We start from the raw sequence: 56,356 nt of genomic DNA, 5'->3' as shown, positions 1-56,356 counted from the left end.
CACAAGGAGGATGGTTATACCCCGCACAACTGACTCAAGCAGTAATTAAACTGGCTGAACAACGCGGAATGCTGGTTTATTTTAATCATAAAGTAACTCAGCTTATTCAAAGTGAAAACGGCTGGCAATTGCAGTTTGAACATAAGGAAAACCTGCAATGCAAGGATCACAAAATTGTCATTATTGCCAATGGCCACTGTCTGCCACAATTTGAACAGACTAAAAAACTCCCTGTAACCGCTGTTCGCGGTCAGGTTAGCCATATTCCAACTACAGATAGCCTAAGCCAATTGAAAAGCGTACTGTGTTACGATGGCTACATGACTCCCGTTAATCCTAATAACCAATATCACTGCATCGGTGCCAGTTATCAACGCAATCAGTTGGATACACGGTACTCTTCTATCGAACAACAAGAAAACCGGGACCGTTTATTAAAATGTTTCCCGGATGTTGATTGGCCACAGGAAGTTGACATTTCAGAAGAAAAGTCTCGCCAAGGTATTCGATGTGTCATCCGGGATCATATGCCAATGGTCGGGAATGTTCCTGTTTTCAGTGAGCTTATGGATAAATATGCAAATTTATCTCTGCAAATAAACACGAATAAGATGATTGAAGAATCTCCTTGTTATCCAGATTTATTTGTTCTTGGTGTGTTAGGTTCACGTGGATTATGTTCTGCTCCTTTAAGCGCAGAATTATTGGCTAGCCAAATTTTCGGGGAACCTCCCCCACTTGATGACGAAACATTAGCGGCTTTACACCCAAATCGCTTTTGGGTTAGAAAGCTATTACGTGGCAAAGCGGTAAGAACAGAAAAACCTTAAAGTAGTTTATGTTGTGCACCAGACATGGGAAAAATATGTCTGGTGTAAACCCCAAGATTTTTATTCCCCAAATCGATATCATTTTCAAATTCAGTAAGTTACTTAGGTATAGTGGTCACAGTAAGCAAACGTTTCATTGCACAACGTTGTTCTTCAACAAATCCATAATCGATTTCACTTTGCCGTATTTGCTGTAATGACTCAGAAAGTTGCTGTAACTCTAAGATCTCAAACCCCAATTTATGGTAGAAAGGTGCATTCCAGTTAACATAACGAAAAGTTGTCAATGTCACAGCGTTAAGATGGCGCTGTTCAGCAACCTGCATGACTTTTTCAATCAATGCCTTTCCAATACCTTTTCTCTGCCAATTTTCATGCACTGAAAGCTCCATAATATGTAACCCATCATCTAACGGCTTAGCTAAAATAAAACCAACAGGCAGAGCATCTTCATTAAGGGCAACCCAGCTATTGCCTTGCACAATATAGTCCAAATGTTGCTGCTCTGTTTGCACATGACCATCGGCTATCCAAGCCAACTCAGGTATAAACCTAAACAAATTCGCAGCAGAACGTTCTATTGCGGGTAATCGGCTGACATCTGATTTTTGTGTTAAGCGAATAGAAGGCATTGTGTTCAAATCATAAACCTCATTGTTGCAATAATGACACCAGAAAAACCAAACATCATTGTGACCATCCATTTGGTTTGAGCAACTATTTTGTTGGATAGCTCCTCATTTAAAGTTGATATTCTCTGATGTATAGATGAGATATCACCTCGTATAGATGAGATATCACCTCGTATAGAAGATATCTCACCACGTACAGCTATCATATCCTTCTGCAAGGTTGATACGTCATTACTTATAGAAGCTATTTCACCTCTCAGCGACGACATATCACTACGCACAGATGATATCTCCTTGTAAATCAGTGAACTAACCATTTCAATATCCGTTTTTGTTGCATAGTTTGATTTTATAACAGTAACATCCATTTTGATTTGAGCAACGTCTGATTCCAGATTTTCAACGCTTTTTTCCAATGTTATATTCATCGATTTTTTCTCAGCAAATCTTAATACGTCATAATTTATAGGTTCAGGTAATAAAAGTGCTTTGTTATTTTCAGCATACCCTCTGTAACCACTTTGAACAAAGTTTCTTCCTAGTTTCATGTCACTATCTCCTGAAATATCCTTTTCTAATTTTGACTTACCAAGAGGAATTTATCTGTTTTTTAATATGAACTCTTATTGATTTTCTACTTAGAAATATTTCCATTACTTCAATAAGTTAGTTAAGTAAAAGTCTCTTTATTTCCTTGTATATCATGACCTAAAGCTTATCATCATTATTTATTTTAATCATCAGTCGTTCCATTAATAACATGATTATTTAAAATAAAAGATAAATAATTACACTTACATTCGTTAAAACCTAACATATTTATACATCATTTTAACGTGACATAAAAAAATCTTCTTAGATTAAGATAATAAATAGAATGTCATTATTTTAGGCATCATTTATATTTAATTTCATTCAATATATTAACACCCTAATTATTTTAATATACCAATCCAACTTCAAGTTGAAGCAGGGAGATATAAAACGCATCTTGAAAGGCGATTAGTATATAACAACATTGTTCCGGCAAAGAGTGCTTGAAGCTATATTTTGGATAAATTTAACCGCCAGATAACTTTACTTTATATTTACTATAAAAAGATCAGTAAAGATTTAATCATCACTATTTATTCTCATTATTGAGATGCGCTACGCATTTTTTTGTCATTGAAGATAGGGTGTTACTCAGTCCGAGCAAAAAATAAAGGGCTATATGAATAGCCCTAAATAAAGTTATTTTTATATTAAAGAATTAGTCTCTTGCACCATCCAGCAGTTTTTGCCAGGTTGCCAAAACCAAAACTTGATCTGGTGGAGTCAGTTCTCCCACTTTAATGGCTTTGTGGATGCTTTCTTCAACACGCTGATGGAGGTGTTCGATCGTATTTGCACCTTCTTGCTCTAATTCAGCAACAGCTAATGTCAGATGCCCGCGGAGGTAACCACCAGCAAATAATTCATCATCACTGGCCTGTTCAACCATATCATCAATTTGCGCCAGAATGCGTGTTTCAAACTCTGCGAGCATTATTTTTTCCTCAACATCAATTTAATTAGCAAAGCGATCTTCCGAATAAGGAAAATGCTCTGCTTTTAGTGGGGGCGTATTGTAGAACGATTGCAGACCTTGAATAAAGCGTGCAGCGCGTGCAGGTATCCCATTTTCAAGGTATTGCATGACTTGTACATGCACTTTCCGCTGAAAAGCAAGGCGATCCGGCTCAAAATCGCCTTCAAGGTTGTCACAACTGACATTAAAGGGAAATCCCGCAGCTACACAGAATAACCACTCCAGCGATTGGGGTTTAATTTCTACCTTTTCAAACTTCTCCTGAGTTTGGGCGTCACGCCCATCAGGGCAATACCAGTAACCAAAATCGATCAGTTTACGACGCTCTTCACCCGCAATGCACCAATGAGAAATTTCATGTAATCCACTGGCATAAAATCCGTGGGCGAACACGATTCGGTTATAGTTAACTTCATCATCTACGGGCAGATAAATAGGCTCATCATCACCTTTTATCAAACGGGTGTTATAGTCATTACTAAAGCAATTATCAAAAATTTCAATCAGTTGTTGATAATGATGTGAGGTCATGTATTAATGCAAAATCCTAAATCAAAAATAAAATGCCAGCCAAGAACGGACAGTATCTCCGTGTTGATCATAAAGAAGTTTGATGCTCATCAAAAAGGAAATTGTCACTAACAGTGGACGGATGAGTTTCTTCCCTTTGCTCAGCACCAAACTCGCCCCTAATCGCGCACCGATTATTTGCCCTACCAGCATCACAACGCCCGCCAGCCATAAGATCTGTCCACCAAGCACAAAGAATCCCAAGGCTCCGATGTTAGAGGCAAAGTTCAGTACTTTGGCATAAGCCGTCGCTTTCGCCAAATTGTAGCCACAAAGCATGACATAAGAGAGTGCGAAGAACGATCCCGTTCCTGGCCCAAACACGCCATCGTAAAAGCCAATGCCACATCCGGCAAGACAACCAAATGCAATTGGGCCAAGACGACGTTGCCGATCTTCGGCTCCAATATTCGGTACCAATAGGAAATAAAGACCGATAATGATCACCAATGCCGGCAATAAATAACGCAGAAAATCCGGTGAGATAAATTGAACCAGCAAAGCGCCCAACATAGCCCCAATTATCGTCATGCAGATAGCAAAACGCTGGGAACGCAAATCCACTACACCACGGCGGATAAAATAAAGGCTGGCGGAGAAAGAACTGCCTATAGCCTGTAACTTACTTGTTGCCAGTGCCTGAACAGGAGAAACACCTACCGATAGCAACGCAGGAATAGTTAATAATCCGCCGCCTCCTGCAATAGAATCGATAAATCCCGCCACCATCGCAACCAAAAAGAGGAAACCGTAAATTTCCGGCCCTAATAATGACCATTCCATTATGCATTTCACCAGAAAACTGCTTACCTATTCTCATGATACCTTTCAGCACCAACCAAAGCTGTATCGGGAGCTTCTTCCCGGATTACCCGCGCGGGAACGATGGTGCCACATCGGCACATTGTGCTCGCTGGCGCAGTAAGTGATCCATCAGTACAATCGCCATCATGGCTTCTGCGATAGGTACGGCACGAATACCAACACAAGGATCGTGGCGGCCACGAGTTACCATATCCACTTCTTCTCCCTGACGATTAATAGTCTTGCCTGGCACCATAATGCTGGATGTCGGTTTCAAGGCAATATGCGCAATAATTGGCTGACTACTGCTAATTCCGCCTAAAATGCCGCCAGCATGGTTACTGGTAAACCCCTGCGTCGTCATTTCATCGCGGTTTTCACTGCCACGTAAATTAATAACACCGAAACCATCACCAATTTCAACACCTTTGACCGCGTTAATGCTCATCAAAGCATGAGCGATGTCTGCATCCAAACGGTCAAAAACCGGTTCACCCAATCCCGCAGGGATGTTTTCGGCAACGACACTGACTTTCGCACCAATGGAATCCCCCTCTTTTTTCAATGTTCGGAGTAATTCATCAAGCTGAGTCAACTTACTTGCATCCGGGCAGAAAAAAGGATTCTGTTCAACCAGATCCCAATCTTTCAGTTCACAATGAATATCGCCCATCTGAGTCAGGCAAGCACGAATAAGAATACCGTGTTTTTCGAATAGATATTTTTTAGCTATTGCCCCTGCTGCAACGCGCATGGCAGTTTCACGAGCAGATGAACGCCCGCCACCACGGTAATCTCGCATCCCATATTTCTGCTCGTAGGTATAGTCAGCATGGCCGGGGCGGAAAACATCTTTAATCGCACTGTAGTCTTGCGAACGCTGATCGGTGTTTTCAATCATCAGGCCAATGCTAGTACCTGTTGTTATGCCGTTAAAAACGCCAGAAAGAATTCGAACCTGATCGGGTTCACGACGCTGTGTCGTATAACGGGAAGTTCCCGGACGACGCCTGTCTAAATCGATTTGCAAATCAGCTTCTGTAATAGCAATACCCGGTGGAACACCATCGACAACGCATCCCAGTGCGATCCCGTGAGATTCACCAAATGTGGTGACACGAAAAAACTGTCCAATACTATTTCCAGCCATTCCTACCCTGCCATCATTATCTGTACATTTGAAAAGAGCGAATAACAATAACTCACCCAATGATTAAAACCTATCGTATTTCAGTAATTTTATTTGCCTTTTATACGTATTAAACTTCAAGTTGCCATTTACAACACGCTATGAAACCTGATTTCTCCCCCGCTTCGCGGGGAGAAATCACACGCATCTTGAAGTTAGATTGGTATAGATACAATTTATATGAAATAGCCGTTTTAACCATTGGATGAATGAAAAAGTATCAGTCTTTGAATGGCTGGAAATATTCGTGATGTTCAACAAGCTGCTGACGAGTCAGCACGAAAACACCATCACCATAATCATGTTCGAATGTCAGCCATTTGAAAGGTACTTCAGGGTATTGCTCAATCAGGTGTACCATACTGTTACCGACTTCACATACCAGTATTCCCTCTTCTGAAAGGAAATCCGGGGCAGTTGCCAGAATACGACGAACCAAATCCAATCCGTCAATACCTGCAGCCATGGCTAATTCAGGTTCATGATCGTATTCCTGAGGAAAATCACTCATATCTTCTTCATCGACATAAGGAGGATTAGTGACAATGATGTCGTATTTCACCGAGGGTATATCATGAAATAGATCTGAACGAATCGGGATGACACGGTGAGAAAGCTTATGATTCTCTATATTGATTTCTGCCACTTCCAAAGCATCAGGAGAAATATCAACAGCATCAACTTCGGCTTCTGGGAAGGCATGGGCACAGGCGATTGCAATACAACCGCTTCCTGTACAAAGATCCAAAATTGTCGATGGCTGACGTGAGATAAGCCCTTCAAAATGGTCTTCAATCACATCTCTAATCAGTGAACGTGGAATCAAAACTCGCTCATCGACATAAAATTCATGACCACAGAACCAAGCTCGATTTATCAAATAAGCAACAGGAACACGTTCGTTAATACGACGCAAGACAAGTTCCACGATGCGTTGACGCTCTGTTGATGTCAGGCGTGAAGCCAGCATTGAATCAGGGACATCCATAGGCAAACGCAATGAGGGGAGAACTAACTGCAAAGCCTCATCCCACGGGTTACATGCAGTATGTCCACAATAGATACCCGCTTCGCTAAAACGGCTAGTAGACCAACGCAACATATCTAAAATGGTACGCAGCTCTGCAACAGCCTCATCGACTAAGATCTTATCCAAAAAACACCTCCAAACAACAAAAAAGATATATCAACTCGCTAGTTTGCCATGATCCAGAACACAAATCAGCTTTCTTAACACAGCGTTATTTTAGGGTGATATAGGAGGGTTAGCCATGACTGGGTTTTTTCACCCATAAATAATAGCTAATAGTCAATAATACTATCCATACTATCCCTACGTATAATGCAATCCGAGTATTTGGGAAATAACCTAATACCGCAATAACAAATCCCATAAACGCAATAGCCAACGTTGGCGCAACAGGCCAGAAGGGTACGGGGAATTCAAGCTGTTTGGCCTCTTCTGCGGGCATTTTTCGACGCATGACATATTGTGACAGCAAAATCATCAGCCATACCCACACAGTGGCAAATGTTGCGATGGAAGCAATAATGACGAAAACTTTTTCCGGCAACAAGTAATTCAAGAGGACACCCACCAACAAAACTCCTGACATTGCCAGCACCGTCACCCACGGTACTCCATTTTTAGTCAGTTGGGTAAACGAGGCTGGAGCCTGTTTTTCTTGCGCCATGCCATACATCATCCGTCCGGCACCAAAAATATCACTGTTGATCGCGGAAATTGCGGCAGTAATGACGACAATATTTAAAATATTGGCTGCGGAATCAATTCCCAAGCTGGAGAAGATCTGGACAAACGGGCTGCCATTTTGCCCCACTTGATTCCACGGATAAATGCACATCAAAACAAACAGCGTAAGGACATAGAACAATAAAATACGGAATGGAACCGCATTGATTGCACGTGGGATGGATTTTTCTGGATTTTTAGCTTCACTGGCAGTGATGCCAATAACCTCAATGCCACCAAAGGCAAACATCACGACCGTAAACGAGGCAATCACTCCCGCTATGCCGTTTGGCATAAATCCACCATGTTCCCATAAATTCGACAGGCCGGTGACATGCTCGGCTTCCTGACCAAACCCATACATCATGATGGCAAAACCGCCGACAATCATGGCGATAATCGCAACAACCTTGATGATGGACAGCCAAAATTCCATTTCACCAAATACCTTCACATTGCATAGATTGATTGCACCAATAAAAAAGACAATGCCAAGTACCCAAATCCACTGGTCAACATGGGGAAACCAGAGCTTCATATAGATGCCAAATGCGGTGACGTCAGCAAGACAAACAACCAGCATTTCAAAAACGTAAGTCCATCCGGTCAGAAAACCTGCCAATGGCCCTAAGTATTGGGTAGCATAATAAGAGAAAGAACCGGGTGCAGAGCGATGTACTGCCATTTCCCCCAATGCCCGCATGACCATAAATACAGCGGCACCGCCAATGGCATAAGCCAGCAATACCGCGGGTCCTGCGGCTTTAATGGCTCCTGCCGAACCATAGAAAAGACCGGTGCCAATTGCCGAACCCAGCGCCATAAACCGAATGTGGCGAACGCTTAACCCTCGCTTGAGTTGTGAAATGTTTTGCATGATTTATCCTTATGCCTTTTATTATTAGATTGGAAGAGATAAATACTACGATAAGGCCGGAGCTTATCCGGCCTAAGACGGTGAGTCTGTACTTAGTTTTCTAAGATATTCCCGGCAGGCAACAAGGCAGAAAGTTGCTGTTCAGCCAACAACTGGATTGCTGCCTCAATATCCGGGGCGAAAAAGCGATCTTTATCATAATGTGCAACTTTATCGCGGAGAATATGGCGGGCTTTTTCCAATATCGGACTACTCTTCAAGCCATGACGAAAATCCATGCCCTGGCAAGCCGTCAGCCATTCAATCGCTAAGATCCCTCGCACATTATCTGCCATCTCCCATAAACGACGACCCGCGGCGGGGGCCATTGAAACATGATCTTCCTGATTGGCAGACGTTGGCAAACTATCAACACTGGAAGGATGTGCCAGCGCCTTGTTCTCACTTGCCAGCGCAGCCGCAGTCACCTGTGCAATCATGAAACCAGAGTTAACACCGCTGTTTTCAACTAAGAATGGCGGCAACTGGGACATATTGCTGTCCATCAACAAGGCAATGCGGCGTTCTGACAATGAACCCATTTCTGCCAGAGCAATAGCCAGATTATCCGATGCCATAGCGACCGGTTCAGCGTGGAAATTACCCCCAGAAATCACCTCATCTTCTTCAGTAAAGACCAGCGGATTATCAGAGACGGCATTGGCTTCAACCATAATGATATCAGCCGCATGGCGGATTTGGGCTAAACAAGCGCCCATCACTTGAGGCTGACAACGTAATGAATAAGGATCCTGAACTTTCGGGCAGTTTTGATGGGATGCACAAATCTCACTTTGTTCTCCCAATGCCAGACGGTAAAGGGCTGCCACATCAATCTGGCCTTTCTGCCCACGAACTTCATGGATACGAGCATCAAAGGGTTTACGAGAGCCAAGAGCGGCTTCAACAGACATGGCGCCACAGACAATCGCTGATGCGAGTAAATCCTCGGCGGCAAATAGTCCTTTTAAGGCAAAGGCGGTAGAAACCTGTGTACCGTTGAGCAACGCCAACCCTTCTTTGGCGACAAGACACATCGGCTCAAGTCCCGCTTTTTTCAGTGCCACTTTTGCCGGCAGCCATTCACCACGATAACGGGCTTTCCCTTCTCCCAACAATAACAAGCTCATATGCGCTAATGGCGCTAAGTCACCCGAAGCCCCTACTGAACCTTTACTTGGAATACAGGGATAAACTTCAGCGTTGACCAAGGCAACCAAGCCCTGGATCACGTCCAGACGAATGCCGGAATAACCACGGGCAAGGCTATTGATTTTCAACACCATAATCAATCGGACAATTTCATCCGGCAGAGGTTCCCCCACGCCCGCCGCATGTGACAACACAATAGAACGCTGCAATTCTTCCAAATCTTGTTCTGCAATACGGGTATTCGCCAGCAAACCAAAACCGGTATTGATACCATAAGCCGTTTTATTTTCACTGATAATGCGGTTCACGCAAGCAACACTGCTCTCAATGGCAGGAAAACAGTGTTCGTCCAAACTAATGTGAACAGGATGCTGATAAACATGACGTAATTCTTCAAGTGTCATTTTTCCCGGATGAATAGTGATATTTTTCATTCTAACAACGCTCCTTATTTCGCATCAGCCACTGGCAGGTTTAACATTGGTAAGTTTAGCCCTTGCTCTTTCGCACACTGGATAGCCAATTCATAGCCTGCATCAGCATGACGCATAACTCCCGTTGCCGGATCATTGTGTAATACACGGGCAATGCGTTCAGCCGCTTCATCCGTACCATCACAAACAATGACCATGCCGGAATGTTGAGAGAATCCCATACCAACGCCCCCACCATGATGCAAGGAAACCCACGTCGCACCACTGGCCGTATTCAGTAAGGCATTCAGCAATGGCCAGTCAGAAACGGCGTCAGAACCATCTTGCATAGATTCAGTTTCACGATTAGGGCTGGCGACAGAACCGGAATCCAAATGATCACGGCCAATCACGATTGGTGCAGAAAGTTCTCCACGGCGAACCATTTCATTGAACGCTAATCCTAACTTGGCACGATCGCCCAATCCCACCCAGCAGATGCGCGCAGGCAAGCCCTGAAAACTGATGCGCTCTCTTGCCATATCTAACCAACGGTGTAAATGGTCATCATTCGGCAGCAACTCTTTTACCTTGGCATCAGTTTTATAAATATCCTCAGGATCACCGGAAAGCGCCGCCCAACGGAAAGGGCCGATACCGCGACAGAACAGAGGACGAATGTAAGCGGGAACAAATCCAGGAAAATCAAAAGCGTGCTCAACACCTACCTCTTTCGCCATTTGGCGGATATTATTGCCATAATCGAAAGTAGGTATACCCTGTTTCTGGAAAGCCAACATAGCTTCAACATGTGCGGCCATTGACGCTTTTGCCGCTTGGATCACCACTTCTGGCTCACTTTCGGCACGGCGGCAATATGTTTCCCATGTCCAGCCAGCCGGTAAGTAGCCATGTAATGGATCATGGGAGCTGGTTTGGTCGGTCACCATATCAGGGCGAACGCCGCGGCGTACCAGCTCGGGTAAAATTTCTGAAGCATTACCACACAATGCTATCGAAATTGCTTTACCTTCCTGGGTATAACGTTCAATACGCGCTAAAGCGTCATCCAGATCAACGGCCTGTTCATCCACATATTTGGTACGCAGACGAAAGTCAATGCGGCTTTGTTGGCACTCTATGGTTAATGAAGAGGCACCGGCCAATGTCGCAGCCAGTGGCTGCGCTCCGCCCATCCCCCCCAAACCGGCTGTCAGTATCCAACGTCCGGTCAAATTACCGTTGTAGTGTTGGCGGCCTGCTTCGACAAAAGTTTCGTAAGTTCCCTGAACAATGCCCTGGCTTCCAATGTAAATCCAACTACCGGCGGTCATCTGGCCATACATAGCCAGCCCTTTGGCATCCAGTTCGTTAAAATGTTCCCATGTCGCCCAGTGTGGCACCAAGTTAGAGTTGGCAATTAATACACGCGGAGCATTTTCATGTGTTTTAAACACCCCCACAGGCTTGCCTGATTGCACCAACAGGGTTTCGTCATTTTCCAGATTCTTTAAGGTTTCAACGATTTTTTCATAGCATTCCCAATTTCTGGCGGCACGACCAATACCACCATACACCACCAATTCGTGAGGGTTTTCCGCCACATCGGGATCAAGGTTATTCATGAGCATACGAAGTGGTGCTTCGGTTAGCCAACTTTTTGCTGTGAGTTGTGTCCCTCTGGGAGCACGAATGGTTACGTTGCTGAATTTATTATTTTGCGTCGTCACGGTTTTTTCCTATCTCATCGTTGTGAATTTTGTTAATTGTATAGTTGTATATACATGTACATTCAATAGGCAAAAATGTGACAGAGATAAAGTTAATAATGCGGTAAAAATATTTTTTTATTTAAAATCAAAAAGATGATATTGATTTATTTCGTGATAGACAGGGGGATATTTTTGCTGGTTTTGTGTTTAACATCACATTGATTTTACATTATTGTTACAACGATGAATAAAAAACCTCTTCTACCCAACAGAAAAAAGAGGTTTTTGCCGCCTAACTTTTTGTAGCTCCATTAGGGGAACTATGAACTAAAACGCCCTTTCAATTTATATCGATACCCAGGAAACAATAACCTGGCACTGGAAACAATAAATGCTTTCGACCAGGTTCGTCGGCTGATTAACAAACAAGGCGTATTTGCCTCAATTTGTAATAACCGACAAGAGAGGGCATCTCCCGCCACGGCTTCGACGATATGCTCCCCTTCTGTCAATGGCGCTACCTGGGATAAATAATCATGGGCCGTTTGCTGACGAAAATCTTGCCGCAAATACTCCGGTGCCGCCTGAACATTGACAAAGCGATCTTCAATCTGCACAGGGACATCATTTTCATAATGTACAATGATGGAATGGTAGAGCGGCGCACCTGCTGCAATACTGAATTCCGCAGCCTGCGTCATGTTAGCCTTCACTTCAGCAAGTTTCAGCACCTTGCAACTATGCCGATTAGAACGGGAAGCAATTTCATCGGCAATACTATGAATTTCAAATAACGCCGATTGCCCTTTCGGCTCAGAGACAAACGAACCCACACCTTGCAAACGGAATAGAAAACCTTCTGCTGTTAGTTCTCTCAATGCCCGGTTAGCCGTCATGCGACTACAGTTAAATTGCCTGACCAATTCCGCTTCCGAAGGGATCCGATCATACGGTTTCCACTCCCCCGTATAGATCTTTTCAATAATCGCTTGTTTGACTTTTGCATACAAAGGCACTGGTTTGGCATATGTATCTGGTAAATCGTTTGTCACTGTCCCTTCCTTCTCACTTTTTACTCGCTCACCAACCTATTTATTCCACCAATGCACCAACTGCCATACAAGGCGAGCCGCCGCCTTTCCCCCCATTCCCTGGATATCATATAAAGGGTTAAGCTCAACTAAATCTACGGCTTGCAATTTTTTGCTCTGACAGATGAGTTGAACCAATGGCAATAAACGCTCCAGCGGAACACCCAATGCCGCAGGCGCAGAAACGGCCGGCATTTGCCAAATTGGCAGCACATCCAAGTCGATGGTCATATAAATGATATCAACCTGATTAATTATATCTTGTAATTGCTGCTGTACCTTATCCAACATGGATTCAACACAGTGGGTATCCCAAATAATGGTGACATCAAGGTGATTAGCCTCATCCAGTAATGCCTGGGTATTTGATGCCAGGCTGGCACCAACACAACTGTAATTAAATAGACGCTGGTGTTGCTGGCAGTAATGCGCAAGTTGCCGAAATGGGGTTCCCGATGTAGGCTGCGGCGAATTTCTCAGATCCAAATGGGCATCAAAATTGATGATACCGACACGCTGCTCCGAAAACGCACGGTAAATTCCCATCCCATGAGCAAAAGCTGTTTCATGCCCACCACCAAAAATCAGCGTTTTCATATTATTCTGCTGGCATTCATAGACAGCATCGCTAAGTGCCTGCTGTGCTTCACTCAATTCATCAGGATTAGCACGAATATTCCCCAAATCCACCAATCTATCATGACCGTCATAACTCGCCAGATTTGCCAACGATTGGCGCAAATATTCTGGTCCCAATTTCGCTCCCGGACGTCCCTGATTCAATTTAACGCCTTCATCACATTCAAATCCCAATAGCGCAATATGATAAGGAAATTCAGCCGGAGAAAAACTGGCAGGCTGTTTTATTGTCTGAAATAAACGTAAAGCGTTATTGGCCTCAGCAAGATCATTGCGCCCTTGCCAAATGTTTTCGGATGTTGGATGCCATAAATTCATATTTTTCCCTCACCACCATTAATTAAAGCCATTTAAATCATTACGATGCGTAATTTCGCCATGATAAATACGATAAACCAACGGGTTATGTCCTAGCTCGTATAAAATATCAACGGGGTTTCGGGCATCCCAAACGACAAAATCCGCTATAAAACCTGCCGCTAATTGACCGTGACTATCCGCTCGTCCCAGTGCCTGAGCTGCATGAATCGTCACGCCTTGCCAGGCTTCTTCTGGTGTCAATCCAAATTGTACGCAAGCCATATTCATAATCAGGCGCAAGGAAGCAAACGGACTCGTACCAGGATTAAAATCGGTTGAAATAGCCATTGGAACACCGTATTGGCGCAATAATGCAATAGGTGGACGTTGAGTTTCTCGCAGGAAGTAAAATGCCCCCGGCAGTAATACTGCCACTGTTCCACTACGGCTGATAGCTTCAATACCCTTTTCATCCAAATGCTCAATATGATCAACAGATAAACCTTGATATTCAGCAACCAGTTCACTGCCTCCTAAATTGGAAAGTTGCTCAACATGACCTTTTACGGGAATATTCAAACGTTTTGCTGTTGCAAAAAGGCGTTTGGTCTGATTCAACGTGAAACCAACGGTTTCACAAAATACATCTACAGCTTCGAATAACTGTTTTTGCCAGAGAACAGGCAAGATGGAGTTACAAACTAAATCAATATAGGCATCAGGATCGTGTTTATATTCAGGTGGGACGGCATGGGCAGAAAGTAATGTCGGGCTAATTTCGATGGGATTTTTCTGTGCCAATGCCTGCACAACCTTTAACTGTTTTTCTTCATTTACTCGATCCAGCCCATAACCTGATTTCATCTCAATCGTTGTCACCCCTTCGGCCATCAATGCATTGAGACGTTTTTGGGATACGTTTTCCAAATGTTGAGCTGAACTGTTGCGGGTGGCATTAACGGTAGAATTAATCCCTCCTCCTTTAGCACTAATTTCTTCATAAGAAACCCCATTCAGGCGCTGTTCCCACTCAGAGGCTCTATTACCACCAAAAACTAAGTGAGTGTGACAATCGATTAAGCCAGGTGTGATCAGGCGCTGCTCTGCGTCAATGACCTTACATGGATTGGCTGGTACGCTATCTGTCGGTAAAATCGCTAAGATTTTTTCATCACGCACAATAAGGTCATGTTGTTCCAACATACCGTAATGGCTTTCACCATCAATGTTTTTAATTGCAGGATTCATTGTGGCAAGTTTGGCATTGCGCCATATGACATCAGTGTCTCTTAGTTCAATCGACATTATACTATCCTGTTATTTTTCTTGTTTGTGTCAGAATTCATGTTGTATATACATTTATTTTATAACCAAACATAATTGTCAAATCATTTTGTGAACAATTTGTTACTTAAAATGATAACTGCCAGGAAAAATCACAAAAAATCAGGTACACTTGCCAAAAGCAGTGAGTAAATGAATGTGTAATGAAGAAGAAATATCAACTAAACTCAGAAGACATCAGTCTATTCAGAACGTCTGTTACGGGAACTCGTCGTATTGCACAAGATACGGTTTCCCATCCCCCGAAAAGAAAAAAAATTAACGCTGTTGCCCCTGAACGCTTGATGCAAGAGCAAGCGGATGCCAGTTACTATTTTTCCGATGAATTCCAGCCAAATTTAGAGATGGAAGGCCCGACTCGTTACATTCGGGAAGGTGCCAGCCATTATGAATTAAAGAAATTGCGGCGGGGAGATTATTCCCCTGAACTTTTTCTGGATTTACATGGGCTAACTCAGTTGCAGGCCAAACAAGAAATTGGGGCATTAATCGCTGCCTGTCGTCGCGAGCATGTCTATTGTGCCTGTGTTATGCATGGACACGGTAAACATATTCTCAAACAACAAGCCCCGCTATGGCTTGCCCAACATCCTGATATTATTGCCTTCCATCAAGCGCCCAAAGCGTGGGGAGGGAACGCTGCGTTACTCATTTTGGTAGAGATGGATGAGTTTACGCAGCGCTAATTTGGTCTTTATATCCGCATTAAACTTCAAGTTGCAATTTACAACACGCTATGAAACCTGATTTCTCCCCCGCTCCGCGGGGAGAAATCACACACATCTTGAAGTTAGATTGGTATATTTAATTAAATTGCCTAATAATTAAGGTGTCTGGTCAGGATTTCGCCGCTAATTGTGCAGGAGATGTTTGCCATAACAGACACCCTTTTTCTGTTTGGTGATCCAACTCGACACAAGCAATGCTGGATGTTGCAAACATCGGCGGAGTTTGCCCAGGGCAAAGCTCAGAAACCAAATAACCGACCAATGGTAAATGAGAAACCACCAATACAGATTTATGCCCTTGTGCTGACAAAACGTGCAAATAGCTGGCAACCAGCATGACATCTCCCGATGGCGTTAACTCAGCCAGTATTTCTTCATTCTCGGGAAGCACCAGGTTTTCTCGCACTGCCTTTAAGGTTTGTTCCGCACGGATATAAGGGCTAACCAAAACACAATCGATGTCAGGCGATTGCTGCGAAAGCCAATCAGCCATTGTCTGTGATTCCTGGCACCCTCTGAGTGTAAGTTCCCGTGCTGCATCACTGATTGCATCCATGGCAGCATCACCATGACGCATAATAAAAACGTACATAATCCACCGTTTAGTTAATTGCGAACCTATCTCAGAATAACCCACGCATTCGCTTTTATTGAGATAACTTATTGGTTATACGGTATTAATAAGTAAGATCAAAAATTGTTGTTACGCTAATATTTGATATATTCCCTGCGGATTTACAAAGGGGATAAAAACGTTTCAGTTAGAGCTAATTCGCATTCTGCCCTAAAACAAAGGTAAATAAAATGGCTAAAAAAATTTATATATCTATCGTTATGTTGTACGACTATTTTTATATAGAAAATAAAAAAACCATGGATAATTACTTAATTCCATAAAAAAATCGGCTCTTAATTAACAGAGCCGATCTCACTGTTTAACACACAAAATTCAAATTATGCGTGAAATTGCTTTTTCTGTTCAACCATCTGGATTAAACGCTCACAAGGAGCAAACCTTTCGCCATATTGCGCCTCCAGACGACGTAAAATTTCTACAACTTTATCACTGCCAAGCTTATCAATATAACGGAATGGTCCTCCCAAGAATGGCGGGAATCCGATACCAAATACAGCACCAATATCACCATCACGCGGACTTCTGATAATCCCCTCATCCAGACAGCGCACAGCTTCATTCAGCATGAGCATCACACAACGCTGGGCAATGTCAGCCGGCAACATTTTTATCGCTGGTTTGATCTTTAATAAGGAATAAATCGAAGCATCCACTTCTTTGGCTTTTTTTCTGCCCGTATACAAATAGAAGCCGCGGCCATTCTTCTTGCCTTTTCGGTCATCCTGCAAAATTGCAGATAAAATCTCTGGTGCTGCAAATCGACTACCTAATTCTTCTACTAAAATAGGGATGATTTTAGTACCCACATCTATGCCAACTTCATCCAGCAGATTGATGGGGCCAACAGGAAAACCGAAATTCAGCAAAGCATTATCAATATGTTCAATCGGCTCACCTTCCAATAAACAATAGCCAGCCTCATTAATGTAAGGTGTCAGAATTCGGTTCACATAAAAACCCGCTTTATCCCCGACAACAATCGCTGTTTTTCCCTGTTTCTTGGCTAACGCTACGGCAGTTGCGATCGTTTTTTCACTCGTTCCCTCATGTGGAATGACTTCCACCAGCGGCATTTTGTCTACAGGACTGAAATAGTGAAGACCGATCACTTGCTCTGGCCGAGTCGCAGATTCAGCAATCTTATGAATTGGCAATGAAGACGTGTTAGACGCAAAAATGGTTTCAGGTTTTGTATTCTCTTCAATCTCTGTAACCATTTTGCGTTTTAAGACTAAATCTTCAAATACCGCTTCAACAACAATATCAGCTTGCTTAAATCCACTGTAATCGGTCGTTCCTGTCAATAGAGACATCTGACGAGAACGTTCACTTGATTTCAAACGACGCTGTTTTACCCGCTTAGAAAGGAGATCCCATGTATATTTCAATGCCTGGTTGATGCCTTTTTCATTAATATCTTTAATGCGGGCAGGCAAATTTCCTCGCGTCACGGTTACATTAGCAATACCGCCCCCCATCAGGCCGCCTCCCAAAATCCCCACCTGTCTGATTTCAGCGGGCTGTTCTGAAGAGCCAGTTTCATTCTTCAACGTTGTAGAAGCAAAAAACAGGCTCCGCAATGCTTCTGATTCTTGCGTCATCGCCAGCGCACCAAATGCCTTGGCTTCAAGCTGAAAGCCTTTCTCTGAGCCTTTTTCCAAACCGGCACGAATCACATTGATGATTTTTTCTGGGGCGGGATAATGGCCACGCGTTTTTTCTCGCGTTTTTTTATGAACCATCTGGAATAACAACGGCCTGCCTAACGCACTTGCCAGTATACGTTGCGACCATGCCAATGGCTTCCGTTTCACGATGCCTTTTTTAACATATTGCACAGCAACATCTAACAAGATATCTAAAGGAACTGCGTCATCCACAACACCCAACCGTAGCGCCTGTTTTGCCTTGAGCTGACGGCCTGTCAATATGATGTCCAAAGCAGCACTGACACCAATCAAACGAGGCAATCTCTGCGTTCCACCTGAGCCGGGCAATAACCCAAGCTGAACTTCCGGCAAACCAAGACGGGTTTTTTCATCCAAAGAACAGATACGCGCATGACAAGCCAATGCCAACTCCAGCCCACCACCTAAGCACGCACCATGAATCGCTGCCACAACAGGCAAAGGATAATTGGCAAGCTGCGCAAACAGTTTTTGACCTTTTTCAGCTAAGGCTGTCGCTTCTTCCTGAGTTTGGCAGTTAGCTATCATGCTAATATCCGCACCAGCAATGAAAGTATCCGGCTTGCCGGACACAATAACCAACCCTTTCAAGCCTGAAACTTGTTGCGCTTTTTCAAATATGATCAGGAACTGCTCAACAAATTCAGCTTTCAGGGTGTTGACTTTCTCTCCTGGGACATCAATGGTGATAATTCCCACCTTGTCGTCCCTGACAGAAAAACGGAATACCGATTGCTCCGGTTGCATTGTTGCTGACATAACCGTTTCTTTTTCAGCCTGAGCCATTATTCTACCTCCAATACCATTGCTGCACCCAAACCACCCGCGGCACAAGCTGTTGTTAACCCAAAACCGCCCCCACGGCGACGCAATTCATTCAACGTTTGGGTCACCATTCTGGCGCCTGTCGCCGCGAAGGGATGCCCATAAGCAATTGATCCGCCTAACACATTGAATTTATCCATATCCACTTCACCAATTGCCTGAGTACGTCCCAACTTTTCACGGGCAAATTTCTCACTGGCAAACATGTTTAAATTCGTTAATGTTTGGGCAGCAAAGGCTTCATGCATGTCGATAAGAGTCAGTTCATTCAAAGTAATACCCGCACGCTCCAGTGCCAACGGGGTTGCATAGGACGGCCCCAGTAACATGTCCTGCCAAACATCAATGGCAGAAAATGCATAACTACGTAAATACCCCAATGGAACCATACCAAGCTCTTTGGCAACGGATTCACGCATTAACATCACTGCTGCGGCACCATCCGTCAGTGGTGTGCTGTTTGCCGCGGTGACTGTGCCATGTTTTCGATCAAAGGCCGGACGCAATTTGGCATAAGAAGCTAAGGTTGAGTTTTTTCTGATATTGTTATCTTCTGCCAATGTCTTGCGGTATGGCGGGAAATAGGCCGATATGATTTCCTCTTGCAAAAGCCCTTGCTCCCAGGCTTTGGCGGCCAGTACATGCGAGCGGTGCGCAAGCGCATCCTGATCTTCGCGGCTGATATGATACGTTTTTGCCATCTGCTCCGCGGTATCTCCCATTCTCAACCCCGTGGAATACTCTGCAACAGCAGGGGATACAGGCAATAAATCACGTAATTTCAATCGACTGAGTAATTTTAATCGTTGCGGGAGACTTTTGGCTTTGTTCATGTCAACTAACGTGCGCGCCAATGACTTCGTCACTCCGATAGGTAAAACGGATGAGGAATCCGCGCCTCCTGCGATCCCTATATTGACTACGCCTGCCATAATACTTTCAGCCACATTTGCAATTGCCTGAAAACTCGTCGCACAAGCACGGGAAACACTATAAGCATCAGTATTCACACTTAAGCCTGCCCCCAAAACTATTTCCCTTGCAATATTTGGCGCTTCCGGCATTTGAACAACCTGCCCAAAAACCAATTGGTCGATCTTCTCAGGCGACAAACCGCTCCTAATGACCAGCTCGCTGACAACAGCCTTTCCCAAGTCAACAGCTGGAATACCGTGGTAGAAAGTTGCCTGTTTCGCAAAAGGAATGCGCAACCCGCTGACAATAGCAACACGTTCCTTTTGCGGTATTACTTTTGTTGAAGAACGACCCATAGCAACTCCTAATTATTATTAACTAAATCAATTGATTGATTAAAAATATTTACTCACCTCATAAGAGGTCAGACCTGATGATGCATTGTTAACGCAATGTTGGAAAATAGCAAACAGGAATAAACTAAAAATGAGAACAAACTCAACTTTAAACTATTTATAATTTATACAACTTAAATGAAGAATAAGCGAAAGGAGTACAAAGAAAAGGCAATGATTTACAATCTATTACAAGCGATTTTCTCACTGTTTGGTATGACAAAACAATGAGAAAACCGTTATTCAGAGTGAATTAACGCAAGCCTAACTGAAAGATAAGGGCTTCCGCTTGACAACTAAAGGTAAAGTCCACAGATAATTGCATTCCACCGTCAATCGCTTCGATACTATGGCGTATAGCACAGGGATCAGATTCCACAAATTTTGCCTTTTTGATTAACGTATTAAGCATGATTTCGGCGTCTTGTTCACTCGCAAAAATACACTGATAAGAAGCGGTGCAGTCTTCATTATCAATAACGGTTCCCACATCAACACAGCAGCAAGCTGCCGTTTCTTCGGCATTACAGCGCTTAATCGCATCAGACATTTAATTTCTCCGGCTAAAAAACTTGCTGATAATTCTACGTTTTCCTGACTGCCGGTAACCAGCATTTGCGCTGTTTGAAGTCATTTATCTCACTATTTATTGATCTGACCACGTCAACAAAAACCCGTTTACACTTCATTAACGGAAGTTGTCTATTTTTTGTTAAGCAAGTCCCAATTTAAGAATCATTTTGGTTATATTTAGAAAACATTCTTGCAACACATTCTATTATCAAGCCTATACTTCGTGCACTGGTCTGATTTGTCATTATTGCCATGGTGACAAATCGACTCTACAATCCCGCGCTCTCAGCTACTTGAGTGGCATGTTAATAATAATTAGACAATGAGGTTTTGGTTATGGACCAGAAAAACCTATTTACACGTTCAGCGTTAGCAGTGGCGGTTGCAATCCTCTCATCCAATGCTAGTGCTGCTGGTTTTCAATTAAATGAATATTCATCATCAGGACTAGGCCGTGCATTTTCTGGAGCAGGTGCCGTTGCAGATAACGCTTCCGTAGGCAGTCGTAACCCTGCGGCCATGACCTTATTTGATCGCCCATCATTTTCTGGTGGTTTGGTGTATGTCAACCCAGATGTTGATATCACCGGGAAGTCTCCCATCACCAAAAACAGCACTGATGCTAAAAATATCGCACCGCGTGCATGGATCCCAAACCTGCATTTTATTACTCCAATCAATGATCAATGGTTTGTTGGCGCATCGGCAACGTCTAACTTCGGCTTGTCTACCGACTTCAGCAACAACTATTCTGCTGGCCTGCTAGGCGGTAAAACTCAACTGAAGACCATGAACCTAAACCTAAGCGGTGCTTACAAATTTAATAACCAGTTTAGCTTTGGCTTAGGTGTCAATGCTGTTTATGCTGATGCCAAAATCGCCCGTCATATGGGAGAATTCGGCCCAATAGCCACTAAGATGCTAAACGCTAAAGGACGGGCCATTGGTAATCCAGTCCTTGCACATCTTTCAATCCCAGATAGCGCTGAAGCTGCCAGACTGGAAGGTAAAGATTGGGGTTACGGTTGGAATGCAGGGTTCCTATATCAGTATGACGAAAATAACCGCTATAGCCTGACTTACCGTTCAAAAGTCAAAGTTAAATTTAAAAGCGGAGATTACAGCAACGATTTGCCACATATACCAGGAGTCTTTGATAATGGGACTAATGGTAATATAGTCAAAGGCAAGCTGGACCTGAATTTACCAGATATGTGGGAACTCTCAGGTTATAACCGTGTTGCTCCACAATGGGCAATTCACTATAGCTTGCTATACACTGGCTGGAGCGAATTCAAAGAATTAAAAGCAGTAAGGAGTGACACGGGTAATGTTGCATTTGAGAAACACGAAGGTTTCCGCGACGCTTACCGTATCTCACTAGGTACAACTTACTACCATGACGATAACTGGACATTCCGTGGTGGTATCGCCTTTGATGAAAGTCCTGTACCAGCCAAAAATCGTTCTATTTCCATTCCAGATCAAGATCGTTTTTGGTTTAGCTTAGGGACCACTTACGCATTCAACAAAGATGCTTCTGTAGATGTCGGTGTTTCCTATATGCGTGGCAAAAAAGTACATATTAGTGAAAAACTACCAGAAGATGTCCAGAAATTAGGTGGCACGACACCATATGAGTTCGATTCCAAAGGAACTGCATGGTTGTATGGTATAAGCTTTAACTATACATTCTAACTACACACTGTAGTCCCAAAAAAGGATAGCGGGTGCTATCCTTTTTTGATGATAAGTATGAACTAATCTATAGAATCCAATTCATCTTGAATACTTGCCGCATTAGGATTTTTTTCTGGCTCCAACTTACCTCCATTGGCCATAAAATTGTGGCGTTGGAAATAAGCATCACGCATCATCAAATAAGGATCTGAAGAGTTCTTTAACAGGCCGTCAGAGTCTAGCAAGCGAGCGCGGGTTTCTATACCTTGGAAAACCCACTTGCCTACCGACATCCAACCCGTGAGATAACTCAATACCGGATAAGTCATATCCGCAAAGTTACCGCCTTCATCACGCAATGTAAAACTACCGTAACCGGGCAGAACAACATATGGGCCATACCCCACATTATAGTATCCCAATGTGCTACCAAAACGCATCGGATCTTCTTTTGCCAGTTTGGGGTTTGCCATGGAAGCCACATCAATAAGCCCCCCCATTCCCAACAAGGTATTCAAAAAGAAACGGTTGAAGTGTTTTGCACCTTCATGAACATCACCACGCAAGAAACTGTTCACCATACTGGCTGGCTCTTCGAGGTTGCTCATAAAATTACCAATGCCATTTCGTGCAGGCATCGGCACATAACTACGCCAGGCTACAGCAACAGGGCGCAGTATATATGGGTCGAGAACATCATAATTAAAGTTGAACATAGCACGGTTAAACCCTTCCAGCGGATCAGAACGCCCCTGCTCCATCGTATTCGATGAACTGGCACATCCCACAAGTAAGACGGCTGTAAGGGCAACCCCGCTCAGACGATACTTCATATTGTTCTCCATATAATTATTTTTAGATATCAATTATCGCGCTGTATACCAGCTATTGCACCCAATATGTAAAATATACTGCCAATCTTTCATTAATGGTAACCAAAAAGAGTGGTGATTATATAAGCAAACAGTTCGTTATGCCTTATCTCTGACAAGAAAAACAGGTATACTGCGTTCCATTGGTCCCCTTAGTTAAATGGATATAACAAATAAAAACAATATTAGATTGATAAATAAAGAAATATTTAAGATATAAGCATCTTAAAAGTACACATATATGTACACAATTTCAAAATCAACACTCTTTTTCTTACTCTTTAGTTTACTATTCCTATACTAAATTTCGCTGATTGCCTAATGTTTAATCTTTGATTCCCCCATTCTGGGGAATCAAATAACTCATGACACTGCTATATCAGAAAAGCCCCCCTCTCACTCTATCTGTTCAATATCCACCTCCCCCTGCCCCACATTCCACACCGAATCTTCCGGCATCTGGACACGAACATCTAAGCGACAACCTTCAGGGATGTCACAGGGTTCGCCATGAGGGGCACGCAGCCCCTATATTTATTTCGGTTGTTCAGGCCATTGGATATCGGGGGCGGTAGAGCAATCCACCCGATTGAGCAACACCCGGTATTTACGCCAGGCAGTTAATGCGGATTTTTCGGCATCGGTGGCCATGTCTAAATCGACGGCGTCCTGATAAATATCAATTTTGGCGCTGGCTGTATCCAACAATTGTCGTTTCTGGGATTCTGCCTGTTCCTGTTCATACTGGCGTTGTGCCTGAGTATCAGTCACCCACCGTTTGCCATCCCATTTATCAAATGGTGTAATTGGGGCATCCGGTGTTGTGTTTGGTGGGTAATCTCCGAGTTCGGTAATCACCTGCGCGGCACCCGTTTCAGTGCTGTAGACCGTTTCGCCACGATGATCGGCGACGTATTCCCATTCTAACAGATCCTGTGTGCGACAAATGGCATAACCCTGTTTGCGGTCATCCGGTGCATCGATACACGAGTGAGCAGGGATACCAACTCCTATGGGTAAATATTCCACAGATGCAGAACTATATTCCCGCGTTTCGCCATGATAGTTATAAACAGTAATGTCACCCGCGACAGTGGCGATATGATTTTTGTCTAATTTTGCAGTCATTATGCGGCTCTCACAATGTAGTTAAATGCGATGTTACGGGGACGGGTTTCATTTGCAACAGAAAATCCACCATAGACACGTGAGCTGTAGGTTCTAAAATAATTACCAGTCCATAATCCAAAATTATTTCCTACTGGACCTGTTGTCGTCTTTATATCTACAGCGAAATTACTCGCGTTTCTATCGTCAAAAACGGTAGTAATCCCTTTTTCCTGCATGTCATCATCGCCATTACTTGTTGGCAATGCGTGATAGTGGTCCTGAAATGCGGAATTCTGAGCACTAAGGAGCAAACGCCCAACATCAACATTTCTGCCATCATCCCATCCACGAATAAATTCTCCACGTAAATCTGGTAATCGCAGTGACGGGTATACCCGTGCCAGCTCTGGATATTGTGCTGCGGTAAATGTAGCGCCGTTGCATTTCATCCACCCAGCAGGCGGTGTCGCTAACGGCCATGGAATAGGTACACCAACGGGTACGGCTGAGCCTGCCGTTAAACCGAGGTTTTTCACAAACGCCGCTTTATCCTGGATATCTGCGCCGTTCCGGGATTTTTCGAGGCGAGAGTTGGCGTTGGCGTTGGCTTGGTTTAGGGCGTCGGTTGTGGATTTTTGGCTCATTACCTGTGATGTGCCAGTACCTATAGCTTGAACCACATTCAATTTGTCGAATTTTTTATTCAGTTCATCCAGTATTTGGTTTGTATTAACCAGTTTCCATGCTGAATTAATGCTATCTAGTTGCGCTGTATTGAAATCAATTTTGTTGTTATCAATTAGACTCTGAAATTCTTTTGTTTCATCATCGGATTGCAATATCGCCCCTTTAGGGTATCCGCCAATAGAATTGGCGTATTCCTGTGAGAATTTATATTTCCCGCCTTTGGATAAATGAACGATATTATCGGATATTTGGTTAAATATACCGTTAAAATCCCTACCACTAGGGGGTAACCCACCCGCCGTAACGGGCATCATAGTTATTTGTGGAAATCCTGTATCCCAAGTGGCTTTTTGGCTGGGTAGGTCTGATTTATAGTTTGCAGGAATATCATCTTTCTGACCATTCTGAGCAAATGGTCGTGGTATTAAATTTGGGTTTTTCATTATTCACCTATTATGCAAATGACGCCTGACCAAATGGTTGAAATCCGGTTCCGTAAAATCCGAAAAATTCGCCTAATGGTAATTCTACTATACTAACTCTTACTCCCGATGGACGAGGTAATATTTTACGATTATAAATTAAATTTTTCTCTAATTCAGATAATCTATATTCAAATACATATCTAGCAGCCATATGTCCGGTTATTAGATAATATGAGCGCCCTCGCAAAAAACAACATTTGAGAAATTTATTAATATTAGTAGCTGTTGTGTATAAAATATTGGAAAATGCTTTCATTAAAATAACATCTCTGTATGTCGAATCATCCATCATATAAGACGTATCGGTTCCTCCAGAGTAAAACGGAGTATTATCAAATGGAGTGAATTTCTCAGTTTCTTTAAATCCGAAATAATCAATATTAGGATCAGGTACTGATAAATCCCTGCCAATGCCAACAATTCGCCCCCATATATCCAACCCAAATCCTCTCGCCGTAAGAACATTAACAGCCAGATGATAAAATTCACCCGTATTAACTCTGGGATCTATGGTTTCATTAACGGACTTGAGTATAGTGCAAATAGTGGGGCTGTTAGCATACTGGCTGAGTAACGTTTCTCGAATATCCTGCATCACTCGATCCTTATGTCATCTATGGACAGCGTAGGAAATTCGTCAATACCGAAATCCAAATAATTAGCCGGTACACCTTTCTTCCTTGCTATTTGAACCGATATCAACCGCTCCCGTGTTGATAGCGCAGTCGCACAAATATAGTCACTGGCAATTAACCGCTTAGCTATCCTTCCCTTACCTCTGCCTGTTTCAAACTCATTCAGGATCGCATTGCGAACAGCTAATTTATCTTGGTGTGTTAACCCCAATTTATTCTCAAATGTCACAATGAATTCAATTGGGATATGATGTGGCCGGATGAATTTAATGTCGTAGCTCGGCGGCATATAGGGGAAATTGTCCGTATCCTCATATTTGACCGTTGTATTCCCTACAAAAGAACAACCGGTTCCGGCTCGAGCCAAAATCTGTCGTGCTATTTCATTATCATCACCACCTACCACAGAGACCGCGATAGAGTTCCTGATAAGTTCATAATTCGTTGGGCCGACAGTGATAGTTTCATCGTCTGGGTTATCGACTACATAACAATCAATGACATTTTTAATGTTAGATACTGCGCCATAGGTTGCGGCATTGGTGTTTTTGGCGTTGATAGCGACAGACTCCTGCCGCCTCAGTTCAAACTCCTGCCGTGATTCATCATCCCTGCCAACAATAGCAGCCGTTTTATTGATGACCGAGTCAACGCCATTGATATTTTTAACAACACGGTTAATTGAACCTATTGCGGCCGAAAACCTGCCAGCAACATCACAATAAACATGTGTCGTTGCGATACCGTTATCACCAATAATCGCCTCTGACTGGCTACTCCATGTTTTCCCAGCATTATCTGTGACCTGAAAACCAGCCGGAATTACAGTACTCACCAGTCCGTTAATCGTGATTTCAGCGACTGATTTTGTCGCCCGATGACGCTGTAGAAAATAGATATAACCCAACGCATCTTGCATCATGCCGTCAGCATATCGGGGGTCAAAACTGTTTAGGAGGTTGATAAAGAAATTGCGTTCGTCGGTGATGATAGCGGTCAGAGTAGTGACCAATTGACCCTGTGGCGTATCCATTGATTTATTGAGATTATCGCCAAAACAGGACTGCATTAGCCGCCAGAGTCCCGCTATTACCTCATCGGTCGGTGGCGCTAATACCCCCTGCTGCGTGATTTGTAGTTTCGGTATCATAGTTCTATCACCCCCTCCCGTCCGTCAATATCAGTAAATTTAATTCGACCTCGCACTATCCTGTCATTTGCTGTACTCAGTTCCGCTGTGGCAGAAACTACGCCCTCAACTGACATCGCCGCATCCTCCAGATTTTTTCTGTACATTGCCAGTGAGTATCTATTTTTGCCTAATATTTCCTCCAGATAGGGAATGCCAGCGCCCTGTGAGTAGTACATATCTTTCAAAAACACCCGGCAGGCATTCGCCACCGATTGCGCTCTGGCATACTGATCTGAGGCAATAGCAATATTCCCCGCCACATCGAGAGTTAAATCCCATGTGGCAGGCATTAGAAATAATGTTCGCATGATTAAGCCTTTTGGTTGGGTGGGCTAGTATTCGAGCCTTGCCCATTATCGTGGTGGGTATGACTGTTATAAACTGCCCGCATTCCCGCCATTGATAGGGAGTTAGTGGTGGTGTTGTCCGTGATATCGCTCTTGGCCTGAATGGTGCTCGTTGTCTCTACAGGTGCATCTAAAATGATTTTCGTGCCTTTGACATTCACTACCCCTGTAGCAACAACATTAATACCGCTATCCAGAAAATGGACATACTGGTTAGGTGTACCATTGAGCAGGCCGCCAAGATAAAGGCTGTCAGATAAATCATATCTGCGCTTACTGCCCGGTGGCGCTGAACCTTTGACGCGCTTCACTTTGGATATATCGCGACTGGCAGTAAAGCAAATCCCCAAATCACCAACTTTCGGGTCGAGAATAACGGCATTAGCACCACCCTGATAACGGAAATAGGGCACGTTGTAGATAGTAGCGTTCTCATAGACATTGCCTGCACCATCCACTTGTTGTACCAGGGGCAGGATATCGACATACCCCACAGGCGCTACGCCACCGCCACGAACTTTCTCCACCCTGCATATCGTGACTGTTCCTATTTTGCCAATCAGCGCCCAGATAATAGCTTCCTGACTGAGTGCTCCGCCTGCGGTTGCCTGCGGATCATAAAGTGAAACTCGTTCATTTTTTGATGGCGGCATTCTTTTCTCCTCGTCGTGTAGCTGAAACTTCCATCGCCCATTGCGCTGATTCCTGCTCTGTTTCCAGCACAATGCGAATGCCATAAATCAGCCAGTCTCCGTTACAAATATTGATGAGGCTATCAGTAATGCGCACAATGCCACCAAAACGAATCAGCGGGTCATAGAAGCACTTAAACTCAATGCCGATCTCACTAGGAGTGGGATAGCCAATAAGCCCGGTTTCTGGTGAAATAACGGGAATTTTCAATGCTCGCCGGGGCGCGTCTTTGTAAGTAACGGCGATGTTTTTATTTTCGATATACAGTTCCAGATTCGCGGCATGAGCCAATTGGCGAATTTTCTCTATTTCAGTCCCATTCAGATATGGGTTGGATAACTTCACGCTGACATCATTAGACTCAAAGGTGTAGCCCATGCGTTTACAGATGGTTTCTATCATAGTGGCAACATCATATTCACCCTTGTAGCTTTCAGCATCCGCCCCTGCCATTTTATCCAGCACGGCAGTTTGCGATTCAATCACCAGTGACGCATTCGGCACATCACCGAAATCCGGGTAAGCAAAAGTAATACCGCCTTTAAAGACCTGCGATAACTCTTCCCCCTCTTCCCCTGCTTCAATGGTCACGGTATTTTTCAGCGCTTTTAACACATTCCACTTTTTACGCAATAGTTTCTCCATCATCTCAATCGGCAGGCCATAGGCCTTAATTCGGGCGTAAGGTGAAATTGCACCATTGCCATAGTTAATTTCAGCGCTAATTCGTAAACCGGTTGCGGAAAGTTTATTTTGATTGCTGGAGGTGAATGATTCGTCTTTACCTGAAAGGGTGAGGGTGATTTTTATTACTTTTCTATTAAATTTCATCATTCCATACCAATTTGTAGCGGAAGCCTAGGCCGGAATATTCAGGATCTGAATTTCCCTCAATATCCAAAAATACCAGCCACCGACATATATATGTGAGGTTCCTGCAAATACGATTACATACTAAATATTCACCGTTTTGTTTTACCGTAGCGAATATATTTCCTAGTCGAGTTTCCAGTGTCAGATCTATTAAATCCGTACCAATAGAAAATGAGGTCGTTTGGTTCGGGATAGGTGATATTGCTATTTCTATCAGCATTAAAGAAAGCCTCCCATTTGCTGTTTCGCCATGCTTAGGTACTCCTCTTTTTTGTTCCAAACATCTTGAATAGCGCCGGTAATTTCGCCTGTAAAATCACCTATTTTTTTTAATTTTGTCTTTCCGTTGTCTAAAATTTCATTCAAGATGTCATTCACTTGTGCTTCAATCTTTTGCGTCTGGTCACCCGTATCCTTTTTCTTGGCATCATCTGGGTTCTTCACTTCTTCTTTGTCATATTTGACTTTCACTTCCCTGATTTCTTCAAGATGCAGATTCACCTTAAGCAACGTCGCCCCGTCTTTAGCTTCCCTTGCGATGTCATAACCGACAATAGCTGCATTGGTGTAGACGAATTCAGGTGTGACTACATGAAATTTCAGTGTGCTTTTTGCCAGAATTTCCAATTGAGACAGGAAAGCACCTCGCTCTAAAGTGCCACCACTGCTTTTACTTAGTTGAACAGTAACTTTGTACGGTTCTCCAACTTTGTTATAGGTAGCAAATGAACCGTTCTCTATCGGTGCACTCACCACACGATATTGGTTCTGGTATTGCAGGGATATCACGCTATCGGCTAATAAAAGAGGAATACCGTACTGATTGAATATCCCCCAGTAATTGCCAAACAGTTTATTTATCAATGCAGCACCGCCTAAACTGATACCTGCATCTATCGCAGCATCAGGAACCCCTTTCCAGTTGGGAATATCGGGCATTTTGGGTAGGTCTGGCATTCCGAGCATAGAGCACCTCGTTTTCAGATATAAAAAAACCGCAGTTAAGCGGTGTGAATTAAAGTAATCTGGATAAATCAATTCGATATGCTGATAACCATGCTTCGGCAGGCCATGATTTCACCGTGCCGAAGCGTTCATCGTGAACTAGATGAGGCTCAGTATTATTTTCTAAGCACCATTTTTTCAGCGGTCGCCAGCTATATTTTTTTCCTGTCAGTCTTTCTATAGCCAGAATCGTTGCGCGTTTTTTACTTTCACCTAAGATTTCGGCCAGCTTATTCCTTTCACGCACTGCCGCAGAAGCTGTTGCCATTGCCGTAGCTTCTCGCTTATTGCCAATCCATGCCTTTGTTTCAATGGCATGATCGCGTTCTGCGGCGATGGTTATTTTTTCTTTTTCTGAGGCTAACAGGTGCTCTAGTGCTTCAATGTAGTTGCTGGGTAAAACTTTTTTATCTTCCAATTGTTTTTCCAGTTCCTGCCAACGATCAACCAAGCGAGCAGTGAACTCTGGAGATAGTTGGGCGACTACGATGATGCTATCTCGTTTGCCTTGCTCACCGGAAAACACATAGTGTTGAACTTTCGATTTAAGCCCTAAGTTATTGATAATTTCGGAATCCTGCATTGCAGGAAGCCGGATAATTTCACGTTTAGCCAACCTTTCAATGGCTACTTTGACATTATCATGACGAGAGCTAACCAACTCTGAAATCTCAATACTGGACATAGTGACAACGGCTTTTTGATTTGCTAAATTTACATTTAACATTTTGTTATTTTCCTTTTATTGGGATACCAAGCCAGCGCATAATGCTGGCTTTTTTATTTGGTTTAATCAGGTAGAAAAAATCCATGCAAAAACGCCCGATGCAAAAATAATTGCATAGGTTAATTGCGTGGTTTTAGATTATGGGATGAGTGTAAGGTTAGTTTTTCTGTTTATGCTATAAAATTATTTACTCTCATTATAATTTGATGATGAAAATATAATGAATGCACTAATTCTAAGATGGTTTGTGCTTTTTCAGCACGGTGATATTAAAGAGCGAAGGCTCCCCACACGGGCGGGGCATTAATTGTAAAAGATTTAAGTTGCTCCAAGAAAGCCTAGAGCGTTCCGGTATCGCGTGCACTTTGCCAGCACACCTAATTTGTTTAAAGAGCAAATAAGCCCTTGTTCAGGGGGATGCCCTAACACATATTCAGGGCTGGTACTCACCGAGTTTTAAAGAGCTGCTTAATCGGATAATAAGCTAGCATATAAAAATAGAACATTCCACCAGCTAAAAATAATCGTTATTTATATGGGAATGAAAAACCCGCACGAGGCGGGTTGTTATGAGTTGATTATTTATCGCCCAATGCGCTCACTGGCAATTTTATAGGTTTTCGAGTCCTCTCTTTTGCCTACCGCTATAACCCAGATCACAATCTCTTCATCTATCACCTGATAGACAAGGCGAAATCCCGAAGAGCGAAGTTTTATTTTGAAGCAGCCCGCTAAATCGCCGTGCAGTCTTCCTGATTCGATATAAGGATTTTCCTGTAACTTTTTCAGTTTCTTTTTAAACTGCTCACGGATACTGTTATCCAGTTTCTGCCATTCTTTTAAAGCGCGCTCGTCAAACTCAATGTTAAATTTCATCGAGATTTACCCGAATGCGTTTAGCGGGATTTTTAAGTCGCTCGCGAACCACTTCCAAAATATCTTCGTCTTCGTCATGTTCTGAGACCATTACGGATACTTCTGTAAATGGTAGCTTTTCATTTTCTGCTACATAGCGTAGGAAGAGCCGCATTGCATCGGAAGGAGAAAGGTTCATTTTTTCAAGTGCCTGATAAGCACTTCTTTTAAGTTCTTCGTCCACTCTAATCTGAATTGTGCTCATAGTATCACCATGTGTAATTACGTTTGTATTACATTGTACATTATTGCATCTATGGCGCAATGAGTTTTACGAAAATTTCGTAAAACCTGATAGGTGATTCAAAGCCATCCTTGGCTTGGTGTTAGGCGCTGAATTTATAACCTTCCAATGCTTTCATCATTGGTTTCATGGCGTCTTTATGTATCAACAGGTAACCTGCACGTTGAGCTATTTCTATAAATTCATTTAAAGTAGAAACATGATGTTTTGGTGTCAATACCTGAGAGTAAAGTGTTTCTCCATTTTCCAGTTCCATTAATAATCTGCCAGTAAAACCAGAATAACTATTAGGGATAGGTAGCTCTTCTCGCCCCAAAAACTCACCTTCAATTGCTTTAGTTGCCAGATACTCTATCGCAGATGGGATCTGGTCACTGGTTAACTCATTTATATGGCCTACCCCAAACTCATGATGAACCATTTGGAATAGCTTTTTGTTACTGACTCCATATTTACCCATCAGAGTATTAACCAGACCGCGAAGAGGGGTTCTATCTTGGGTTGTGGTCTTTTTCGCTTTAACTTCGCCAGTCGTCCAGTATTCATAAAGCACATCATCGCACTCATTTTGATACTGGATAACTTTATCCCTGATTTCAGATTTGACTTTATTAGGGCTGATAGTCGCTAACCAGCCAGCAAGTTTGCGAAGGGCGAGGCAAGACATATCCCTATTTTTACCGTCTGCTGCAACTATGGTGATTTCCACCATAGTTGATTTGAATCGTTGATTCAGCTTGGTTAATTGGCTTTTCCAGTCCATCCCAATGCCTTCAACAATGGGTTTCATCGGCACATACGGCTCATTGTTGTATTCCACAACATAGAGATCTGAACCATAAAATGGGACACTGATAGTTTTACTTGATTCGTTAAGTGATATACTTACCATGTTTACTTCCTCTTCACAGGGTAAACGTTGTATAAGAAGCCCCTGACTATTACCAGTAGTTGGGGGCTTCGCCGTTTTGGAGCGATAATATTTATTGCGTAATTGTAACGTTATGTAAAGGTAGTCAGTTGAGAATTGCGAGACGCCTCGAATATTCAACCATTTACACACGCATTAGGAGTAAATGCATATTGTTATCACTAGCAATCACTGTTAAATTGGCTGATTCTGTTGTGTAGATCAGTATTTGATCGCCGTCCTTGGCGATCAATCCTTATGCTACTTCTACTTTCCAGCCTGTAATAGAGAATCGACCCATTTTGATGTGATACCACTGCGAACCGCGTTGTTCTGCTTCTTCCATCATCTGGTGTAGTGCTTTTTCGAATGACTCTTCATGCACCACTGACATCTGGGTAACTTGTCCACCTGGTGCAACATGAGGTACTTTTTTATGTGGAATTGACCAAGCCATGACTAACTGCCTACTTTTGGCATCACTCAGTCCATAAGTGGCTTTCAAGTAGCTGTAACCCTGATAACCAACGGGAATAGTGCCTTGTTTTATTTGCTCGACGTCTTGTTCTACAGCAGAAATGCGTTTTTCATTACGAGCGGCATTACTGGCAATGGCGGCGATCATTTCCATTTCTGATAATTGAGGTTGTGCAGTTAGCCGACCAGAACGGTAATCAATGAAAGTCTGGTTAACTTGCAGTTGGAACGATGGGCTTATCCATCCGGCATATGAAACAGCGAGAAGTTCGTGGGCGAAAGTGCCGGGAGTAGTACCGCCCAAAATAGTTATGATTGATTTTTGACCACTATGCATATTCACATACTGATTGTCTTTCAATAACTTAACTTCAAGTTCTAGCACTAACTCACTTGCTTGCTTTGTTCTGAGCCATTGCCCCGGTGACTTACTTGCACCAGCACCACTTGCCTTATGAAGCGCATTCAGGTTGAAACGCCCTTCTGAATCGGTAGTGATTTCTACGCCTGCAATGACAGGAAGATTTTTATTTGCTACATTATTCATATTGTCACTCTCTGTTATGGGTTGACACGTTGGTTTCTTCGAACGTTACTGACAAATTAGAAGCCTCGTTGGTTGCCGCCTTCGAGGTTTCGCTTTTATTGTGCTGCATTTCTTGATCTCTCATTTACATACCAAGCTATAGCCTGATTAATCACTGAATTTTGAGAAATTCCATCTTTGTTAGCCAATTTGCATATCTGGTCTTTCAGGTATTCAGTGGTTCTTAATTGCATCTTTCCAGTTTTCTTTCTTGTGTCTAAGTTTGTGTTCATTATGATTCCTTTTTTATGATTAAGGCTATTTGACTCTAAAGGCTACTTGCCTCTAAAGTTAATTTAGCACCATTGCATATAAAGTCAAGTAGCCACTATACTAATTTCAGTAAGTTTTAGAGGTAACTATTTATGACTAAGTACCCAAGCCAAACGCAGGACAAGTTCACCGTTAGGTTTCCTGACGGACTGAGGGATGCTATCGCCAAAAGAGCAGAAGAAAACGGCAGATCAATGAACTCCGAAATTGTTCAGATTTTGCAGGATGTAATCGATAATAAAATAGTACTTCTTCCACCATCAAGGAAGAGCGAACCAATGACCTTGGTTCCTAAAATTGAACGAGAAATATTAGAAGAGATCGCAAGACTTGCCGCAGAAAATGCAGTAAAACTTGAAAGGAATAAAAAATAAGCCCCTAGGGGGCTATTTGTTGTGAATATGGATCTTTATTCTTGTTTCTTTTTATCTGTGTTCTTCAATAAGAAGGCATGGATTAAAGCAACTATAAAAAGAAGCGTTCCGTATACCCACCAGCCGAAAAAGTTTCGACCTTTGGCATTCGCCAATGCAGCTGGTATAAGGCCAATTAAAGCAGCGGCGAGCCAGAACTCGATTGTATCAACACCCATTATGCTAATCGTCCTTTTTTGAACTATCACTTAACATGCTTACTGCGCGAGCAATACAATAAGGAACTACCGCACAGGCAACCGCGATAGCTGCTCCCGCTGCTTCTTGTGGCGCGCTTTCAGCCATAGTTAACGCAGGTATTAACCCCATCGTAAGCCCAAGAACAGAACCAAAAATAACTAAAAGCCATAATATTTTCATTTTAATACTCCACGACTCATAATTAACATCATAAATTAATTTTCTTTGTATGAAATTATCGCTGCACAATCAGCATCTTTGAGACTGTGCATTGTTGCCATTCCCATAGAACACAATTCCTGTAGTTGTCGAACAGCGAGTTTTGCATATTCATAGCCATTGGTACTCAGTTGATCGCTAGTTATTTTTAACTTACTTTTTGATGAGTCCGTCGAGGTAAACGAATCCATTGCAGCAGCTCCACTAGCTTGCATTTTGATGGCGCGCTTCACGTAAAAACCGTTAAGTGATGGGTTGTCCCTAAAAAAGTCATCTAGGCTTTTTTTGCTACTGCTTACTGCTTGTTTTACCGGGTTGCTGTCTTGCTTTGGCTTGACTTTAATTGGTATTATTTTTCCTACTGAGCATACCACTGGTGTCTTATGGTGTGCTGTATGTGAATGATATAAATTACACACCACCTCTGCTTTCTGTCCCTTAAATTCCTCAAAGAGGTTCCATTGAGTATCATCAGACATAGCAAGTTGTATAACTGCCACCCCAAACTCAGGTGAGTTGTCACCACCAACTTCATCGCCATCACGAGGAAACACCGAAATGAGGTCATCTAATCTTAATGACGGGAAGCCAGCCGACTCTTTGTTTAAAACACCTCTGATTTTTACTGGAGTGGCATAGAAATAAGTATCGCTAGTTTTATATTCTTGCGTCTGCTTATTGGCCGCAATTTGCCTATACAGCTCCGTAGATCTCTTATACCAACCAAGTAGACATTCTTCTGTGTCACAATTTTTTTCACGCAGCTTCCAGTTTTGCCTCACTAACGCCTTAAAATCGGCACTATTGCCAGTAACCAACTTTGCTTGTAGATAATCTACATACAGAGCATCATCAGCCTGAGATAGAACGGGAGTAGAGCAAATTAGCTTTTCAGTTTTACTTTCCGCTTTCGTACAATCGAAGCTAGCGGATTGAGTAATACCGGATATAAAAAACAGAATAGCAGAAAATTTCTTTAGCATTTTATGTACCCTGTTATTTAATCTTCAACTGATTCACAGTGATCTATTATGATATTCATACCATTCTCACCTTGATTAATCACATAAGCCATTTGACTTGCCTTAACTATCAGACTGTAAGTTCGGTTCTTATTTAATTTTTTATCTATAGGCATGTATGAAGTTAGTGCAGAACTCGACCTATATAAGCGTAAAGGAGGCATTAAGGTCATTTTTGTTTGCTCACCACTAGTGGTAAAGATTTGCATTATAATATTTTTATTATCATTATCTCCTGTGATAAGCATTGCAGCACTTCCTAGAACTTCCATGTCTAAAACTTGTTCCTCTCCTTTTAGGAAAGGAAATACCAGACATTTATAAGCTCCATTGATAGCATAATATTTCATTTGAGTATCAACACCAACGCCATTATTTTTATCAGCAATGGCGCTCATTGAAGTAAGCAGGATGGCTATACAAGCGATTACCTTTAACATTTATACCCCATGTAATGATTGATTTAATTGAAGTATAGCTTCATCACTCAAAGAAGACAGACGTCCATGTCTCAATTTTCATTAACTCATAGTTGGCATTATTTGCGACAGACTTAGTCTCGCAGCCTCTCCCGCATCGGCTACAGTACCTGTTACTGTTCTGGAAAGTAAAAACCCGCGCGGGGCGGGTTGCAGAGACTGTGTATTACTCTGGCTTAAACATCGGTATATATAATGGCTGAGTTCCCATTCTGGAGCAAGTAGACTGAACATACTCCCTCCAGTAAGGCCAAATGTGATAGGTAACATTGTTTTTTGAAAAAGCCTTTACCTCTTCTTTGGTAAGTTTTTCTTTAGATGCATAGAGAATCTCAAACTCAGCAGTTATCATATATACCGTATCTTTCTCATCGATATCTTCTTTGTCTTCCTTAATTTCTACGACACGAATACCAACTTCCACATCAAACACATAGGCGTGGTTTTTATTGCCATCTGTAGATAACTCCTGTACTGATATATCACCTCGGTAGTCCTGCTTTTTTACTTTCATTTTTGAGAGCTTTTCATCCATAAAAGAAGCATTTATATCAGGGTTGATAGAGAAATAACCGTTACGAAATAATACATTAACTATCTTTAACTTCTTTTGCGCTCTCTCAAGATGCGAAGGCATACATAGTCTCCCTTGTATCCATCTCTTCCATATCGGTAAATTGCCTACTAGTAATACCTTCTTTCTTAAATTTCATTGGAGTGGCGGAAGAAGCTGCCTTTGCTATCACGTTGTTGTGTAGGCGTATTCTCCCCTCTCCCAACGTAAGCGCTTCTAGTGTCTCATTTTCGTCCTTCCACTCTATATCGTCAGGCTTCTGGATTAAAACATCCAGAGGTATACCAAGCCCATAGTGCAGTTTCTGAATCATTGCCATACTTAGCTTTCTTTTACCACTAAGTATTTCTGATACTTTTGAAGCTGAACCAAGATATTGCTCCATATCTTTGCGTGTTAACCCTGCTTGATCCATTCTAAATAACATGGCATCTAGAGGGGATGGCTTTTCCGTTGGATAATGCACTGACTCATAATGTTCTATAAGCAGAGCCAGTAGCTCTAACTCATCTGAATCAGGCGTGTTTTCATCAGGGTTTAAGTCCATTAACTCTGTTAGTCGAGCCATTGCAAGGTCATAATCTTCATCACTTTTTATGATTCGCGGCTTAAACTCAGTCATTTTAGCCTCCACTTATCATATTCGGCATGAGTCCCAATACGTTCAATTTTCACTATCCCGTTAATGTATCTAACCTGAACAGCGAGGCGATAATCATTTCCCTTTATGTTGAACACCACTCTGTTATCAGGCAAAAAGCTCGCAGTAGAAAATCTATTTTTTATATCTTGCGGGCTGCTCCAACTTGCTGATTCTACCTCAGTTATCCAAGCATTAAGCGCTCCCTTTGCCTGATTATGCTTTTTCCAAAAAGAAACTATTTCCTTTTTCCCCATGATTTTCATTGGCTGAGAAGTTTCCTTTGCAAGATTCTACACTCTAATTCCCAAAATGGGAACGGTGTTAATTTAACCAGTTAGTTGTCACATTATTGCATGTCTAATCGTGATAACTTACCTTGAATGCTTGCAATACCCTACATTACTTTAGTTAAAGTATGATCGGAAATTATCAAAATTGTGAGAATGATAAAACTTTAACACAGCCTAACCAACCATCAGCCATCAACTCATTGATGGCACTATCTGAGAAAGACTCAACCTAGCCGCTTCACTTGCATCGGTTACAGTCCCCGTAACCGTACTAGCTGTCGTGGTTACGTTAATATCACCGATAGTAATATCGGTTTTATTATTCACGTTAGCCACAGGCATATTCTGTATTCTCTGTGTCTGGGAGAGAAAATCATGGGGTGCATTCATGTCCATATTGGGGATAAGCGGCTTTGATACAGTATCAGAGAGTGCACTAAGGTTTTTTGCCAGATTAACCATTGGATCGCCTTGTCCTTTGATTGCTGCCATGACAAGTGACTTAGGATAAGGAAGTGGTTTTCCTATTTCTTCCTGACTCATAGAATTCATCAGTGCATACATGACATCATGGTTGTTTAAATCTAAGCGGTCGCTCCGACCCACCCCTAACCTTTGAGCAACTCTTTGAATGTAATCCTCTGTATGATTATTGTCTTTTCCGCCAGGAGGTGCCCAAGTAGATACTATATCTTCAACCGATTGCAGTTTTTTCCCCGTAGTTTGACCGTTGGAGTAGCGCCGCAATTGCCAAGCGGTACGCTCCACTCCCTCATAAGGGGTGTTAAATTTAGCGAAACGCTGCTCAGGGTGATCTTCTACCGTTGCGCCTTTTTGCTTGGCATATTCCATATTAAGAGGGTTATTGTTACGCTCTCCTCTGGTATTGCCTTTTTGAGTTTCAGGTAATGGCTTTGGCTTCGGTTTATTCTTTGCACCATCAGCGACAACTTTTGCAGCCTTACTGAATGAATCAACAGTGCTTCCCACCACACCAGACCAGTTAACCCTTCCTTGCTCGTCTGTGTTGCTCTTTACTATATTTGTGCCTATCTGTATTGAGTCGGTGATCAGTTTCACTTCTGGCAAGGATTTTGCTGTATCGAGTAGTACTTGACCTTGTTCTGACACTGTTTCAGCATTTGTTAGCTTTTTGACTGTTTTTACAGCTTTGGCTGCTTTATCGCCTACTTTAGCCATATCCTTAGCCGATGAGTCCCAGTCAAAGTTGTCAATTTTGGATTTAAATTCATTGAACGCCCAGATAGCGCCTCCAATCAATGCACCAGGCCAACCAAAGAACCTCAATAAACCTAACCCTGCCAATCCTAATGTAGTTAGGATGCTTGCTAACCAAGGGCCACCTAAGAATAAAGCCAGTCCACCTAGTGTTAGTTTGAATGAATCCAGTTCACCATTAGTATCAGTAAACCACTGACCAATAGTCGTCCCTTTGAACCATTTTTCTAACTTTTCTAGCTGCTCCATGATCCACACAAACGGCTTAAACATTTCGCCCCAGTCAAAGAATGACTGTTTGCCTTCTTTCCAACCTTTGTAATCGTCATACAATAGCCACAGAGCCGCAACAAAGGCGAGAATTAAGCCAGTGCCTGTGATTAACGGTGCGAATAACCCCAGCATAGCTAAAGCCGCCCGACCGACTACAGGGATTAATGTAATACCGATAACCGTTGCTATTCCCTGAAATAGCGTTATTGCCGTATCCCGATGTTTATTCAGATAATCCAAAAACCCGCTCACCATCGTAGACAGTTTGAGTAATCGCGGAATGAGATAGTTGGCTACAATGGTTTTCAGCCCCTCCCATTGCTGGCTGAGGACTGAGTTTTGTTCCCTGAGCTGGCGGTTTAATTCCAGCTCCTCTTTAGTGGAGATGACGAGGTTTTTCTGTGCATCCAGCTTTTTCTGAATGGCTTCACGGCCTTCTAACAGGGTATTAATCGTGCCGTCATCCATGCCTAAATGCTTACCGATATTATAAGCTTGCGGGCGCTGCATCTGGGACATACTGTCCGCCATATCCAACAGGATATCGTCTAAATTTCGGATCTTCCCTTGCGAATCCACAACTCCGACACCAAGCGCTTCAAAGAAAGGCAGGATAGACGCATCACCCACAGTCACCAAATCCCACAGTGATTTATTGAGACTGGACATTGTGGCCGCCATACCATCGGCGCTACCACCTGACATTTCAGCGACGTTCTGCCACTTTTTGATGGTGTCCGCGTTCATTCCTAAATTTTTACTCAGGAAGTGGAGTTGGTCGTTTGAGCTAGATATTTCGCTAACCAGTTTCGCTAATCCACTGGAAACGAAAATCGTCGTGAATAATCCCGCCAGCGCTTTGACGGCACCGTTAACGGATTTGCTCATATCCTGAGTTTTATCAGAAGCCTCGCCGAGCTTGTCTGAAAAACTCAACACCACATTAGATGTATTTTTAGTGGTTTTACCGACAGTTTCAGTCGATTTAACCAGAGATTGATTGGACTGATTTAAATTTCTGGTGTTATTCGCGGCTTTATTAGTGCCATCGGACATTGAGACCACAGAAGCAGATGCGCCGTCAGCTTTCTTATCCAGATCATCAAGGGCTTTTATTGCTTTATTTGCATCGTTTGCAAAACCTGACATATCCAGCTTGAGTGCAACGAGCAGGGTATCAACGAGAGTAGCCATTCGCTCTCCTTTGGGCGTAAAAAAGGCCGCTCAAGCGACCTGACTATATGATGAGTTAGGGTTAGTTGCTTTTAATCCACCTAATGGGGCGTTCACCAGCCTTACCCGCCCACTGATTGTATTCGTTTACCAGAATAGTCAGCTCAGTGTTCGCCTCATCCAGCTCTTTGAATTTTTGGTGAAAAAACGCCATATCGATTTCATATACTGCGTCGAACGGATTCGAGCCAGCGTGATATTTATTTTTTATATCTCGAAAGGCTCCATCCCTCTTGTGACAAGTATCATTTATCTTCCCTTTTAGATGATGGCAACGGCCCAATGCTTCAAAATCAATTTCAGACATAAATGTATAATCCTTGTTCATTATTAAGTTACTCATAAACTATACCTTTCATTAGAAACATTGGGTAATAAAAAACCGCTCAAGGCGGCGTGAATTAGCCTGCTTTTAGCCACATCAGGCGAGGTGGTTCTAACTTCCCGCAATTAAAGGAAGCTGATAGGTTGCTTATTCCTCAAACAAAACAAGGAATAAAAGCATGACAAGATATATGGTCAGAGTTGAACTACACGGCGCTGAGAGTAACGAATACGAAGCGCTGCATGAAGGAATGAACCTTATCGGTTTGCATAAAACTATATTAAGCGATACTCACAAGCAGCTAAAATTGCCCCAAGGAACCTACCAAGGAGAATCTAATCTCAGTGCGAAAAAGTTATGCTCTAAGGTTAGTAAGATTGCGAGTCCATTATCAAACGGTTCCCCAGACATTATAGTCTGTGCTTTAACAGGGGATTGGGAAGCGTGGTTATCATTCTCTGATTGATGAACCTACTCTGCCTTGTGTGCAATTTGAATCACAAAGTCTTGAAAATCCCTTAACTATACTTTCAGCCAGATTTTCCAGTCTGGCTGTTTGTGACTCGCTATATTCATTATCAACTAAACCTGCTTCACGAATAACAATGGTTTTATACACCTCAATCGCTGCTGTTCTCACATCAGGTTCTAAATTTTCAAATTTCATTATTTTCTCCAGTTATTAATTCATCCGATTACACCGGCCAAGCACCGCATTCACAGGGCTAAACGCATCGCTGCTACTGATGGCGGCGATAATGCCTGTGTTCTTAGTACCGATAAGGTAGGAAAAGTTATTGTTATCTCTAATGGCCTGATAGGAAACTTCGGTATTGCTTTGTGAATTAGCCCTCAGCGTAGCGCTGAAATAGCCCCATGAGCCGGACGGCCTCACATCCATTGGCATGTTCGGGTAGAGATCAACACCAATGTCTTTATTTTTGCCATTCGTGGTTACATTCAACATAGCTTTCGGAAAATACCCGACAGGGAAGCCTTTACGACTTTTGACTTCCTTGAAGATATAAGCAGGATAAATTTCACAGAAATAATTCCCGTCATCAATATAGAGCTGACCATCATCGCTGGTGGAAATTCCGCTATCCGCCAGCAACACACATGGGAACAACAATAAAGCGGCGCCAATTTGCTTTAACATCGGTCACCTCATGTAATAGTGGGTTTGATTTGATTATAGCCACTTAGAGGGTTGAGTAAATTAATCAGACTTACTCAGCTCCTCTATCAACCGCTTGTTGTATTCACTGACCTGATGAATTTCTAGCATATTCAGCGCTGATTCGAGGCCGTATATCGTAGAAAGTTCGTGGTAGGAGGCATATCCAGATGTAACGACCTGATACACAATGCTGGAGACGTTATTTGTCTCAGCCATCACGCCAGATTTCAGCGGCAGACCCGCCCTCAATTTTTCGAGTCTGAGCCAGCGCCTTGAGTTAAAAAATCAATGTGGATAGCCAGCGCCTCCTTTCGCAATAGGAACATGGTCTTAACATCCCTGATATCAGAATTGAACTCGATAGCGCGGGCATTACCACCAGACGGAACAATTTGCACGCAGTCGAGCAATTCGTTCAACAGCGGAATACCATCTTCCGCCCGAATGTTGGACAACGCCTTAATGGCCACCTGTGCTATTGCCATCATTCCCATTGATGGGCGTAAATCGCCAATATCGATACCACCATTGGCAATCGTGAATAATGCTCTCATCGCCCAATCATCGGCCTTAACAATCGGCATTTCAGTGATAACAAACATTTTACCGGCATCACGGCCTGATTCGATAGTGATTGTTTTAGATTTCAGATTAGACATTATGCGATTTCCTCAGCGCCGTTAGTGATCATGTTGAATTTGTAGCTGGTTCCGTCCAGTAGTTTTTTACCGCTAGCACCACCTGTCATACTGATTAACCCACCCGTACCAGAGTAGCGTTTTTTGATCGAAGGGATTTCCACCACGATGTCGATAAATCGTGCTTCCTTCTTGCTGTTAAAGTCTTTTCTGATATTCTCTAACACCTGAGTAGAGGGACTATTCGCCTCCAGATATAATGTCCATTGTGTTTCATGGGGGACGTAGCCAACAGACTGTTTCCCATCCACCCCAATACGGGTTTCCCCGAGAGTGACCTCACCGAACTCCCACGCATTATCCGCCTGAAAGCCTTGAATCTGGACGTAATCGTCGTACACCCCTTTACATCTCAGCATTAACACAGCATTTGCTGAGGTAATTGTGTTTGGGTTATGTCCCATTGTCATAATTGTTCCTTACTGGACGTTAATAGATGGAAGCTCGACCTTCTGGACACTGCCACCATCGGCATACCAGAATTTCAATGGCATGGATTTACGTAGTCCGCGAGTCTGTGCGGGAGTATCATCAATGACCACACACCACCCCTCAGTCTGAATCTGAGCCGCTGCATCAAAACCTGCCTCGACGTTAATCTGTTTTTTCTGTTGTTCAGACAAAACGACACTGCGCTGAATACCGCCAAACCGTAACATTTGGTCGATAGGGTCTTTGAGAGCTGCCCGATGAATCGCTTTCCCGGTTTCGTTATAGGGAATGCTCTTGAAACTGGTGAGCATCGTCATTAATGCCAATTGCAGCTGGCTATTCAGGAATACCTGATTGACGTAGCTGTCCATCCATTTGAATTTGCCGGAAACTGAACCCTGATTAACGAATATGAACCGGTCGTTTGCCGTGCCGTAAGCACCGTAAAAATTGAATCTCAATCGCAGTAGCTCATCTGCCAGCGCCTTATCAGTCACGGTGGGTTTCAGCCCCTCCTGACGGCGGAATGCAAATGTTGCTCGACCGTTCAGCTCATTGAAATTCAATGATGCCGCATAGGTACAGGCAAATGCGCCGTGCGTGTGGTCGCCGTACATCAGACACGTTCCGCCAATATCGGATTCAATAATCGCGCCAGAAATCGCCTCCAGTGCTACTTGCTCACCACTGGAATACAGCACATGCACATAACGATCATTTTGCAATGTCACCCATTTGGATATAGCCAATTTCTCGTCGGAGCTAAAATCATCACCAATCGCCATGATGGAAACAAAATTAGTCACTGATTTGGTAATGCGCGGCATCAGCTCGTCGATAGTGTCAGCGTTGATACCGTCGTTTTTCTGCGCGCCCGCTTCTTCTGTCAGCCCCATGTATTCAGCTAAATCACCAGAGCCGAAACTGATAGTCCCACCAGCACCTTTTTTTGCGCCTTCAATGGCGAATGTACGGCTGGTAACGTCATATTTGCATATGCCGGCGTTGGCTAGTGACACTGATACAGCCTCGGCCAATGCGGAATAGGATTTAATTTCGGCTGGCGTGATAATGACTACCTGACGTTTCCCGTCAATATCCAGCTCCAACCCCTGTGGGATATGGTTAAAATCCCTGATTGGCACTTTGCTACCTACCAACTTAGCTGCCTGATTGGTTGTCACCATTGACGCAATATACAGCGTTTCTGGGCGAGTTGTTGAGCCAACGAATCCAGCAAAATAAACCTGAGCGGCTTCGTATTCCTTGGATTTCGTTCCGAAGATTTCTGAGACCTGTTCGGCGCTGCCGAATGCTTTCACACCTAACATGGCGCTCGGTGTGCTTTTGGTAATAAAAAGAGCGTTCAATGCCAGGGGATTTCCGCCCGTGCCAACGACACCGGGCAAGACGCTGACAATGTCACTCGCCGGAATTGTATTCATAGGTATTCACCTTAAATGGAATTGAGATCAATAGAGAATGAGTCGGTGCTATCGACTGAGTAGGTAATTTCAGGGTTATATTGCAGTTTGATTTCGAGCATCACGCGGTTTTCGTACTGGTTAGCTTCGTTCACCAGAACCATTTTGCGGGGTTGCTCACTGTAGAGCGGCTGACATTTTTTGAATCGAGCCGTGGTATAACTCGACTGCCACAGGTTCGCTACCACCCGCGCCCGTGAATCAGCGTCATCACCGTAAAAATCTAATTGCATCGTCAGTTCTACAGAGCGTTGTGCCGTAATCTCTGATGATTCGTGATGGTAATAATTGACGATGTAATCAATATCTCGCTCAAACAGAACATGCATTACAACGCCGTTTTCAGGAGCAGGAACATCATTTTGATACCCCTGAGTAACGTCACACTGAAATAGTTCAATGAGATATTTTCTAACCTCAATGAATAAATCATCGTGAGTTACTGTTATTGTCGCCATAGCAACACCTTAACCCACGCAGGGTAGGACTCGATGACCTGTGTCACATTCCACTCGGATACTTCATCTTCACCATAAGCCGCAAATTTCATTCGGTCTGACCCTTTTTGCTTGGTTCGTCTAATTGCTGAGATTTGACCTCTGGCGTAGGCGTAGATGAGCTGTCCCTGCTGGTTGATGACGCCCAGATGTTCTAAATCCTGTGTACTGAGGCTTTGTAGCTGTACAGTGATTTCATGCTCGGAATATTTGGGGATCTGCCTGCCGGAATCAGTGACCGTATAGCCATCATTCACTAGCAGAACAGCATTGATATTGGAGTTAACCGTGGTGATTAGGTTGTTGGCGATGTTTCTGACATTAATCATTTCTCACCCTTAATCACTTCATAATCAACAGCCCGCTGCATACTGCCAGTATCCACCAGCGTTTTTTCGGGTTCAGCTATTCCTTTCTTTCTTTTTCTGGCAATGGTTTCTGGGGCATTCGGCGGTGGTAATGAATGTTCGATACTGTCTTTGATATCTAACGCCATTTCTTTCCCTACCACATCAAACGCAGCCTCTATATTGCCATCCTGCATTCTGCCATGAAGTTGACTGGCAAGAAGTTGTGACCATTCGTTGGATTTATTCGCAATGGTGCTACGCATAAAAGGGCGAGGCGGAATATTTTTCGTACCGAATTCATTCGCGGCGGCATAGGGAGCGATTGGTTCGCCCGTATCCTCATTGGTTGCGCCTGCCAGTATTCCCGCATTCACCTGAATTGTTTGTGTATTGGCGATCCGCTCCAGTGCAGCTCTGAGTTTATCTCCACCTTTGATAGCCATGATTTACCCCCACGGATGATAATGTTTCACCGCCGAATAACGCCCACCCACAACATATTTGCGGGTTGCCTGCCGGTACATCTGCCCGCAAGGGGTGAGCGTAAACCACGAAGCATTGGCAGCGTCAGGAACTGCAAACGAGACACTGACTGAACCCTCGGTTGCGCTGGATGCTGGCCCCGCCCGATCGTTGTTTCCCCATAACGTTACTGTCGCAATATGGCAGGTCAGCAGGTACAACAACGTCTTTCGTTCCTGTATGCCATTGGGCTCATAGGGAACAATCGAATTGTCGGAGTTATCTAGTAGCAAACAGGCTACATCAAACGTCTGTTGTAATTGCCCGTCCGTCAGAACGCCGGCAAATCGAGGATACAATTTCAGGAACTCGCCACTGTCGAATGTAACGACAGCCATCAGAAGCTCTCCTTCGCAGGCTCTGTGGTCGTTTTGCTAGTATCTACTGGCTCACGACCGTGGCGCAGTTCTTTTTTCTCACTGGCTTTGTCTTTGGCGCCGGCCTCTTTCTCGTCCCAAACGCAGAGGTTATTTTTGAAAATCTCCATCTCACCATAGGTTTTTAAGATGTAATCCCATTTATCCGCGTCTACGATCGTCTCTCCATACAGGCCAACTGGCAATTTGCCTTTTTCCTGCCCGAAGAGATAAAAGGCGTTTCCTCTCAGCACTACGCTAGTACCATCCGGCATCGGGAACTCAATACCATGCGGGTGATTCAGGCGGACGTTAACGTTAATGGTTTTTCCTTTTGACATACTATGTTTCTCCGAAATAAAAAATGGCCTCCTGAGAGACCATTAATTTGAGTTGTTGTGAGGTTTAAATACCCGTCATTTGGGCGATTGCGGCAGGAATTCGAATGACTGCACCGTAAGTTGTTGCAGTGAATTTCTGCGAGAAAGAAGACAAATCAGGCACGATACGACCTGCTCGCATTTTTTCACCGAAGCCCAGCAATCCAGTTTCCATACCTGCCACTTTGGGTGCGATCAATTGCATGGTTTCGCCACTCGGCCCGCTCAATTGAGGCAGACTGACCAGTTTGAGATTGCTGAAATAAGTTTCCAGCATTTTCATCACGGAGACGTTGAAATCAGTCGCATCACCCAGCAATACGCGGGCAGATGGTGAAATAGTCAAAATCAGTTCATCACGCTCTGATACCAGACCTTGTGTTTGGCTGACCAGACGGGCAAACAGGTTCAGGATGTCCCGGTAACGCTGTTGTGTGGTTTTATTTACCCATTTAGTTGAGCTTTTTTCGCCCGCAGGCGCGGCAGCGATAGCGGGATTTAAATTCGGGTCATTCAGTAAGCCATAAATTTCACGACCCTGCACACCTAACAGATAGAACTTGTTGCTATCGATATCAATAATCGTCGCAGCAGCGCGTTGTTTATCCGCCGCCAGATTGATTTTGGCGTCAGAGGCCATATCCGCCTCTAAATCGCCGTACTGGGTTACGGTCTGAAAGCGATACTGCTCGCGTGTATGCCATTCATAGTTTGTGCCCGATTGACCGGCATGACCGAAATCCGAGTAAGCCGCTGTATTACCTGTAACTTCATTGGCGCGCCATTTCATATACGGCGTAGACCAGTCTCCACGTTTCTCTTCGCTGAACACCTCGCGGGCGTTACGTATCGCGGTTAGAATTTCGATAATGGTCGGATCAACGTAAGCCAGTAATTCAGCCGGAACCGTCGAGTTCGGCGAAGTGATTAATGCCGCATCCTGAGCTAATCGCGGAATACTGCCGGGTGTGATCCAGTGACGGGCACCATTAAAAATAATGCCGTATTGTTTGACCTGTTCAAAAGAAGGGTTACTCATTCTGTTCTCCGTACACGCATGACAAAGCCCACCCGATATTGCAGTGTGTTGTCATGCGTAAATAATAATGTCAGTCAGGGATTAGGCAGTGTGCCAATTCGAGATGATGGCAAGGTTGCTGTCGGGGTCGTAATATTTGACTGTCCAGTCAGTTTTGACATGACCGTCAACGGTCGCTTTGGCATCGGCGGTTTGAATGCTGCCATCTGCTGTGGAAGCAAACACGGCCTGACCAATAGATACGCTCTGATTGACTGGCGCACACCAAAAGTCACCCCGTACCGCAACAGTGACATCCGTTTGATCGGGAATTTCCATCGTGCCCGGCGATATCAGGTTATAGTTGTAGTACGCCAGTATGCGTTCCACAAAACCCACCGGTGCATCTTTACCCGTTGTTGAGGCTTTTACCTGCCTGAACGGATCCATACCTGCAAAGACAAAATGCCCGACGGTGATATCACCTTCTGTGCGCGGATTTCCCTGTGTGTAAATCACCGGGTTCTGTGTGGCTCTGTCACCGGGCACGGCGGGTGCGTAGTACAGGCCAACCTGTTTTTGTAATGCCATAATTACCTCTTAAATTTTGATATTTTTCAAGCCTGCAAACTGACCTTCCAGACTGCCGGGCGCCGCATCCATCGCCATATGTTGAGCAAATGGTGAGGGCTTTTGCGCTGCTAAGATATCCACCATGCCTTTATAGGCGGTTTTGTCGTACTTTTGGGGGTCATAACCCTTATGTTTCAATGCGTGAGCATAAATCGCTTCGGCACTGTCAAAGGCCATGATATCCAGCTCACCCACCAGCGAACGGACTTTTTGCCCGGCCTCGTTGAGCGCGCGGAAATGTGTTCTGGTCTGTTCAAAGGCTTGTTGACGAATGGCGTTAGCATCCATCGTAATAGTTGGTTTGTGATCCATGGCGGGAGTCTCCTTTTTGGGTTCGCCTGTATTTTCCCCGGACAGATTATCACCTACGGTTTTAGGCGTTTCTTTCACATCTCCGTTATCCCCAACAGGAGAGGAAGCTGGGTCATTCCCCGTTAACTCATGGGCAAATTGCATCCCACTGATAAAAGTTTGCACAGCGGCATCATCATCCGTTGCCAACCCTAAACTCGTCATTCTTTCTTTTACGGCATCGTTATCTATCACAAACTCAGTCGGATTCTGGTTTTCAGTTGACTGAGTCGCGTTCGGGTTATCCTGTGTGATAACGTCGTTATTTTCTGCACTGTTCGGTGCTGTATTTTCCTGTGACATCACGTGTTCCTGCAATTGAGACGGTAGTCCGTCATGTACATACACATCGGGACCAGCCCGACCTTCTTTAACCAGTGCAACATGATTTCCGCGAAGATTGCGCATCACGAAGTCATAAGTAGCACCGTTAAATTCTCCTGATGTAAAATCAGGTTCAAAAAAATAGCCGCAACTGAGTTCTTTTAGTGAACCATCCTGAATGGCATCAATCGCCATCTGGTCAGTTACGGTTAATGCGTTATCTAGATAGGGCGACTCCCATACAGGCGTTGTGCCGATAGAACCCACCCGTAGCTCTTTTAATGGTTGCTCGGCGCTATCCTGTTTATGGATATAGAGTAGAGGGACGCCATTAAAAGTTGATTTGGATTTTTCTAATTCATCGGCAGGACGGTAACCGTAATAAAGTCGATCTGGCTCTAACTCCAGATTTTCCCAGCCGGGAATCTCTCGACCGATATAGGGTACAACTTGCTCTTTAGTGAGGTGCGTTTGTGAGACGTGGAGGTAGCCGTTTTCATCAACGCGTCGTCGGCTCCCCTCATCAAAAATGACCGAATTTGTTTCTTTAGGCATAAGTTAAGAACTTCCTATTGGGGGAATAACAGGGCGGAAATCGCATTTACAGTTGATTAATTCTCCGGGATGGATATGCCGTTGCACATGTGAGTCATAACAGCCCTCGCTAAGATTAAAGCGCTGACCGTTCATCTTAATGTGCGACTCACGGTAGGTTTTGCTGCCACCCGCGCGGTGTATCCAAATTCCCTCAGTAATCCCCGATGATTTGCAGCGCTCCCGCGCAATGGCGTTGGTTGCCTTGGCGTTCTGGTCACGGGCAATGGTTTTGGCTCGGTTCTCCGTCACGCCATAGCGCTTTTTCAGTTCTTCTTTCAGGAATCCGATATCTCGCCCATTAACCACACTCTGCTGTACCAGTGTTTGAACCTGAGTTAGATATTGCTCAGGAATGGATTTAATCAGACTTATCTGTTGCTCATACAAGCTGTCTAAAACATTCTGTACAGCGGGTGTGACGCGCATATTAACGGTGATACTCTCCGCTCTCAGTTTGTTTTTAACTGAATTAGAGGCATAGGTATTAGCGCGATTAACAAACCAAATAGCGATGGATTCCGCCATTCGACCAAACTTCGTTGTCCATCGTGCTTTGATCGAAAAAAGTTTTTCTGTTAATACCTTGGCAGGTGAGGCATCACCAACAATATTTGGCTGCTGGCGTTTGTATTCCGCAGATATCCAGTAATCAACCGAATCCACCATCTCCTGAATTAATTTCTGCATCCGGCGATAATATTCCTGCTCCAGTCCCGCGTTAGGGCGTGTAGATCGGCCCGTTTTGGTTTTCTGCTTCCTCATAATGCACCTCTGGCACTTCGCTGGCATTAATACCGAAATAATCACTGTCCGGATCGGCAGAGAGACGCTGCCTGACCTCTTGTTCTGAAATCACGCCGGTATCAATCAGTGCCACATCCCGGTCAGTCTTTGTTTTCTGGGTTTCTGCGGCGGCCTTGGCATCGTCCTTATTCAAATCGACAAAATCGAAGGTGACAGACTGGTTTAACCGACCTAGAGTGACTATTTGGGTAATATCCAACACTTTTTGCAGCCCTGCGCGAAAAACTTTCTCCTGCTGGCTCTTAACGTGATCGTTATAGTTGCGAATATCACTGTCTCCAGTGGCATTGAATCCGCTGGGTGAAATGCCTAGTGATTTGACCGCTGGAGTGCGGTTAATAACAACTATCAATTCCAGCATCTGACGAACGATATCGGTCACTCCAGATAGCGGTGTTTCGAGCTTAACGATATCTTCCATCTCCTTATCAATAGCCAAAATGCCATCGTTTGAGCGAACGGAGGCCAAATAAGCCAGCCGTCCATCTAGTGCTCTGGTTGCATTTGGATTGGTTAAAATGTCTTCCATGTCAGTTTTAAGCGCTGTTAGAGAAAATTTCTCCAGTAACCGTGCGGCAGAAGTGCGACTGTCCTGAAAATGGATTACATAGTCATACAGTAACTGCGCCTGTGGCATTCCCATAAAGTTGTATGAGGGTTTCAGCAAGATAGGAACCTCATTACCACAAATACGAATCAAGCGTGATGCGTGAACCTCTTTACCTAAAATCCACCATGTGTCCGGGTTAAAATATCGGGGACTTAGCGGGTCGGTGCTTTCATATCTGCCCGGAAAGATATTGATAGGTTCCACCAGCACGAAGCGTTTGAAATTTTTCAGTTCTGCCGATTTTTCTGAGATATCCAGCGGCACCAGTAATTGATTATCTGTAGCGCCCGTATCAATGAATATTAAGCAGCCGCCGAAATAACCGTTATATTCAGCCGCCTTGTGGAAAATATCTTTGACTCTAAAATCAATCAGAGCGTCTTCGATCACCTTTTTGTCTTCGGCGCTGTCGTCCTGACCCTCATTTTCTACCGCTTTGATGTCTATCCATTCCCGTGTCATATCATCGACCACAGTTTCAATACAGGCTCGGATCAAACCGTTCTGCGTGAGAGATGACAAAGCAGCGTAACCCATAAATGATGGTCCTAATGCATAACCCTGACCATGCTCCCATGCGTGTTGAATTAGGGTATACGCTCCGGCAGAACTTAATGAGGCGTCCATAGCCAAAGTTACCTCTTTTGGCGTACCTAATGTTTTTGCCGGACCGTAAATATCTTTGACTTCTTCATAGGTTGGGATGTACTGCCCGTCCTCTAATCTTTCCAGAAGTGATTTAGACAAAGCTAATCCTCGCCGTGGCTTTGTGGCCTGGCGTTTTTGTTTTCTTGCCATAATGTTATTTACCGACGAATAGTGCGTGAATGGCGCATGGCCTGATTAACAATGTCTGGGTTCATACTGATACCCCGTCTTTTTTGATATAAATCACGTAGTGCTTGCGTCATGGCATCCACGGTGTCGTCATGCCCTGCAAATGGGAATGTTGTAATCTCTTCCACGGTTTCAACAACCCACGGCGCAATGTCCTTATGTGGTAACCACACGTTCCCTGCTTCCCATTCAGCTGTACAGGCATGAGCACGTGCAATTTTGCTACCGTCTGGTTCGACAGGTACTAGTCCTGATACAGTTGATTTCAGTGAATCAATCACGGCTGGGCCGTTGGCTTTATCTTCCACCAGCTTGCGTCTTCCTTCTGGGAATTTTTCCGCTAGCAACTTCACTGCTTCTTTCGTTTTGGTAAAACTCATGCGCTTACGAATTTGATAAAGCAGGTAAGCATTCGCATCTTTCTTACCCCAAACTTGACCAACCACAAAATCCGTACCATCACTATCTTTGAATGTCATATCCCAGCTATGGATAACCCTATCAAACTTAGTCGGTAAGTCTTTTGGTAAGTAATAACGCACGAACTCTTCATGGAAGATTTGACCGTCACCAGGCTTAGGTGATTGCTGATACATGGCTGACCAGAAGTAATCCCCCAAAATGCCCTTAGTTTCCAATAACTTCTCAATGGGGTGTAACTCAGGCACCAGTGCCTCACCCTGCTCGTTGATTGCAGGAAACGCTAGTACTTTCGCTTTTGGAGTTTTCTCAATTACCTTACCGGATAGGTCGTCCGTCGCCCAGCGAGTCGCCATGATAATCTCGCCGCTGTTTTTTGACAGCCGGGTTTTGAAGGTGGACACATACCAGTTCCAAATGGCATTTTTGGTTGTTGGGCTTAAAGCTTCTTGAGAGTTTTTAATCGGGTCATCAATAATACCCAAGTCTACTTTCTTACCTGTTAATGGCCCTCCAACACCCGCCGCAATATAAGATCCTTTATTACCCACAATCTCGAAAGTTTCGCTATTACGCTTAGCCATTATCTCAACGGTCACAACCCGTTTTGGGTTTAATGACGATGCAGGAAACAGATTGCGATATTCCTCACTCATCATGATGCGCTGTACATCACGGTTCATGTCAGAGGCCAGATCTTTACCGTATGACAATCCGGCCACACGTTTATCGGGATATTTACCGAAAAAGTAGGCAGGTAGATAGCGCGAAACAATATCTGACTTCCCGTGCTGAGGTGGCGCACCTAATATTAGAATCGGGCGCTTACCAGCCATCATATCGAGTAAAAATTCGTCTAATGCCGCACAAACCTGTCGTGAGAAATCACTGGTAATATACTCAGGATTTATGTACTGGATGAACTCATGCAAACTGCGTCGCGCAATCTCCCTCTCGATAGCCTCATCCAACATTGCATTATCAATATCCATGTCAGCACCAAAAGTGAGAGAAATAAGTGTTTCACACCAAAATCACATCGAAATGATTTTCGTGTTTTTGATAACAAATTAATAACAAATAAAAGCCGCAAAATCAGGCAGAAGATGGCTATTTTTAATCGTTTGGATAGCAAATTTGACTGAGCTTGAAATCGGGTGTTCGCCTAAGAACCATTATGTTAAATAGGGCTACTTTCACGATTTTTTCTCAGTTCCATCAGTTGCTCGAAAGTCAGGTGACTGAGGTCGATATTGTTAGGCGTCATGGAGCCGTCAGGGGAACGGTGATCGATTTCCTGCTTATCAGAGTAACCGTGATTAGCCAGCATCAATTTAGTAATAGTCGCGTTGAAATCACCCGACAGGCCTTTATTAATCAACCTGCTTTCCTGTAGCGCCAAAATCCCTTCTAACGTGTCCGAAAATTCAGAATTGAGCTTTGCGTACTCGTAGACAGTGGATCGGGCGATACCTAAAAAACAGGCTAATCCTGCCACGCTGGGAATGACAGCTTCATGTTCAGTGTAACCGCCATACAGATATGTCTTTGACTTAGCGATTAGCTCATCATTCAGCTTGCTAGGGCAACCAACCTGATTTGTTTGTTGTCTCATTTCCTTTCCTTATTCAGAATAAATAACTGGTTGGATTTATATAATCCCATATTCGGGCGAGTCTTTGTGACGCTGATAAATCTTGTTCACTTGCTTCATATCGGTATAGCCAAGTAATTTGGCTAACTGCTCACCTGTAAACCAAATTTTCCCGTCGCCATTATCAAACGGAACGATTTCATGTTCTTTGAAAGTTAATGCTGTACTCACGATGCTTATCCTTACTTAGGTAATGAACCTTTGCCGAAATAGGAAATCAGCCCATCGAAGAGCATCAGCAAGCTGACTCCTCAAAGGCTCATTCCTAAATAGGGGTTCGATGTTTAGATTGGCGCTTTCGGTGCGCAGTGAAATGCAGATATAAAAAATGCCACCATCCCGTGTGCGTTGGGTACGCGATGGGAACGGGTGGCAGCATGGGTTATTTCTGTAGCCACTCAGGGAATGGACGCAGAAATAAAAAAACCACCACGGGATGTGATGGCTTAGCGTGTTAATTTCTTTAAATTGATAAATACTTATTCTTTGCTTGCTGTGATATTGATCAAATCAATGAAATCTTGGCACATCTCAAGGCGATGCCCGTGATCGTCCACAAAGTTATATTTCTTAAAGTATTCCAATATCTCCTCGGGACTTTTCCCGTATAAAGGAGATTTAGAAATTGAATCGTGTATCTGTTTCATCTTCAAACCTTCATTCTGTTGGTTATGACCAAGTCACGAGAACATTGGAAATAGCTTTTCATAGTGGAGGAATATATCAATACGATGGTGTTCCAGCCAATGTACATCAAGGATTGATAAGCGCTTCCTCCAAAGGAAAGTACTTCCACCAATACATCAAAAATGTTTACCCATACCGTAAGGTTAGATGATCATTAACTTGGCGAGGCTAATACCTCGATTTTTGTTATCACTCCCGCCACCTCAGTATCATTTGCTCTGAGGTGGTGATAATCAGAACCGACTAACACGTGTATGTAAAATCTTAGAATATGACTTCATCACAGAAAGCTGCATGTCCAACAACTGTCTATCAATTTCATCCAGAATTCTATAACTGGAGTCCCCTATAAAGGATGAGAGACTTTCGATTTTCCCATAAAGCTCTGCTAATTCGTCAATAACACGTTGTTGATGTGGCTGTAGCGTTTGTTGATTACTCATTTTGTCACCTTATAACATTCAGTTTTAATGTAATCCTGCAAGTACTTCGTCTGTCGTTCGTTCTCCGCCATCATTTCTCTGAGGCGGTAATAATCTTGTCGAGCTGGTTCGGTAAGTTGTGGGGTTCCTGCATCGACCACGCCGCGGGAGGCTGGGGTTTCAGACACAGGACAGGTGGCCTTGATGCGCAGCTTGCGACGACCAGCGGCAACATCAGCGCGCAAAGTATCGATTTCAGTCTTGGCATGGGCGAGTTCCTGCGTGTGTTGGGTGTCCAGTTCTGCGAGATGCTGGATTCGCGCTTGCTGGGTGGTGTTAATGGCGACCTGTTCGTTATACTGTAGGTTTAACCTACGGTATTCTTCGGCTTTGTCCTGATACGAACCGTAATAGAACCAGAGTGCGCCAGCGAGCAGCCCCATAACACCGAAAGTGAGGTATTGGCTATTGAGCTTCATCTTTCTTCACCCAATACCCATTTCCCCACGATCGAGGGTTCCACCATTTAGTAGTAGATATCCATGTTTCAACCGTATCGTAATACCCTGCAAACTCGCCACAATGTCCACAAAATTTACCCAGCTGGCGGCGATTTTCAAAACCAGCACCAAACGGAGCATCAGTACGTATCTTGTGGCAGTTATTACACCGGACTAATTTTTGGTAATTACTCATAGCATCTCAAACGCCCGTTCGAAAATATCATCGGAATAAGGCTGTTTGCCGTTCTCCATCTGGATGATTCCCTCGGCCAGCGCAAACAAAACGTTTTTATCCTGAG

General features: G+C 43.7%; 67 protein-coding genes (1 of these 67 cut by a window edge). 5 read left to right on the top strand and 62 right to left on the bottom strand.

The features are described from left to right. Positions 1–830, top strand: partial view of a bifunctional tRNA (5-methylaminomethyl-2-thiouridine)(34)-methyltransferase MnmD/FAD-dependent 5-carboxymethylaminomethyl-2-thiouridine(34) oxidoreductase MnmC gene (mnmC, locus tag IQ209_RS10360; RefSeq protein ID WP_193851228.1) — the final stretch only. Its footprint begins 1,219 nt before the window's first position; the window shows 830 of its 2,049 coding nt (coding positions 1,220–2,049); its start codon lies off the left edge, out of view; the stop codon is at positions 828–830. A 98-nt stretch (positions 831–928) separates the two neighbouring features. Here mnmC and IQ209_RS10355 read toward each other — a convergent pair whose 3' ends face one another. The 13 genes from IQ209_RS10355 to hutI form a co-directional block, all read right to left on the bottom strand. Continuing rightward, positions 929–1,462 (bottom strand): GNAT family N-acetyltransferase, encoded by a 534-nt coding sequence (locus IQ209_RS10355; RefSeq protein ID WP_193851257.1) that lies wholly within the window; start codon positions 1,460–1,462, stop codon positions 929–931. A 5-nt stretch (positions 1,463–1,467) separates the two neighbouring features. Next, the gene (locus IQ209_RS10350) at positions 1,468–2,010 is read right to left on the bottom strand and encodes a CCDC90 family protein (protein ID WP_228005820.1); all 543 of its coding nucleotides are present in this window, start codon (positions 2,008–2,010) and stop codon (positions 1,468–1,470) included. A gap of 704 nt (positions 2,011–2,714) precedes the next feature. Continuing rightward, complete coding sequence (locus IQ209_RS10345; protein ID WP_193851227.1) at positions 2,715–2,990, bottom strand: YfcL family protein; 276 nt, start codon at positions 2,988–2,990, stop codon at positions 2,715–2,717. A gap of 21 nt (positions 2,991–3,011) precedes the next feature. Beyond that, positions 3,012–3,563, bottom strand: a complete 552-nt coding sequence (locus tag IQ209_RS10340) for an elongation factor P hydroxylase (protein WP_193851226.1) — start codon at positions 3,561–3,563, stop codon at positions 3,012–3,014. 21 nt (positions 3,564–3,584) lie between these two features. Continuing rightward, a complete protein-coding gene (locus IQ209_RS10335) occupies positions 3,585–4,385 on the bottom strand; it encodes a sulfite exporter TauE/SafE family protein (RefSeq protein ID WP_193851225.1) in 801 nt (266 codons plus the stop codon). Between the two features lie 85 nt (positions 4,386–4,470). After that, positions 4,471–5,556 (bottom strand): chorismate synthase, encoded by a 1,086-nt coding sequence (gene aroC, locus IQ209_RS10330; RefSeq protein WP_193851224.1) that lies wholly within the window; start codon positions 5,554–5,556, stop codon positions 4,471–4,473. A 259-nt stretch (positions 5,557–5,815) separates the two neighbouring features. Next, positions 5,816–6,751, bottom strand: coding sequence for a 50S ribosomal protein L3 N(5)-glutamine methyltransferase (gene prmB, locus IQ209_RS10325; RefSeq protein WP_193851223.1), 936 nt, complete (start codon positions 6,749–6,751; stop codon positions 5,816–5,818). A 109-nt stretch (positions 6,752–6,860) separates the two neighbouring features. Further along, positions 6,861–8,225, bottom strand: coding sequence for an amino acid permease (locus IQ209_RS10320; RefSeq protein WP_193851222.1), 1,365 nt, complete (start codon positions 8,223–8,225; stop codon positions 6,861–6,863). 92 nt (positions 8,226–8,317) lie between these two features. Further along, the gene (hutH, locus tag IQ209_RS10315) at positions 8,318–9,850 is read right to left on the bottom strand and encodes a histidine ammonia-lyase (RefSeq protein ID WP_193851221.1); all 1,533 of its coding nucleotides are present in this window, start codon (positions 9,848–9,850) and stop codon (positions 8,318–8,320) included. Positions 9,851–9,864: 14 nt separating this feature from the next. Beyond that, positions 9,865–11,559 carry a urocanate hydratase gene (hutU, locus tag IQ209_RS10310; protein WP_193851220.1) on the bottom strand — a complete coding sequence of 565 codons (1,695 nt, stop codon included), beginning with the start codon at positions 11,557–11,559 and terminating at the stop codon, positions 9,865–9,867. A 302-nt stretch (positions 11,560–11,861) separates the two neighbouring features. Beyond that, a complete protein-coding gene (gene hutC, locus IQ209_RS10305; RefSeq protein ID WP_193851219.1) occupies positions 11,862–12,593 on the bottom strand; it encodes a histidine utilization repressor in 732 nt (243 codons plus the stop codon). A gap of 36 nt (positions 12,594–12,629) precedes the next feature. Further along, the gene (hutG, locus tag IQ209_RS10300) at positions 12,630–13,589 is read right to left on the bottom strand and encodes a formimidoylglutamase (protein ID WP_193851218.1); all 960 of its coding nucleotides are present in this window, start codon (positions 13,587–13,589) and stop codon (positions 12,630–12,632) included. Positions 13,590–13,607: 18 nt separating this feature from the next. Continuing rightward, entirely contained in the window at positions 13,608–14,876 is a 1,269-nt protein-coding gene (hutI, locus tag IQ209_RS10295; protein WP_193851217.1) for an imidazolonepropionase, read from the bottom strand. Between the two features lie 182 nt (positions 14,877–15,058). Here hutI and smrB point away from each other — a divergent pair, with 182 nt between their 5' ends. Then, positions 15,059–15,601 carry an endonuclease SmrB gene (gene smrB / locus IQ209_RS10290; protein WP_193851216.1) on the top strand — a complete coding sequence of 181 codons (543 nt, stop codon included), beginning with the start codon at positions 15,059–15,061 and terminating at the stop codon, positions 15,599–15,601. A gap of 151 nt (positions 15,602–15,752) precedes the next feature. Here the strand turns inward: smrB and sixA are convergent, their stop codons facing one another. The 4 genes from sixA to IQ209_RS10270 all read right to left on the bottom strand — a co-directional run bounded on the left by sixA (position 15,753) and on the right by IQ209_RS10270 (position 20,653). Continuing rightward, positions 15,753–16,235: a phosphohistidine phosphatase SixA gene (gene sixA, locus IQ209_RS10285; protein WP_193851215.1), complete on the bottom strand. Its 483-nt coding sequence runs from the start codon at positions 16,233–16,235 to the stop codon at positions 15,753–15,755. A 362-nt stretch (positions 16,236–16,597) separates the two neighbouring features. After that, positions 16,598–18,754 carry a fatty acid oxidation complex subunit alpha FadJ gene (gene fadJ, locus IQ209_RS10280; protein WP_193851214.1) on the bottom strand — a complete coding sequence of 719 codons (2,157 nt, stop codon included), beginning with the start codon at positions 18,752–18,754 and terminating at the stop codon, positions 16,598–16,600. Further along, a complete protein-coding gene (fadI, locus tag IQ209_RS10275; protein ID WP_193851213.1) occupies positions 18,754–20,064 on the bottom strand; it encodes an acetyl-CoA C-acyltransferase FadI in 1,311 nt (436 codons plus the stop codon). Before fadI ends, fadJ begins: the two co-directional genes overlap by 1 nt. Before the next feature lie 292 nt (positions 20,065–20,356). Then, entirely contained in the window at positions 20,357–20,653 is a 297-nt protein-coding gene (locus IQ209_RS10270; protein ID WP_193851212.1) for a YfcZ/YiiS family protein, read from the bottom strand. Positions 20,654–21,012: 359 nt separating this feature from the next. Here IQ209_RS10270 and fadL point away from each other — a divergent pair, with 359 nt between their 5' ends. Further along, on the top strand, positions 21,013–22,374 hold the full coding sequence (gene fadL / locus IQ209_RS10265; protein ID WP_193851211.1) for a long-chain fatty acid transporter FadL: 1,362 nt from the start codon (positions 21,013–21,015) through the stop codon (positions 22,372–22,374). A gap of 62 nt (positions 22,375–22,436) precedes the next feature. Here the strand turns inward: fadL and mlaA are convergent, their stop codons facing one another. The 15 genes from mlaA to IQ209_RS10190 all read right to left on the bottom strand — a co-directional run bounded on the left by mlaA (position 22,437) and on the right by IQ209_RS10190 (position 34,347). Next, complete coding sequence (mlaA, locus tag IQ209_RS10260; RefSeq protein WP_193851210.1) at positions 22,437–23,189, bottom strand: phospholipid-binding lipoprotein MlaA; 753 nt, start codon at positions 23,187–23,189, stop codon at positions 22,437–22,439. 573 nt (positions 23,190–23,762) lie between these two features. Then, on the bottom strand, positions 23,763–24,359 hold the full coding sequence (locus tag IQ209_RS10255) for a tail fiber assembly protein (RefSeq protein WP_193851255.1): 597 nt from the start codon (positions 24,357–24,359) through the stop codon (positions 23,763–23,765). Continuing rightward, a complete protein-coding gene (locus tag IQ209_RS18315) occupies positions 24,356–25,468 on the bottom strand; it encodes a tail fiber protein (protein ID WP_228005818.1) in 1,113 nt (370 codons plus the stop codon). The genes IQ209_RS10255 and IQ209_RS18315 overlap by 4 nt, the downstream gene beginning before the upstream one ends. Positions 25,469–25,478: 10 nt before the next feature. Further along, positions 25,479–26,105, bottom strand: coding sequence for a DUF2612 domain-containing protein (locus IQ209_RS10245; RefSeq protein WP_193851209.1), 627 nt, complete (start codon positions 26,103–26,105; stop codon positions 25,479–25,481). Then, a complete protein-coding gene (locus tag IQ209_RS10240) occupies positions 26,105–27,295 on the bottom strand; it encodes a baseplate J/gp47 family protein (RefSeq protein ID WP_193851208.1) in 1,191 nt (396 codons plus the stop codon). The genes IQ209_RS10245 and IQ209_RS10240 overlap by 1 nt, the downstream gene beginning before the upstream one ends. Further along, positions 27,292–27,645: a hypothetical protein gene (locus IQ209_RS10235; RefSeq protein ID WP_193851207.1), complete on the bottom strand. Its 354-nt coding sequence runs from the start codon at positions 27,643–27,645 to the stop codon at positions 27,292–27,294. Before IQ209_RS10235 ends, IQ209_RS10240 begins: the two co-directional genes overlap by 4 nt. 2 nt (positions 27,646–27,647) lie before the next feature. Further along, the gene (locus tag IQ209_RS10230; protein ID WP_193851206.1) at positions 27,648–28,337 is read right to left on the bottom strand and encodes a phage baseplate protein; all 690 of its coding nucleotides are present in this window, start codon (positions 28,335–28,337) and stop codon (positions 27,648–27,650) included. Beyond that, complete coding sequence (locus IQ209_RS10225) at positions 28,318–29,211, bottom strand: hypothetical protein (RefSeq protein ID WP_228005817.1); 894 nt, start codon at positions 29,209–29,211, stop codon at positions 28,318–28,320. The genes IQ209_RS10230 and IQ209_RS10225 overlap by 20 nt, the downstream gene beginning before the upstream one ends. Positions 29,212–29,469: 258 nt before the next feature. After that, the gene (locus IQ209_RS10220) at positions 29,470–30,216 is read right to left on the bottom strand and encodes a phage baseplate protein (RefSeq protein ID WP_193851204.1); all 747 of its coding nucleotides are present in this window, start codon (positions 30,214–30,216) and stop codon (positions 29,470–29,472) included. A 49-nt stretch (positions 30,217–30,265) separates the two neighbouring features. Further along, the gene (locus IQ209_RS10215; RefSeq protein WP_228005816.1) at positions 30,266–30,982 is read right to left on the bottom strand and encodes a Rha family transcriptional regulator; all 717 of its coding nucleotides are present in this window, start codon (positions 30,980–30,982) and stop codon (positions 30,266–30,268) included. 582 nt (positions 30,983–31,564) lie between these two features. Further along, complete coding sequence (locus IQ209_RS10210; protein WP_193851203.1) at positions 31,565–31,858, bottom strand: type II toxin-antitoxin system RelE/ParE family toxin; 294 nt, start codon at positions 31,856–31,858, stop codon at positions 31,565–31,567. Next, positions 31,848–32,102, bottom strand: coding sequence for a type II toxin-antitoxin system RelB/DinJ family antitoxin (locus tag IQ209_RS10205; RefSeq protein WP_193851202.1), 255 nt, complete (start codon positions 32,100–32,102; stop codon positions 31,848–31,850). The genes IQ209_RS10210 and IQ209_RS10205 overlap by 11 nt, the downstream gene beginning before the upstream one ends. A gap of 121 nt (positions 32,103–32,223) precedes the next feature. Beyond that, entirely contained in the window at positions 32,224–33,033 is an 810-nt protein-coding gene (locus IQ209_RS10200; protein ID WP_193851201.1) for a phage antirepressor N-terminal domain-containing protein, read from the bottom strand. 274 nt (positions 33,034–33,307) lie between these two features. After that, positions 33,308–34,075, bottom strand: a complete 768-nt coding sequence (locus tag IQ209_RS10195; RefSeq protein ID WP_193851200.1) for a KilA-N domain-containing protein — start codon at positions 34,073–34,075, stop codon at positions 33,308–33,310. A 95-nt stretch (positions 34,076–34,170) separates the two neighbouring features. After that, complete coding sequence (locus IQ209_RS10190) at positions 34,171–34,347, bottom strand: hypothetical protein (RefSeq protein WP_193851199.1); 177 nt, start codon at positions 34,345–34,347, stop codon at positions 34,171–34,173. Positions 34,348–34,479: 132 nt separating this feature from the next. On the opposite strand from IQ209_RS10190, the gene IQ209_RS10185 reads away from it, so the two are divergent. Next, positions 34,480–34,761, top strand: a complete 282-nt coding sequence (locus IQ209_RS10185) for an Arc family DNA-binding protein (RefSeq protein ID WP_193851198.1) — start codon at positions 34,480–34,482, stop codon at positions 34,759–34,761. A gap of 35 nt (positions 34,762–34,796) precedes the next feature. Here IQ209_RS10185 and IQ209_RS10180 read toward each other — a convergent pair whose 3' ends face one another. From IQ209_RS10180 to IQ209_RS10045, 27 genes are all read right to left on the bottom strand, one after another. Further along, positions 34,797–34,979: a hypothetical protein gene (locus tag IQ209_RS10180; protein ID WP_193851197.1), complete on the bottom strand. Its 183-nt coding sequence runs from the start codon at positions 34,977–34,979 to the stop codon at positions 34,797–34,799. Positions 34,980–34,983: 4 nt separating this feature from the next. Next, positions 34,984–35,181, bottom strand: coding sequence for a hypothetical protein (locus IQ209_RS10175; protein ID WP_193851196.1), 198 nt, complete (start codon positions 35,179–35,181; stop codon positions 34,984–34,986). Positions 35,182–35,216: 35 nt separating this feature from the next. Further along, on the bottom strand, positions 35,217–36,203 hold the full coding sequence (locus tag IQ209_RS10170) for a DUF4431 domain-containing protein (RefSeq protein ID WP_193851195.1): 987 nt from the start codon (positions 36,201–36,203) through the stop codon (positions 35,217–35,219). Between the two features lie 17 nt (positions 36,204–36,220). Next, positions 36,221–36,682 carry a hypothetical protein gene (locus IQ209_RS10165; RefSeq protein ID WP_193851194.1) on the bottom strand — a complete coding sequence of 154 codons (462 nt, stop codon included), beginning with the start codon at positions 36,680–36,682 and terminating at the stop codon, positions 36,221–36,223. Positions 36,683–36,887: 205 nt separating this feature from the next. Continuing rightward, positions 36,888–37,358: a protein-export chaperone SecB gene (locus tag IQ209_RS10160; RefSeq protein WP_193851193.1), complete on the bottom strand. Its 471-nt coding sequence runs from the start codon at positions 37,356–37,358 to the stop codon at positions 36,888–36,890. Then, positions 37,342–37,917, bottom strand: a complete 576-nt coding sequence (locus IQ209_RS10155; RefSeq protein ID WP_193851192.1) for a type II toxin-antitoxin system HigA family antitoxin — start codon at positions 37,915–37,917, stop codon at positions 37,342–37,344. The genes IQ209_RS10160 and IQ209_RS10155 overlap by 17 nt, the downstream gene beginning before the upstream one ends. Next, positions 37,914–38,201: a type II toxin-antitoxin system HigB family toxin gene (locus IQ209_RS10150; RefSeq protein ID WP_193851191.1), complete on the bottom strand. Its 288-nt coding sequence runs from the start codon at positions 38,199–38,201 to the stop codon at positions 37,914–37,916. The genes IQ209_RS10155 and IQ209_RS10150 overlap by 4 nt, the downstream gene beginning before the upstream one ends. 219 nt (positions 38,202–38,420) lie before the next feature. Then, positions 38,421–40,934 carry a hypothetical protein gene (locus tag IQ209_RS10145; protein WP_193851190.1) on the bottom strand — a complete coding sequence of 838 codons (2,514 nt, stop codon included), beginning with the start codon at positions 40,932–40,934 and terminating at the stop codon, positions 38,421–38,423. 61 nt (positions 40,935–40,995) lie between these two features. After that, a complete protein-coding gene (locus IQ209_RS10140; protein ID WP_193851189.1) occupies positions 40,996–41,280 on the bottom strand; it encodes a hypothetical protein in 285 nt (94 codons plus the stop codon). A 469-nt stretch (positions 41,281–41,749) separates the two neighbouring features. After that, positions 41,750–41,965 (bottom strand): hypothetical protein, encoded by a 216-nt coding sequence (locus IQ209_RS10130; RefSeq protein ID WP_193851187.1) that lies wholly within the window; start codon positions 41,963–41,965, stop codon positions 41,750–41,752. Positions 41,966–41,980: 15 nt separating this feature from the next. After that, positions 41,981–42,457 carry a hypothetical protein gene (locus IQ209_RS10125; RefSeq protein WP_193851186.1) on the bottom strand — a complete coding sequence of 159 codons (477 nt, stop codon included), beginning with the start codon at positions 42,455–42,457 and terminating at the stop codon, positions 41,981–41,983. A 266-nt stretch (positions 42,458–42,723) separates the two neighbouring features. Then, positions 42,724–43,137 carry a hypothetical protein gene (locus IQ209_RS10120; protein ID WP_193851185.1) on the bottom strand — a complete coding sequence of 138 codons (414 nt, stop codon included), beginning with the start codon at positions 43,135–43,137 and terminating at the stop codon, positions 42,724–42,726. After that, positions 43,137–43,535, bottom strand: a complete 399-nt coding sequence (locus IQ209_RS10115; RefSeq protein WP_228005815.1) for a hypothetical protein — start codon at positions 43,533–43,535, stop codon at positions 43,137–43,139. Before IQ209_RS10115 ends, IQ209_RS10120 begins: the two co-directional genes overlap by 1 nt. Positions 43,536–43,595: 60 nt before the next feature. Further along, positions 43,596–45,053, bottom strand: coding sequence for a DUF3383 domain-containing protein (locus IQ209_RS10110; protein ID WP_193851183.1), 1,458 nt, complete (start codon positions 45,051–45,053; stop codon positions 43,596–43,598). An 11-nt stretch (positions 45,054–45,064) separates the two neighbouring features. Continuing rightward, a complete protein-coding gene (locus IQ209_RS10105) occupies positions 45,065–45,550 on the bottom strand; it encodes a hypothetical protein (protein WP_193851182.1) in 486 nt (161 codons plus the stop codon). After that, the gene (locus tag IQ209_RS10100; protein WP_228005814.1) at positions 45,538–45,918 is read right to left on the bottom strand and encodes a hypothetical protein; all 381 of its coding nucleotides are present in this window, start codon (positions 45,916–45,918) and stop codon (positions 45,538–45,540) included. Before IQ209_RS10100 ends, IQ209_RS10105 begins: the two co-directional genes overlap by 13 nt. After that, positions 45,915–46,382: a hypothetical protein gene (locus tag IQ209_RS10095; RefSeq protein ID WP_228005813.1), complete on the bottom strand. Its 468-nt coding sequence runs from the start codon at positions 46,380–46,382 to the stop codon at positions 45,915–45,917. Before IQ209_RS10095 ends, IQ209_RS10100 begins: the two co-directional genes overlap by 4 nt. A gap of 3 nt (positions 46,383–46,385) precedes the next feature. Beyond that, entirely contained in the window at positions 46,386–46,799 is a 414-nt protein-coding gene (locus tag IQ209_RS10090; protein WP_193851181.1) for a DUF4054 domain-containing protein, read from the bottom strand. After that, positions 46,799–47,158: a hypothetical protein gene (locus IQ209_RS10085; protein WP_193851180.1), complete on the bottom strand. Its 360-nt coding sequence runs from the start codon at positions 47,156–47,158 to the stop codon at positions 46,799–46,801. The genes IQ209_RS10090 and IQ209_RS10085 overlap by 1 nt, the downstream gene beginning before the upstream one ends. 64 nt (positions 47,159–47,222) lie before the next feature. Next, positions 47,223–48,236: a major capsid family protein gene (locus IQ209_RS10080; RefSeq protein WP_193851179.1), complete on the bottom strand. Its 1,014-nt coding sequence runs from the start codon at positions 48,234–48,236 to the stop codon at positions 47,223–47,225. An 81-nt stretch (positions 48,237–48,317) separates the two neighbouring features. Beyond that, complete coding sequence (locus IQ209_RS10075; protein WP_339378867.1) at positions 48,318–48,734, bottom strand: hypothetical protein; 417 nt, start codon at positions 48,732–48,734, stop codon at positions 48,318–48,320. 81 nt (positions 48,735–48,815) lie between these two features. Beyond that, the gene (locus tag IQ209_RS10070) at positions 48,816–50,078 is read right to left on the bottom strand and encodes a DUF2213 domain-containing protein (RefSeq protein WP_193851177.1); all 1,263 of its coding nucleotides are present in this window, start codon (positions 50,076–50,078) and stop codon (positions 48,816–48,818) included. Between the two features lie 3 nt (positions 50,079–50,081). Then, a complete protein-coding gene (locus IQ209_RS10065) occupies positions 50,082–50,882 on the bottom strand; it encodes a phage minor head protein (RefSeq protein WP_228005812.1) in 801 nt (266 codons plus the stop codon). Next, positions 50,839–52,332: a DUF1073 domain-containing protein gene (locus IQ209_RS10060; RefSeq protein WP_228005811.1), complete on the bottom strand. Its 1,494-nt coding sequence runs from the start codon at positions 52,330–52,332 to the stop codon at positions 50,839–50,841. Before IQ209_RS10060 ends, IQ209_RS10065 begins: the two co-directional genes overlap by 44 nt. An 8-nt stretch (positions 52,333–52,340) precedes the next feature. Then, positions 52,341–53,783: a phage terminase large subunit gene (gene terL, locus IQ209_RS10055; RefSeq protein WP_193851176.1), complete on the bottom strand. Its 1,443-nt coding sequence runs from the start codon at positions 53,781–53,783 to the stop codon at positions 52,341–52,343. Between the two features lie 188 nt (positions 53,784–53,971). Further along, positions 53,972–54,406 carry a DNA-packaging protein gene (locus IQ209_RS10050; RefSeq protein ID WP_193851175.1) on the bottom strand — a complete coding sequence of 145 codons (435 nt, stop codon included), beginning with the start codon at positions 54,404–54,406 and terminating at the stop codon, positions 53,972–53,974. Positions 54,407–54,442: 36 nt separating this feature from the next. After that, a complete protein-coding gene (locus IQ209_RS10045) occupies positions 54,443–54,616 on the bottom strand; it encodes a hypothetical protein (RefSeq protein WP_193851174.1) in 174 nt (57 codons plus the stop codon). Between the two features lie 454 nt (positions 54,617–55,070). Here IQ209_RS10045 and IQ209_RS10040 point away from each other — a divergent pair, with 454 nt between their 5' ends. Next, positions 55,071–55,283 carry a KTSC domain-containing protein gene (locus IQ209_RS10040; protein WP_193851173.1) on the top strand — a complete coding sequence of 71 codons (213 nt, stop codon included), beginning with the start codon at positions 55,071–55,073 and terminating at the stop codon, positions 55,281–55,283. Positions 55,284–55,365: 82 nt separating this feature from the next. On the opposite strand, the gene IQ209_RS10035 is transcribed toward IQ209_RS10040, so the two are convergent. Genes IQ209_RS10035 through IQ209_RS10025 form a run of 3 tightly spaced genes read right to left on the bottom strand, consistent with a single transcriptional unit; the run spans position 55,366 to position 56,250 of the window. Further along, the gene (locus tag IQ209_RS10035; protein ID WP_193851172.1) at positions 55,366–55,575 is read right to left on the bottom strand and encodes a hypothetical protein; all 210 of its coding nucleotides are present in this window, start codon (positions 55,573–55,575) and stop codon (positions 55,366–55,368) included. Next, positions 55,572–56,033, bottom strand: a complete 462-nt coding sequence (locus IQ209_RS10030) for a lysis protein (protein WP_193851171.1) — start codon at positions 56,031–56,033, stop codon at positions 55,572–55,574. Before IQ209_RS10030 ends, IQ209_RS10035 begins: the two co-directional genes overlap by 4 nt. Then, positions 56,020–56,250: a hypothetical protein gene (locus tag IQ209_RS10025; protein ID WP_193851170.1), complete on the bottom strand. Its 231-nt coding sequence runs from the start codon at positions 56,248–56,250 to the stop codon at positions 56,020–56,022. Before IQ209_RS10025 ends, IQ209_RS10030 begins: the two co-directional genes overlap by 14 nt. Positions 56,251–56,356: the final 106 nt, after the last annotated feature.

It is taken from the genome of Xenorhabdus sp. BG5, from assembly GCF_015163665.1.
Classification (GTDB): Bacteria; Pseudomonadota; Gammaproteobacteria; order Enterobacterales; family Enterobacteriaceae; genus Xenorhabdus.
Note: the sequence above shows the minus strand (reverse complement) of the source record. Positions and strands in the feature narration are given on the sequence as shown.

Bases quoted from the DNA above. Each gene is read 5' to 3' on its own strand.
- IQ209_RS10355 (WP_193851257.1), bottom strand. From the start codon at position 1,462: ATGCCTTCTATTCGCTTAACACAAAAATCAGATGTCAGCCGATTACCC.
- IQ209_RS10350 (WP_228005820.1), bottom strand. From the start codon at position 2,010: ATGAAACTAGGAAGAAACTTTGTTCAAAGTGGTTACAGAGGGTATGCT.
- IQ209_RS10345 (WP_193851227.1), bottom strand. From the start codon at position 2,990: ATGCTCGCAGAGTTTGAAACACGCATTCTGGCGCAAATTGATGATATG.
- IQ209_RS10340 (WP_193851226.1), bottom strand. From the start codon at position 3,563: ATGACCTCACATCATTATCAACAACTGATTGAAATTTTTGATAATTGC.
- IQ209_RS10335 (WP_193851225.1), bottom strand. From the start codon at position 4,385: ATGGAATGGTCATTATTAGGGCCGGAAATTTACGGTTTCCTCTTTTTG.
- aroC (WP_193851224.1), bottom strand. From the start codon at position 5,556: ATGGCTGGAAATAGTATTGGACAGTTTTTTCGTGTCACCACATTTGGT.
- IQ209_RS10320 (WP_193851222.1), bottom strand. From the start codon at position 8,225: ATGCAAAACATTTCACAACTCAAGCGAGGGTTAAGCGTTCGCCACATT.
- hutH (WP_193851221.1), bottom strand. From the start codon at position 9,850: ATGAAAAATATCACTATTCATCCGGGAAAAATGACACTTGAAGAATTA.
- hutG (WP_193851218.1), bottom strand. From the start codon at position 13,589: ATGAATTTATGGCATCCAACATCCGAAAACATTTGGCAAGGGCGCAAT.
- hutI (WP_193851217.1), bottom strand. From the start codon at position 14,876: ATGTCGATTGAACTAAGAGACACTGATGTCATATGGCGCAATGCCAAA.
- smrB (WP_193851216.1), top strand. From the start codon at position 15,059: ATGAAGAAGAAATATCAACTAAACTCAGAAGACATCAGTCTATTCAGA.
- sixA (WP_193851215.1), bottom strand. From the start codon at position 16,235: ATGTACGTTTTTATTATGCGTCATGGTGATGCTGCCATGGATGCAATC.
- fadJ (WP_193851214.1), bottom strand. From the start codon at position 18,754: ATGGCTCAGGCTGAAAAAGAAACGGTTATGTCAGCAACAATGCAACCG.
- fadI (WP_193851213.1), bottom strand. From the start codon at position 20,064: ATGGGTCGTTCTTCAACAAAAGTAATACCGCAAAAGGAACGTGTTGCT.
- IQ209_RS10270 (WP_193851212.1), bottom strand. From the start codon at position 20,653: ATGTCTGATGCGATTAAGCGCTGTAATGCCGAAGAAACGGCAGCTTGC.
- fadL (WP_193851211.1), top strand. From the start codon at position 21,013: ATGGACCAGAAAAACCTATTTACACGTTCAGCGTTAGCAGTGGCGGTT.
- mlaA (WP_193851210.1), bottom strand. From the start codon at position 23,189: ATGAAGTATCGTCTGAGCGGGGTTGCCCTTACAGCCGTCTTACTTGTG.
- IQ209_RS18315 (WP_228005818.1), bottom strand. From the start codon at position 25,468: ATGAAAAACCCAAATTTAATACCACGACCATTTGCTCAGAATGGTCAG.
- IQ209_RS10245 (WP_193851209.1), bottom strand. From the start codon at position 26,105: ATGCAGGATATTCGAGAAACGTTACTCAGCCAGTATGCTAACAGCCCC.
- IQ209_RS10240 (WP_193851208.1), bottom strand. From the start codon at position 27,295: ATGATACCGAAACTACAAATCACGCAGCAGGGGGTATTAGCGCCACCG.
- IQ209_RS10235 (WP_193851207.1), bottom strand. From the start codon at position 27,645: ATGCGAACATTATTTCTAATGCCTGCCACATGGGATTTAACTCTCGAT.
- IQ209_RS10230 (WP_193851206.1), bottom strand. From the start codon at position 28,337: ATGCCGCCATCAAAAAATGAACGAGTTTCACTTTATGATCCGCAGGCA.
- IQ209_RS10225 (WP_228005817.1), bottom strand. From the start codon at position 29,211: ATGATGAAATTTAATAGAAAAGTAATAAAAATCACCCTCACCCTTTCA.
- IQ209_RS10220 (WP_193851204.1), bottom strand. From the start codon at position 30,216: ATGCTCGGAATGCCAGACCTACCCAAAATGCCCGATATTCCCAACTGG.
- IQ209_RS10215 (WP_228005816.1), bottom strand. From the start codon at position 30,982: ATGTTAAATGTAAATTTAGCAAATCAAAAAGCCGTTGTCACTATGTCC.
- IQ209_RS10210 (WP_193851203.1), bottom strand. From the start codon at position 31,858: ATGAAATTTAACATTGAGTTTGACGAGCGCGCTTTAAAAGAATGGCAG.
- IQ209_RS10205 (WP_193851202.1), bottom strand. From the start codon at position 32,102: ATGAGCACAATTCAGATTAGAGTGGACGAAGAACTTAAAAGAAGTGCT.
- IQ209_RS10200 (WP_193851201.1), bottom strand. From the start codon at position 33,033: ATGGTAAGTATATCACTTAACGAATCAAGTAAAACTATCAGTGTCCCA.
- IQ209_RS10195 (WP_193851200.1), bottom strand. From the start codon at position 34,075: ATGAATAATGTAGCAAATAAAAATCTTCCTGTCATTGCAGGCGTAGAA.
- IQ209_RS10190 (WP_193851199.1), bottom strand. From the start codon at position 34,347: ATGAACACAAACTTAGACACAAGAAAGAAAACTGGAAAGATGCAATTA.
- IQ209_RS10185 (WP_193851198.1), top strand. From the start codon at position 34,480: ATGACTAAGTACCCAAGCCAAACGCAGGACAAGTTCACCGTTAGGTTT.
- IQ209_RS10180 (WP_193851197.1), bottom strand. From the start codon at position 34,979: ATGGGTGTTGATACAATCGAGTTCTGGCTCGCCGCTGCTTTAATTGGC.
- IQ209_RS10175 (WP_193851196.1), bottom strand. From the start codon at position 35,181: ATGAAAATATTATGGCTTTTAGTTATTTTTGGTTCTGTTCTTGGGCTT.
- IQ209_RS10170 (WP_193851195.1), bottom strand. From the start codon at position 36,203: ATGCTAAAGAAATTTTCTGCTATTCTGTTTTTTATATCCGGTATTACT.
- IQ209_RS10165 (WP_193851194.1), bottom strand. From the start codon at position 36,682: ATGTTAAAGGTAATCGCTTGTATAGCCATCCTGCTTACTTCAATGAGC.
- IQ209_RS10160 (WP_193851193.1), bottom strand. From the start codon at position 37,358: ATGCCTTCGCATCTTGAGAGAGCGCAAAAGAAGTTAAAGATAGTTAAT.
- IQ209_RS10155 (WP_193851192.1), bottom strand. From the start codon at position 37,917: ATGACTGAGTTTAAGCCGCGAATCATAAAAAGTGATGAAGATTATGAC.
- IQ209_RS10150 (WP_193851191.1), bottom strand. From the start codon at position 38,201: ATGAAAATCATGGGGAAAAAGGAAATAGTTTCTTTTTGGAAAAAGCAT.
- IQ209_RS10145 (WP_193851190.1), bottom strand. From the start codon at position 40,934: ATGGCTACTCTCGTTGATACCCTGCTCGTTGCACTCAAGCTGGATATG.
- IQ209_RS10140 (WP_193851189.1), bottom strand. From the start codon at position 41,280: ATGTCTGAAATTGATTTTGAAGCATTGGGCCGTTGCCATCATCTAAAA.
- IQ209_RS10130 (WP_193851187.1), bottom strand. From the start codon at position 41,965: ATGAAATTTGAAAATTTAGAACCTGATGTGAGAACAGCAGCGATTGAG.
- IQ209_RS10125 (WP_193851186.1), bottom strand. From the start codon at position 42,457: ATGTTAAAGCAAATTGGCGCCGCTTTATTGTTGTTCCCATGTGTGTTG.
- IQ209_RS10120 (WP_193851185.1), bottom strand. From the start codon at position 43,137: ATGTCTAATCTGAAATCTAAAACAATCACTATCGAATCAGGCCGTGAT.
- IQ209_RS10115 (WP_228005815.1), bottom strand. From the start codon at position 43,535: ATGCTGAGATGTAAAGGGGTGTACGACGATTACGTCCAGATTCAAGGC.
- IQ209_RS10110 (WP_193851183.1), bottom strand. From the start codon at position 45,053: ATGAATACAATTCCGGCGAGTGACATTGTCAGCGTCTTGCCCGGTGTC.
- IQ209_RS10105 (WP_193851182.1), bottom strand. From the start codon at position 45,550: ATGGCGACAATAACAGTAACTCACGATGATTTATTCATTGAGGTTAGA.
- IQ209_RS10100 (WP_228005814.1), bottom strand. From the start codon at position 45,918: ATGATTAATGTCAGAAACATCGCCAACAACCTAATCACCACGGTTAAC.
- IQ209_RS10095 (WP_228005813.1), bottom strand. From the start codon at position 46,382: ATGGCTATCAAAGGTGGAGATAAACTCAGAGCTGCACTGGAGCGGATC.
- IQ209_RS10090 (WP_193851181.1), bottom strand. From the start codon at position 46,799: ATGGCTGTCGTTACATTCGACAGTGGCGAGTTCCTGAAATTGTATCCT.
- IQ209_RS10085 (WP_193851180.1), bottom strand. From the start codon at position 47,158: ATGTCAAAAGGAAAAACCATTAACGTTAACGTCCGCCTGAATCACCCG.
- IQ209_RS10080 (WP_193851179.1), bottom strand. From the start codon at position 48,236: ATGAGTAACCCTTCTTTTGAACAGGTCAAACAATACGGCATTATTTTT.
- IQ209_RS10070 (WP_193851177.1), bottom strand. From the start codon at position 50,078: ATGCCTAAAGAAACAAATTCGGTCATTTTTGATGAGGGGAGCCGACGA.
- IQ209_RS10065 (WP_228005812.1), bottom strand. From the start codon at position 50,882: ATGAGGAAGCAGAAAACCAAAACGGGCCGATCTACACGCCCTAACGCG.
- IQ209_RS10060 (WP_228005811.1), bottom strand. From the start codon at position 52,332: ATGGCAAGAAAACAAAAACGCCAGGCCACAAAGCCACGGCGAGGATTA.
- terL (WP_193851176.1), bottom strand. From the start codon at position 53,783: ATGGATATTGATAATGCAATGTTGGATGAGGCTATCGAGAGGGAGATT.
- IQ209_RS10050 (WP_193851175.1), bottom strand. From the start codon at position 54,406: ATGAGACAACAAACAAATCAGGTTGGTTGCCCTAGCAAGCTGAATGAT.
- IQ209_RS10035 (WP_193851172.1), bottom strand. From the start codon at position 55,575: ATGAGTAATCAACAAACGCTACAGCCACATCAACAACGTGTTATTGAC.
- IQ209_RS10030 (WP_193851171.1), bottom strand. From the start codon at position 56,033: ATGAAGCTCAATAGCCAATACCTCACTTTCGGTGTTATGGGGCTGCTC.
- IQ209_RS10025 (WP_193851170.1), bottom strand. From the start codon at position 56,250: ATGAGTAATTACCAAAAATTAGTCCGGTGTAATAACTGCCACAAGATA.